54 protein-coding genes (1 of these 54 running past the window's edge) are annotated in these 56,105 nt (G+C 63.3%); 48 read left to right on the plus strand and 6 right to left on the minus strand.

Features of this window, described 5'->3' with window-relative positions; translation table 11 throughout:
* The first annotated feature begins 118 nt into the window (after positions 1 to 118).
* The 35 genes from MJ643_RS21475 to MJ643_RS21645 all read left to right on the plus strand — a co-directional run bounded on the left by MJ643_RS21475 (position 119) and on the right by MJ643_RS21645 (position 33,476).
* Entirely contained in the window at positions 119 to 574 is a 456-nt protein-coding gene (locus MJ643_RS21475; RefSeq protein ID WP_208209460.1) for a transposase, read from the plus strand.
* A gap of 217 nt (positions 575 to 791) precedes the next feature.
* Positions 792 to 2,009: an ATP-binding protein gene (locus MJ643_RS21480; protein WP_013973608.1), complete on the plus strand. Its 1,218-nt coding sequence runs from the start codon at positions 792 to 794 to the stop codon at positions 2,007 to 2,009.
* Positions 2,009 to 3,364 (plus strand): sigma-54 dependent transcriptional regulator, encoded by a 1,356-nt coding sequence (locus MJ643_RS21485; protein ID WP_013973607.1) that lies wholly within the window; start codon positions 2,009 to 2,011, stop codon positions 3,362 to 3,364. The genes MJ643_RS21480 and MJ643_RS21485 overlap by 1 nt, the downstream gene beginning before the upstream one ends.
* Before the next feature lie 221 nt (positions 3,365 to 3,585).
* The gene (gene fliE / locus MJ643_RS21490) at positions 3,586 to 3,918 is read left to right on the plus strand and encodes a flagellar hook-basal body complex protein FliE (protein ID WP_208209459.1); all 333 of its coding nucleotides are present in this window, start codon (positions 3,586 to 3,588) and stop codon (positions 3,916 to 3,918) included.
* A 15-nt stretch (positions 3,919 to 3,933) separates the two neighbouring features.
* Entirely contained in the window at positions 3,934 to 5,712 is a 1,779-nt protein-coding gene (fliF, locus tag MJ643_RS21495) for a flagellar basal-body MS-ring/collar protein FliF (RefSeq protein WP_013973605.1), read from the plus strand.
* Positions 5,705 to 6,724: a flagellar motor switch protein FliG gene (gene fliG / locus MJ643_RS21500; RefSeq protein WP_013973604.1), complete on the plus strand. Its 1,020-nt coding sequence runs from the start codon at positions 5,705 to 5,707 to the stop codon at positions 6,722 to 6,724. The genes fliF and fliG overlap by 8 nt, the downstream gene beginning before the upstream one ends.
* 161 nt (positions 6,725 to 6,885) lie before the next feature.
* A complete protein-coding gene (fliH, locus tag MJ643_RS21505) occupies positions 6,886 to 7,668 on the plus strand; it encodes a flagellar assembly protein FliH (protein ID WP_038410041.1) in 783 nt (260 codons plus the stop codon).
* Positions 7,658 to 9,013 carry a flagellar protein export ATPase FliI gene (gene fliI / locus MJ643_RS21510; RefSeq protein WP_013973602.1) on the plus strand — a complete coding sequence of 452 codons (1,356 nt, stop codon included), beginning with the start codon at positions 7,658 to 7,660 and terminating at the stop codon, positions 9,011 to 9,013. Before fliH ends, fliI begins: the two co-directional genes overlap by 11 nt.
* Positions 9,014 to 9,019: 6 nt before the next feature.
* Positions 9,020 to 9,472: a flagellar export protein FliJ gene (gene fliJ, locus MJ643_RS21515; RefSeq protein WP_013973601.1), complete on the plus strand. Its 453-nt coding sequence runs from the start codon at positions 9,020 to 9,022 to the stop codon at positions 9,470 to 9,472.
* 191 nt (positions 9,473 to 9,663) lie between these two features.
* A complete protein-coding gene (locus MJ643_RS21520) occupies positions 9,664 to 9,969 on the plus strand; it encodes an STAS domain-containing protein (RefSeq protein WP_013973600.1) in 306 nt (101 codons plus the stop codon).
* An 8-nt stretch (positions 9,970 to 9,977) separates the two neighbouring features.
* On the plus strand, positions 9,978 to 11,669 hold the full coding sequence (locus MJ643_RS21525) for a fused response regulator/phosphatase (RefSeq protein WP_031324413.1): 1,692 nt from the start codon (positions 9,978 to 9,980) through the stop codon (positions 11,667 to 11,669).
* Between the two features lie 48 nt (positions 11,670 to 11,717).
* A complete protein-coding gene (locus tag MJ643_RS21530; protein ID WP_044047131.1) occupies positions 11,718 to 12,065 on the plus strand; it encodes an Hpt domain-containing protein in 348 nt (115 codons plus the stop codon).
* Between the two features lie 72 nt (positions 12,066 to 12,137).
* Positions 12,138 to 13,388 carry a flagellar hook-length control protein FliK gene (locus MJ643_RS21535; protein WP_024087457.1) on the plus strand — a complete coding sequence of 417 codons (1,251 nt, stop codon included), beginning with the start codon at positions 12,138 to 12,140 and terminating at the stop codon, positions 13,386 to 13,388.
* A 218-nt stretch (positions 13,389 to 13,606) separates the two neighbouring features.
* The gene (gene fliL, locus MJ643_RS21540; RefSeq protein WP_013973596.1) at positions 13,607 to 14,104 is read left to right on the plus strand and encodes a flagellar basal body-associated protein FliL; all 498 of its coding nucleotides are present in this window, start codon (positions 13,607 to 13,609) and stop codon (positions 14,102 to 14,104) included.
* Between the two features lie 9 nt (positions 14,105 to 14,113).
* Entirely contained in the window at positions 14,114 to 15,082 is a 969-nt protein-coding gene (gene fliM / locus MJ643_RS21545) for a flagellar motor switch protein FliM (protein ID WP_013973595.1), read from the plus strand.
* Positions 15,083 to 15,129: 47 nt separating this feature from the next.
* Complete coding sequence (gene fliN / locus MJ643_RS21550; protein ID WP_024087456.1) at positions 15,130 to 15,600, plus strand: flagellar motor switch protein FliN; 471 nt, start codon at positions 15,130 to 15,132, stop codon at positions 15,598 to 15,600.
* 12 nt (positions 15,601 to 15,612) lie between these two features.
* Positions 15,613 to 16,047 carry a flagellar biosynthetic protein FliO gene (gene fliO, locus MJ643_RS21555; protein WP_013973593.1) on the plus strand — a complete coding sequence of 145 codons (435 nt, stop codon included), beginning with the start codon at positions 15,613 to 15,615 and terminating at the stop codon, positions 16,045 to 16,047.
* Positions 16,047 to 16,802 (plus strand): flagellar type III secretion system pore protein FliP, encoded by a 756-nt coding sequence (fliP, locus tag MJ643_RS21560; RefSeq protein WP_038410037.1) that lies wholly within the window; start codon positions 16,047 to 16,049, stop codon positions 16,800 to 16,802. The genes fliO and fliP overlap by 1 nt, the downstream gene beginning before the upstream one ends.
* A gap of 21 nt (positions 16,803 to 16,823) precedes the next feature.
* Positions 16,824 to 17,093, plus strand: coding sequence for a flagellar biosynthesis protein FliQ (gene fliQ / locus MJ643_RS21565; RefSeq protein WP_013973591.1), 270 nt, complete (start codon positions 16,824 to 16,826; stop codon positions 17,091 to 17,093).
* A 7-nt stretch (positions 17,094 to 17,100) separates the two neighbouring features.
* Complete coding sequence (gene fliR / locus MJ643_RS21570; protein ID WP_013973590.1) at positions 17,101 to 17,877, plus strand: flagellar biosynthetic protein FliR; 777 nt, start codon at positions 17,101 to 17,103, stop codon at positions 17,875 to 17,877.
* 2 nt (positions 17,878 to 17,879) lie between these two features.
* On the plus strand, positions 17,880 to 19,022 hold the full coding sequence (gene flhB / locus MJ643_RS21575; protein ID WP_013973589.1) for a flagellar biosynthesis protein FlhB: 1,143 nt from the start codon (positions 17,880 to 17,882) through the stop codon (positions 19,020 to 19,022).
* A 203-nt stretch (positions 19,023 to 19,225) separates the two neighbouring features.
* On the plus strand, positions 19,226 to 21,355 hold the full coding sequence (gene flhA, locus MJ643_RS21580) for a flagellar biosynthesis protein FlhA (RefSeq protein ID WP_013973588.1): 2,130 nt from the start codon (positions 19,226 to 19,228) through the stop codon (positions 21,353 to 21,355).
* An 11-nt stretch (positions 21,356 to 21,366) separates the two neighbouring features.
* Positions 21,367 to 22,677, plus strand: coding sequence for a flagellar biosynthesis protein FlhF (flhF, locus tag MJ643_RS21585; RefSeq protein WP_013973587.1), 1,311 nt, complete (start codon positions 21,367 to 21,369; stop codon positions 22,675 to 22,677).
* Positions 22,678 to 22,770: 93 nt separating this feature from the next.
* Entirely contained in the window at positions 22,771 to 23,604 is an 834-nt protein-coding gene (gene fleN, locus MJ643_RS21590; RefSeq protein WP_003254408.1) for a flagellar synthesis regulator FleN, read from the plus strand.
* A complete protein-coding gene (gene fliA, locus MJ643_RS21595) occupies positions 23,601 to 24,341 on the plus strand; it encodes an RNA polymerase sigma factor FliA (RefSeq protein WP_013973585.1) in 741 nt (246 codons plus the stop codon). Before fleN ends, fliA begins: the two co-directional genes overlap by 4 nt.
* Positions 24,342 to 24,444: 103 nt before the next feature.
* Positions 24,445 to 24,819, plus strand: a complete 375-nt coding sequence (locus MJ643_RS21600; RefSeq protein ID WP_023663319.1) for a chemotaxis response regulator CheY — start codon at positions 24,445 to 24,447, stop codon at positions 24,817 to 24,819.
* A 20-nt stretch (positions 24,820 to 24,839) separates the two neighbouring features.
* Positions 24,840 to 25,628, plus strand: a complete 789-nt coding sequence (locus tag MJ643_RS21605; protein WP_023663318.1) for a protein phosphatase CheZ — start codon at positions 24,840 to 24,842, stop codon at positions 25,626 to 25,628.
* Between the two features lie 12 nt (positions 25,629 to 25,640).
* Entirely contained in the window at positions 25,641 to 27,875 is a 2,235-nt protein-coding gene (locus tag MJ643_RS21610) for a chemotaxis protein CheA (protein ID WP_013973582.1), read from the plus strand.
* Positions 27,876 to 27,921: 46 nt separating this feature from the next.
* Complete coding sequence (locus MJ643_RS21615; RefSeq protein WP_013973581.1) at positions 27,922 to 29,061, plus strand: chemotaxis response regulator protein-glutamate methylesterase; 1,140 nt, start codon at positions 27,922 to 27,924, stop codon at positions 29,059 to 29,061.
* On the plus strand, positions 29,061 to 29,801 hold the full coding sequence (locus MJ643_RS21620) for a flagellar motor protein (RefSeq protein WP_013973580.1): 741 nt from the start codon (positions 29,061 to 29,063) through the stop codon (positions 29,799 to 29,801). Before MJ643_RS21615 ends, MJ643_RS21620 begins: the two co-directional genes overlap by 1 nt.
* Before the next feature lie 3 nt (positions 29,802 to 29,804).
* On the plus strand, positions 29,805 to 30,662 hold the full coding sequence (gene motD / locus MJ643_RS21625; protein WP_013973579.1) for a flagellar motor protein MotD: 858 nt from the start codon (positions 29,805 to 29,807) through the stop codon (positions 30,660 to 30,662).
* A 214-nt stretch (positions 30,663 to 30,876) separates the two neighbouring features.
* Positions 30,877 to 31,665 carry a ParA family protein gene (locus MJ643_RS21630; protein WP_024087454.1) on the plus strand — a complete coding sequence of 263 codons (789 nt, stop codon included), beginning with the start codon at positions 30,877 to 30,879 and terminating at the stop codon, positions 31,663 to 31,665.
* Positions 31,665 to 32,558 carry a CheW domain-containing protein gene (locus MJ643_RS21635; protein WP_024087453.1) on the plus strand — a complete coding sequence of 298 codons (894 nt, stop codon included), beginning with the start codon at positions 31,665 to 31,667 and terminating at the stop codon, positions 32,556 to 32,558. Before MJ643_RS21630 ends, MJ643_RS21635 begins: the two co-directional genes overlap by 1 nt.
* 41 nt (positions 32,559 to 32,599) lie before the next feature.
* A complete protein-coding gene (locus MJ643_RS21640) occupies positions 32,600 to 33,079 on the plus strand; it encodes a chemotaxis protein CheW (protein WP_003254393.1) in 480 nt (159 codons plus the stop codon).
* 1 nt (position 33,080) lies between these two features.
* Entirely contained in the window at positions 33,081 to 33,476 is a 396-nt protein-coding gene (locus MJ643_RS21645) for a DUF2802 domain-containing protein (protein WP_015271199.1), read from the plus strand.
* Positions 33,477 to 33,532: 56 nt separating this feature from the next.
* Here MJ643_RS21645 and MJ643_RS21650 read toward each other — a convergent pair whose 3' ends face one another.
* Both MJ643_RS21650 and MJ643_RS21655 read right to left on the minus strand, forming a co-directional pair.
* The gene (locus tag MJ643_RS21650) at positions 33,533 to 36,397 is read right to left on the minus strand and encodes a DUF6543 domain-containing protein (RefSeq protein ID WP_208209458.1); all 2,865 of its coding nucleotides are present in this window, start codon (positions 36,395 to 36,397) and stop codon (positions 33,533 to 33,535) included.
* Positions 36,394 to 39,147 carry a DUF6543 domain-containing protein gene (locus MJ643_RS21655; RefSeq protein ID WP_023663285.1) on the minus strand — a complete coding sequence of 918 codons (2,754 nt, stop codon included), beginning with the start codon at positions 39,145 to 39,147 and terminating at the stop codon, positions 36,394 to 36,396. Before MJ643_RS21655 ends, MJ643_RS21650 begins: the two co-directional genes overlap by 4 nt.
* A 234-nt stretch (positions 39,148 to 39,381) precedes the next feature.
* On the opposite strand from MJ643_RS21655, the gene MJ643_RS21660 reads away from it, so the two are divergent.
* The 6 genes from MJ643_RS21660 to MJ643_RS21685 all read left to right on the plus strand — a co-directional run bounded on the left by MJ643_RS21660 (position 39,382) and on the right by MJ643_RS21685 (position 44,542).
* Positions 39,382 to 39,957 carry a GNAT family N-acetyltransferase gene (locus MJ643_RS21660; RefSeq protein WP_013973573.1) on the plus strand — a complete coding sequence of 192 codons (576 nt, stop codon included), beginning with the start codon at positions 39,382 to 39,384 and terminating at the stop codon, positions 39,955 to 39,957.
* 75 nt (positions 39,958 to 40,032) lie between these two features.
* The gene (locus tag MJ643_RS21665) at positions 40,033 to 40,755 is read left to right on the plus strand and encodes an iron-containing redox enzyme family protein (protein WP_013973572.1); all 723 of its coding nucleotides are present in this window, start codon (positions 40,033 to 40,035) and stop codon (positions 40,753 to 40,755) included.
* 23 nt (positions 40,756 to 40,778) lie between these two features.
* Positions 40,779 to 42,008: an MFS transporter gene (locus MJ643_RS21670; RefSeq protein WP_024087451.1), complete on the plus strand. Its 1,230-nt coding sequence runs from the start codon at positions 40,779 to 40,781 to the stop codon at positions 42,006 to 42,008.
* A 50-nt stretch (positions 42,009 to 42,058) separates the two neighbouring features.
* Positions 42,059 to 43,324, plus strand: coding sequence for an aminotransferase class I/II-fold pyridoxal phosphate-dependent enzyme (locus MJ643_RS21675; protein ID WP_023663287.1), 1,266 nt, complete (start codon positions 42,059 to 42,061; stop codon positions 43,322 to 43,324).
* Positions 43,317 to 43,544, plus strand: coding sequence for a hypothetical protein (locus MJ643_RS21680; protein ID WP_023663288.1), 228 nt, complete (start codon positions 43,317 to 43,319; stop codon positions 43,542 to 43,544). The genes MJ643_RS21675 and MJ643_RS21680 overlap by 8 nt, the downstream gene beginning before the upstream one ends.
* Positions 43,545 to 43,615: 71 nt before the next feature.
* A complete protein-coding gene (locus MJ643_RS21685) occupies positions 43,616 to 44,542 on the plus strand; it encodes a dienelactone hydrolase family protein (RefSeq protein ID WP_013973569.1) in 927 nt (308 codons plus the stop codon).
* Positions 44,543 to 44,552: 10 nt separating this feature from the next.
* Here MJ643_RS21685 and MJ643_RS21690 read toward each other — a convergent pair whose 3' ends face one another.
* The 4 genes from MJ643_RS21690 to MJ643_RS21705 all read right to left on the minus strand — a co-directional run bounded on the left by MJ643_RS21690 (position 44,553) and on the right by MJ643_RS21705 (position 50,555).
* Entirely contained in the window at positions 44,553 to 45,524 is a 972-nt protein-coding gene (locus MJ643_RS21690) for a helix-turn-helix domain-containing protein (RefSeq protein ID WP_023663289.1), read from the minus strand.
* 91 nt (positions 45,525 to 45,615) lie between these two features.
* Positions 45,616 to 45,957, minus strand: coding sequence for an EscU/YscU/HrcU family type III secretion system export apparatus switch protein (locus MJ643_RS21695; RefSeq protein ID WP_013973567.1), 342 nt, complete (start codon positions 45,955 to 45,957; stop codon positions 45,616 to 45,618).
* The gene (locus MJ643_RS21700; protein WP_013973566.1) at positions 45,954 to 47,510 is read right to left on the minus strand and encodes a flagellar hook-length control protein FliK; all 1,557 of its coding nucleotides are present in this window, start codon (positions 47,508 to 47,510) and stop codon (positions 45,954 to 45,956) included. The genes MJ643_RS21695 and MJ643_RS21700 overlap by 4 nt, the downstream gene beginning before the upstream one ends.
* A gap of 177 nt (positions 47,511 to 47,687) precedes the next feature.
* The gene (locus MJ643_RS21705; protein WP_024087450.1) at positions 47,688 to 50,555 is read right to left on the minus strand and encodes a DUF6543 domain-containing protein; all 2,868 of its coding nucleotides are present in this window, start codon (positions 50,553 to 50,555) and stop codon (positions 47,688 to 47,690) included.
* A gap of 407 nt (positions 50,556 to 50,962) precedes the next feature.
* On the opposite strand from MJ643_RS21705, the gene ccmA reads away from it, so the two are divergent.
* The 7 genes in view from ccmA to MJ643_RS21740 are tightly spaced (at most 46 nt apart) and all read left to right on the plus strand, a layout consistent with a single transcriptional unit that may run on beyond the window.
* On the plus strand, positions 50,963 to 51,595 hold the full coding sequence (gene ccmA / locus MJ643_RS21710) for a cytochrome c biogenesis heme-transporting ATPase CcmA (RefSeq protein ID WP_013973564.1): 633 nt from the start codon (positions 50,963 to 50,965) through the stop codon (positions 51,593 to 51,595).
* Complete coding sequence (gene ccmB, locus MJ643_RS21715; RefSeq protein ID WP_012273477.1) at positions 51,592 to 52,260, plus strand: heme exporter protein CcmB; 669 nt, start codon at positions 51,592 to 51,594, stop codon at positions 52,258 to 52,260. Before ccmA ends, ccmB begins: the two co-directional genes overlap by 4 nt.
* A 46-nt stretch (positions 52,261 to 52,306) precedes the next feature.
* A complete protein-coding gene (locus MJ643_RS21720; RefSeq protein WP_012273476.1) occupies positions 52,307 to 53,074 on the plus strand; it encodes a heme ABC transporter permease in 768 nt (255 codons plus the stop codon).
* Positions 53,071 to 53,247 (plus strand): heme exporter protein CcmD, encoded by a 177-nt coding sequence (gene ccmD, locus MJ643_RS21725; protein ID WP_013973562.1) that lies wholly within the window; start codon positions 53,071 to 53,073, stop codon positions 53,245 to 53,247. The genes MJ643_RS21720 and ccmD overlap by 4 nt, the downstream gene beginning before the upstream one ends.
* Positions 53,244 to 53,699, plus strand: coding sequence for a cytochrome c maturation protein CcmE (gene ccmE, locus MJ643_RS21730; protein ID WP_013973561.1), 456 nt, complete (start codon positions 53,244 to 53,246; stop codon positions 53,697 to 53,699). The genes ccmD and ccmE overlap by 4 nt, the downstream gene beginning before the upstream one ends.
* Positions 53,700 to 53,710: 11 nt before the next feature.
* Positions 53,711 to 55,684 carry a heme lyase CcmF/NrfE family subunit gene (locus tag MJ643_RS21735; protein ID WP_015271186.1) on the plus strand — a complete coding sequence of 658 codons (1,974 nt, stop codon included), beginning with the start codon at positions 53,711 to 53,713 and terminating at the stop codon, positions 55,682 to 55,684.
* On the plus strand, positions 55,681 to 56,105 hold the 5' portion of the coding sequence (locus MJ643_RS21740) for a DsbE family thiol:disulfide interchange protein (protein ID WP_013973559.1). The gene runs 112 nt beyond the window's last position; only the first 425 of its 537 coding nucleotides appear in the window; it begins with the start codon at positions 55,681 to 55,683; its stop codon lies beyond the right edge, outside the window. Before MJ643_RS21735 ends, MJ643_RS21740 begins: the two co-directional genes overlap by 4 nt.

A 56,105-nucleotide genomic window follows, 5' to 3' on the forward strand; every position in this document is an offset into this window, starting at 1 on the left:
AGCGCCGCGCGGGCGGCGCTCGATCGCACCCCATACACCCCACATCCCGCAATACTTTTCAGTGCTCCAATCCTTCGCATGCGCCTATGTTTCCTGAACCTTTGTGCGAGGAAACCACATGGAGCGTGCTCAATCCCATCTCTTGCGCCGTGGCCGCTTCTCCATGCCCGGCGGCATGTATCTGTTAACAACCGTAACGAATAATCGAAAGCGAATCTTCACGGATTTTTGGCTGGCCCGAGCGGTGATTCAGCAACTTCGGCAGGCTGAGCGCGAAGGTGCGTGTCAGTCATTGGCCTGGGTTGTGATGCCGGACCATCTCCATTGGTTGATTCGGCTGAACGACTCGACATTATGTAGCTTGATGCGACGATTTAAGTCGCGCAGCAGTCATGCGTTGTATCACCGAGGAATGAGGCGCGAAAAAGTGTGGCAAGCGGGCTATCAGGACCATGCCATTCGGCGAGAGGAAGACCTTCGCAGGGTGGCGAAATATGTAATTTGCAACCGATTGCGGGCGGGGTTGGCAAGTAGGGTCGGTGATTATCCACATTGGGACGCCGTATGGGTCTGAGTCATCTGGAAGCGGTGAGCGCCGCCCGCGCGGCGCTCGATCTCACAGGCGCAGAAAGTGTCAAGGCGTATACCCGCGAAGCGCCGCGCGGGCGGCGCTCGATTTGCGCCCCACCACAAATCTCAAGCCCTGCATTAAACCCCATCTCCGGCACGGCTATTGCTACACCGCTGGTAACACACCGTTTTTATGACGGTCAGCCACGCGAGAGAGCAAGATGCCCCAGGCCGCCCACGTAATCCGAGCCCCCGATCCGCAGGGGCAAACCCCGGTCGAGCAGGACAGCCGCCAGGGTGTCGAGCAGGCCTTCGCCCTGTTCAATCAGGTGTCCAGCCAGTTGAGTCAGTCCTACAGCCTGCTGGAGGCCCGGGTCAGCGAGCTCAAGGGTGAGCTGGCGGTGGTCAGCGCCCAGCGCATCGATGAACTGAGCGAAAAGGAACGCCTGGCCAACCGCCTGCAAAACCTGTTGGACCTGCTGCCCGGCGGGGTGATCGTGATCGATGGCCAGGGTCTGGTACGCGAAGCCAACCCGGCAGCCTGTGAATTGCTCGGCGAGCCGCTGGTCGGCCAGCTGTGGCGCCAGGTGATAGCCCGCAGCTTTGCCCCGCGCAAGGATGACGGTCACGAAGTCTCGCTGCGCGATGGCCGCCGCCTGTCCATTGCCACTCGCTCGCTGGATGCCGAACCTGGCCAATTGGTGTTGCTCAACGACCTGACCGAAACCCGTCGCCTGCAGGACCAATTGGCTCGCCACGAGCGTCTGTCGTCGCTGGGGCGCATGGTCGCCTCGCTGGCGCACCAGATCCGCACGCCGCTGTCGGCGGCAATGCTCTATGCCAGCCACCTGGCTGACCCCGGACAAGACCTGGGCGCGGAAACCCGCCAGCGCTTTGCCGGCACCCTGAAGGAGCGCCTGCACGAGCTGGAGCATCAGGTGCGCGACATGTTGGTATTCGCTCGTGGCGAGCTGCCGCTGGGTGATCGAGTCACGCCAAAAGCCCTGTTCCAGGCTCTGCAGCAGGCTGCCCAGGCGCATGTGCAAGGGCACGCCGTGCGCTGGCAGTGCGACAGCCACTTGGGTGAGCTGCTGTGCAACCGGGACACCTTGATTGGTGCATTGCTCAACCTGATCGAGAATGCGCTGCAAGCCAGCGACGGCCCGGCGCGCCTGAAGGTGCACCTGTTCCGCCGCGAGCGCAGCCTGCACCTGTGTGTAAGCGACGCCGGCAGTGGCATAGATGCCGACCTGCTCGGTCGCCTGGGCGAGCCGTTCCTGACCACCAAGGCCACTGGCACCGGCTTGGGCCTGGCCGTGGTCAAGGCCGTGGTGCGTGCGCACCAAGGTACGCTGCGCCTGCGCTCCAAGGTTGGCCGTGGCACCTGTGTGCGGGTGGAGCTGCCGTTGATCGGTGGGCAGCTGGCGGAGGGCATGTAATGACGATCAAGGTGCTGCTGGTCGAGGACGACCGTGTATTGCGCCAGGCACTGGGCGATACCCTGGAAATCGGCGGTTTCGCCTACCAGGCGGTAGGCAGTGCCGAAGAAGCGTTGGAAGCGGTGCTGGAGGAGGCCTTCAGCCTGGTGGTCAGCGATGTGAACATGCCTGGCATGGATGGGCACCAACTGCTGGCCCGGCTGCGCCGCCAGCAACCGCAACTGCCCGTGTTGCTGATGACTGCGCATGCCGCGGTGGAGCGCGCCGTCGAGGCGATGCGCCAAGGGGCTGCCGACTATCTGGTCAAGCCGTTCGAGCCCAAGGCATTGCTCAGCCTGGTCGAGCGGCATGCCGCCGGGCGCGTGGCTGAAGAAGAAGGCCCGGTGGCTTGCGAGCCAGCCAGCCGACAGTTGCTGGAGCTGGCCGCCCGCGTGGCGCGCAGTGACTCGACCGTGCTGATTTCGGGCGAGTCCGGCACCGGCAAGGAAGTGCTGGCGCGCTATATCCACCAACAGTCGGCGCGCGCGGCTCAACCCTTCGTGGCGATCAACTGTGCGGCCATCCCCGACAACATGCTCGAGGCCACCCTGTTCGGCCACGAGAAGGGCGCCTTCACTGGCGCCATTGCCGCCCAGGTCGGCAAGTTCGAGCAGGCCGAGGGTGGCACCTTGCTGCTCGATGAAATCTCGGAAATGCCGATGGCTTTGCAGGCCAAGCTTTTGCGCGTGCTGCAGGAGCGCGAAGTGGAGCGGGTCGGCGGGCGCAAGCCGATCAGCCTGGATATCCGTGTGCTGGCCACCACCAACCGTGACCTGGCTGGCGAAGTGGCTGCCGGGCGTTTTCGTGAAGACCTGTACTATCGCCTGTCGGTGTTCCCCTTGGCCTGGCGCCCGCTGCGCGAACGCCCGGGTGACATCCTGCAACTGGCCGAGCGCTTGTTGGCGCGCCACGTGGCCAAGATGAAGCATGCCCCGGTGCGCCTGTCGCCCCAGGCACAGGACTGCCTGCAGGCGTACGCCTGGCCGGGCAACGTACGCGAACTGGACAATGCCTTGCAGCGGGCGTTGATCCTGCAGCAGGGTGGGGTGATCGAGGCGGCGGATTTCTGTCTGGCGGGCGCCATTCCATTGTCAGCCGGCACAGAGCCATCACTCGAGGTGGTGGCCGAGGCTGGCGGGCTGGGCGATGACATGCGTCGTCATGAGTACCAGATGATCATCGACACCCTGCGAGCCGAGCGCGGCCGCCGCAAGGAGGCGGCCGAACGCCTGGGGATAAGCCCGCGTACCTTGCGCTACAAGCTGGCGCAGATGCGCGATGCCGGGTTTGACGTCGAGGCCAGCCTGTTCGGCTGATTGATACCGCATCCTGCTGCGCGTGCGACCCTTGTGGGAGCGGGTTTGCCCGCGAACACCGGCGAAGCCGGTGCCATACACCGTGTCGCATTCTTCGCGGGTGAACCCGCTCCCACAGGGCTATGTTGCCTGAACCCTGTAGGCTGGCACCTTTGTTGCTTTAGGTTGGCTATCCGCCGCATCACTGTCAAAAAAATGCGGCCGCAGGAGAGAGAAGGGTCATGAGCCAAGGTGTTGAATTCAATCGTCTGATGTTGGACATGCGGGCCATGCAGGCCGATGCCATGTCGCTGCCCAAGGTGGCCGCCACCCCCGAGCTGGCACCGGGGCAGAGTACCTTTGCCGACATGCTCGGCCAGGCCATCGGCAAGGTGCATGAGACTCAGCAGGCTTCGACCCAACTGGCCAACGCTTTCGAGATCGGCAAGAGTGGCGTCGACCTGACCGACGTGATGATCGCTTCGCAAAAGGCCAGCGTGTCGATGCAGGCCCTGACTCAGGTACGCAACAAGCTGGTCCAGGCGTACCAGGACATCATGCAGATGCCGGTTTGAGGACGGACGTAAACCATGGCTGAAGCAGTCGTCGACAACGCCCCTGCCAAGAGCGGCCCGCCCGCGGCCAAGCCGCCGCTGTTCGGCATGGCGTTTCTGGAAAACATCGCGCAGATGCCCATGCTGCGTCAGATCGGCCTCATGGTCGGCCTGGCTGCCAGCGTGGCGATCGGCTTTGCCGTGGTGCTGTGGTCGCAACAACCCGATTACCGTCCGCTGTACGGCAGCCTGGCCGGCATGGACACCAAGCAGGTCATGGATACCCTGGCCGCCGCCGACATCCCCTACAACGTCGAGCCCAACTCCGGGGCTCTGCTGGTCAAGGCCGACGACCTCTCCCGTGCGCGCCTGAAACTGGCGGCCGCCGGGGTGGCGCCAAGCGATGGCAACGTCGGTTTCGAGCTGCTCGACAAGGAGCAGGGCCTGGGCACCAGCCAGTTCATGGAAGCCACCCGTTACCGTCGCAGCCTGGAAGGCGAGCTGGCGCGTACCGTGTCCAGCCTGAACAACGTCAAGGGCGCGCGCGTGCACCTGGCCATTCCGAAAAGCTCGGTGTTCGTGCGTGACGAACGCAAGCCCAGCGCCTCGGTACTGGTCGAACTGTACCCGGGCCGTGCCCTGGAAGCCGGGCAGGTGATGGCCATCGTCAACCTGGTCGCCACCAGCGTGCCGGAACTGGACAAGTCCCAGGTCACAGTGGTCGACCAGAAGGGCAACCTGCTGTCCGAGCAGATCCAGGACACCGCCCTGACCCAGGCAGGCAAGCAGTTCGACTACAGCCGCCGGGTAGAAAGCATGCTCACCCAGCGGGTACACAACATCCTGCAGCCGGTGCTGGGCAATGACCGCTACAAGGCCGAAGTGTCTGCCGACCTGGACTTCAGCGCGGTCGAGTCCACCTCCGAGCAGTTCAACCCCGACCAGCCGGCGCTGCGCAGCGAGCAATCGGTCGATGAACAACGTGCCAGCAGCCAAGGCCCGCAAGGCGTGCCTGGCGCGCTGAGCAACCAGCCGCCAGGCGCTGCATCGGCACCGCAGACAACCGGTGGCGCCGCCACGCCGGCTGCTGCCATCCAGCCAGGCCAGCCGCTGGTGGATGCCAATGGTCAGCAGATCATGGACCCGGCCACCGGCCAGCCTATGCTTGCGCCGTATCCGTCGGATAAACGTCAGCAGAGTACCAAGAACTTCGAGCTCGACCGCTCCATCAGCCATACCCGCCAGCAGCAGGGGCGCATGACCCGCCTGTCGGTGGCGGTAGTGGTGGACGATCAGGTCAAGATCGACCCGGCCACCGGCGACACCACCCGTGCGCCTTGGGGCGCCGAGGACCTGGCACGCTTCACGCGCCTGGTACAGGACGCGGTCGGCTTCGATGCCAGCCGTGGCGACAGCGTGACGGTGATCAACGTGCCGTTCGCCGCCGACCGTGGCGAAGAGATCGCCGATATCGCCTTCTACCAGCAGCCGTGGTTCTGGGACATCGTCAAGCAGGTGCTGGGCGTGGTGTTCATCCTGGTACTGGTATTCGGTGTGTTGCGGCCGGTACTGAACAATATTACAGGGGGCGGCAAGCAGGCTGCCCCGGACAGCGACATGGAGCTGGGCGGCATGATGGGTCTGGATGGCGAACTGGCCAACGACCGCGTCACTCTGGGTGGCCCGACAAGCATTCTGCTGCCTAGCCCCAGCGAGGGTTACGAGGCACAGCTCAACGCAATCAAAGGCCTGGTGGCCGAAGACCCGGGCCGCGTTGCCCAGGTCGTGAAAGAGTGGATCAACGCCGATGAGTGACAACCGAGCCGTTACCGCCAAGCTGAGCCGCGTCGACAAGGCGGCAATCCTCCTGCTTTCTTTGGGCGAGACCGACGCGGCCCAGGTGCTGCGGCACATGGGGCCAAAGGAAGTACAGCGGGTGGGTGTGGCCATGGCCCAGATGGGCAATGTGCACCGTGACCAGGTCGAGCAGGTGATGAGCGAGTTCGTCGAAATCGTCGGCGACCAGACCAGCCTGGGCGTGGGCTCCGATGCCTACATCCGCAAGATGCTCAACCAGGCACTGGGCGAGGACAAGGCCAACGGCCTGGTCGACCGCATCCTGCTCGGTGGCAACACCAGTGGCCTGGACAGCCTCAAGTGGATGGAGCCGCGCGCCGTTGCCGATGTGATCCGCTACGAGCACCCGCAGATCCAGGCCATCGTGGTCGCCTACCTCGACCCCGACCAGGCCGGCGAAGTGCTGAGCAACTTCGACCACAAGGTGCGCCTGGACATCGTCCTGCGCGTGTCGTCGCTGAACACCGTGCAACCGGCGGCGTTGAAGGAGCTGAACCAGATCCTCGAGAAGCAGTTCTCGGGCAATTCCAACGCGGCACGTACCACCTTGGGTGGCATCAAGCGCGCCGCCGACATCATGAACTTCCTCGACAGCTCGGTGGAAGGTGCGCTGATGGACGCGATCCGCGAGATCGACAGCGACCTGTCGGAGCAGATCGAAGACCTGATGTTCGTCTTCAACAACCTGGCCGATGTCGACGACCGTGGCATTCAGGCGCTGCTGCGCGAAGTCTCGTCCGACGTGCTGGTGGTATCGCTCAAGGGCGCCGACGAGCGGGTCAAGGACAAGATCTTCAAGAACATGTCCAAACGTGCCTCGGAGCTGTTGCGCGACGACCTGGAGGCCAAGGGGCCGGTGCGGGTCAGCGACGTGGAAACGGCGCAGAAGGAAATCCTCACCATCGCCCGCCGCATGGCCGAGGCCGGCGAGATCGTGCTCGGCGGCAAGGGTGCCGAGGAAATGATCTAAGGTCTTCGCGATCTGAAAGCCGACGCCGCCCCTTGTGGGAGCGGGTTTACCCGCGAAGGCGTCGGACCTGGCGATAGAGGTTGTCGCTGCCGACGCATTCGCGGGTGAACCCGCTCCCACAGTGACCGTGTCGGCTGAACATGGTTTGAGAACATGACAGCATGCCCACCAAAGAACATCACCCCAGCGACCTGATCCGCGCCCGCGACCTCGAAGGCGTGGACGTATGGGCGCTGCCCAGCTTCGACCCGGAACCCGAGCCTGAGCCCGAACCGGAGCCGGAGCCCGAGGTAGTCGAGGAAGAAGTCGAGGAAGTGCCGCTGGAAGAAGTCCAGCCACTGACCCTGGAAGAACTCGAGGCCATCCGCCAGGAAGCCTACAACGAAGGCTTTGCCACCGGTGAGCGCGAGGGCTTCCATAGCACCCAGCTCAAGGTCCGCCAGGAAGCCGAAGAGGCCCTGAAGACCAAGCTGGAAAGCCTCGACCGGCTGATGACCAACCTGATGGAGCCGATCGCCGAGCAAGACACGCAGATCGAGAAGGCCCTGGTCCACCTGGTTGCTCACATGACCCGTCAGGTAATCGGTCGCGAACTGCGGAGTGATTCCAGCCAGATCACCCAGGTACTGCGCGAAGCGCTCAAGCTGCTGCCCATGGGCGCGGACAATATCCGCATCCATCTCAACCCGCAGGATTTCGAGCTGGCCAAGGCCCTGCGCGAGCGCCATGAGGAAAGCTGGCGGCTGCTCGAGGACAGCGCGCTGCTACCAGGCGGCTGCCGTATCGAGACCGCGCACAGCCGCATCGACGCGACCATGGAAACCCGCATCGAGAAAGCCGTGGCGCAACTGTTCGATCAGTTGCACGACCATTCGCTGCACCCGGCGGCAGCGGATATGTCCATTGATCTGGACAGCCTGGTGGATACCCCGGATGCACCTTGAACGCACCAGCTTCGGCAAACGCCTGGGCAGTTATGCCGAGGCCATCGAACTGCCGGCCCAGCCCATCGTCGAAGGCCGCCTGCTGCGCATGGTTGGCCTCACCCTGGAAGCCGAAGGCCTGCGCGCTGCAGTCGGCAGCCGCTGCCTGGTAATCAACGACGACAGTTATCACCCGGTGCAGGTGGAAGCCGAAGTCATGGGTTTTGCCGGGCCCAAGGTATTCCTCATGCCGGTCGGCAGCATCGTCGGCATCGCTCCCGGCGCCCGGGTGGTGCCGCTGGATGACGGCGGCCGCCTGCCCATGGGCATGAGCATGCTCGGCCGGGTGCTCGACGGCGCCGGCCGTGCGCTGGATGGCAAGGGCGGGATGAAGGCCGAGGACTGGGTGCCGATGGACGGCCCGGTGATCAACCCGTTGAACCGCGACCCCATCAGCAAACCGCTGGATGTGGGTATCCGCAGCATCAATGGCCTGCTCACCGTCGGTCGCGGCCAGCGCCTGGGCTTGTTCGCCGGTACCGGCGTGGGCAAGTCGGTGTTGCTGGGCATGATGACCCGCTTCACCGAAGCCGAAATCATCGTCGTCGGCCTGATCGGTGAGCGGGGCCGCGAGGTCAAGGAATTCATCGAGCATATCCTTGGTGAGGAAGGCCTCAAGCGCTCGGTTGTGGTCGCTTCGCCCGCCGACGATGCGCCGCTGATGCGCCTGCGCGCCGCCATGTACTGCACACGTATCGCCGAGTACTTCCGCGACAAGGGCAAGAACGTGCTGTTGCTGATGGACTCGCTGACTCGTTTCGCCCAGGCCCAGCGTGAAATTGCCCTCGCCATCGGCGAACCGCCGGCCACCCGGGGTTACCCGCCGTCGGTGTTCGCCAAGCTGCCCAAGCTGGTGGAGCGGGCCGGCAACGGCGAGCCAGGCGGTGGTTCGATCACCGCGTTCTACACTGTGTTGTCCGAGGGTGACGACCAGCAGGACCCGATTGCCGACTCGGCGCGTGGTGTGCTCGATGGCCACTTCGTGCTGTCGCGGCGGTTGGCCGAGGAAGGCCATTACCCGGCTATCGACATCGAAGCCTCGATCAGTCGGGTCATGCCTCAGGTGGTCGATGCAGACCATTTGCGCCAGGCGCAAAAGTTCAAGCAGCTGTGGTCGCGCCTGTCGCAAAGCCGTGACCTGATCAGTGTGGGTGCCTACGTGGCGGGTGGCGACCCGGAAACCGATCTGGCCATTGCCCTGCAGTCGAAGCTGGTGGAGTTTCTGCGCCAGGGCCTGCGCGAGAACGTGGGCATGGCGCAAAGCCGCGACCAGCTGGGGGCGATCTTCACGCCCCCGGCAGGCTGATAAGCCATGGCGCTGCCTGGACGTGCCGCGCGCCTGGCGCCGGTGGTGGACATGGCCGAAGAGGCCGAGCGCAAGGCGGCGCAGCGCCTTGGGCAGTTCCAGCAGCAGGTGGCCACTGCCCAGGCCAAGCTGGCCGAGCTCGAGCGGTTTCGCGAGGATTACCAGCTGCAGTGGATCAACCGCGGCGGGCAGGGGGTAAACGGTAGCTGGCTGGTCAATTACCAGCGCTTCCTCGGGCAGCTGGAAACGGCCATGACTCAGCAGCGCCAGAGCCTGGTCTGGCACCAGAACAACCTCAACAACGCCCGCGGCACCTGGCAGCAGGCCTATGCCCGGGTGGAAGGCCTGCGCAAGCTGGTACAGCGCTATCTGGAGGAAGCCCGGCGGGCCGAAGACAAGCGCGAGCAGCGCCTGCTCGACGAGCTGTCACAACGCCTGCCGCGGCAGAATCACCTATAGCCTGTACTGGCCTCTTCGCGGGTAAACCCGCTCCCACAGGCACGGCGCAGGATTCGAATTTGTGAAGGTCCTGTGGGAGCGGGTTCACCCGCGAAGAGGCCGGGACAGGCAGCCCACATGCTTGCCACCCCCGCCATCGCCTGCTAAACCTTTATGGAGTTGCATCCGCCATCATCGAAGGAATCGCTAGCATGGCAGTCGAGACTGATTTTTCGCAGGACGGGAAAAAGCTGACGATAAAGATCAAGGGGCGCTTCGATTTCGGCAAGCACCAGGAATTTCGCGACGCCTACGAACGCCAGCCCAGCCGGCCAGATTCGGTGGTCGTCGACCTGAAGGACACCACCTACCTCGACAGTTCCGCGCTCGGCATGCTGCTGTTGCTGCGTGACCATGCAGGCGGCGATGAGTCGGATGTGCGAGTGGTGCATGCCAGCTCCGACGTGCGCAAGATACTCGCCATCTCCAATTTCGAAAAACTCTTCGATATCAGTTGAGCGCCGACATGCCGGCCGAACAGGCGTTGACCGTGCTGGTGGCCGAAGACGGTGCCGCCGACCGCCTGCTGCTGGCGCAGATCGTGCGCCGTCAGGGTCATCAAGTATTTACCGCGGAAAACGGCGAGCAGGCGGTGGCGTTGTTCGTCGAGCGGCGCCCGCAACTGGTGCTGCTGGATGCGCTGATGCCGGTGATGGATGGCTTCGAGGCGGCGCGACAGATCAAGGCCCTGGCCGGCGAAGCGCTGGTGCCGATCATTTTCCTGACTTCATTGAACGAGGAGGAAGGCCTGGTGCGCTGCCTGGAGGCAGGGGGCGACGACTTCATGGCCAAGCCCTACAGTGCGGTGATCCTTGGTGCCAAGATCCGCGCCATGGACCGACTGCGCCGGCTGCAGGCCACCGTGCTGGAGCAGCGTGACCAGATTGCCCGGCACCACCACCACCTGCTCAACGAGCAGCGGGTGGCCAAGGCGGTGTTCGACAAGGTGGCCCACTCCGGCTGCCTTGCCGCGCCTAACATCCGCTACCTGCAATCGCCCTATGCGCTGTTCAATGGCGACCTGATGCTGGCCGCGTTCACCCCGTCCGGCGACATGCGTGTGCTGCTCGGCGACTTTACCGGCCACGGCCTGCCGGCGGCGGTAGGGGCGATGCCGCTGGCCGAAGTGTTCTACGGCATGACTGCCAAGGGCTACGGCATGGCGCAGGTCCTGCGCGAGATGAACGCCAAGCTCAAGCGCATCTTGCCGGTGGACATGTTCTGTTGTGCGCTGCTGCTCAACCTCAGCATGCAGCGCGGTTCGGTGGAGGTGTGGAACGGCGGTATGCCTGATGGCTATCGCCTGGCAGTGGATGGCCAGGTGCTGTCGGCGCTGGGTTCGCGACACCTGCCGTTGGGCATCCTGGACGCCGAGCGTTTCGATGACAGTACCGAAGTGCTGCCGCTGGCGCCGGGTGAGCGCCTGCTGCTGCTTTCGGACGGCGTGCTCGACACGGCCGACGACCAGGAGCGCCTGTTCGGCGTGCAGCGCCTGCGCAGGGTGCTGGCCGACAACCGTGACCCGGCGCGGCTGTTCGACGAAGTGATGCAGGCCCTGGAGCGCTTTGGCGGGCGCCCGCGCGATGACATCAGCCTGTGCGACATTCGTATGTTCTGTGCCGAGGAGCGAGTGCCGGCGCCGATGATCTACTCTGATAGCGGCCGCTCCAGCCCGCTGGACTGGTCGCTGGGGTTCGAGGTGCGTGGCGAGAGCCTCAAACGCTTCAACCCGGTGCCGTACCTGGTGCAGTTGTTGCAGGAGATTCACGGCCTGCGTGCGCGCACCGGCAACCTGCACAGTGTGCTCAGCGAGCTTTATTCAAACGCGCTGGAGCATGGCGTGCTGGGCCTGGATTCGCAGCTCAAGCGCGATGGCCAAGGCTTTGCAGACTATTATCAAGAGCGCGCCCGGCGCCTCGGGGTGTTGACCGACGGTTACGTGCGCATCGATTTCAAGGTTGAACCGCATGCCGACGGCGGGCGTCTGATGATCGAGGTCCGTGACAGTGGTGCCGGGTTCGATGTGCAGGGCGTGCTGTCGCGGCCCACGCTGGAGCAAGGGCTGAGCGGGCGTGGCCTGAATCTGGTTCGGCGGCTGGCCAGCAGCGCGTGCTGGAGTGAAGGCGGGCGTTGCGCGCATGTGGAGTTCGTCTGGTGAGCCACGGGTTGGCTCGGGCATAATCTGGCTTGATCAAGGAGTGAACAAGTGACTGACATGCATATTGACCACAAGGTACTCAGCGACCTGCGTGAGGTCATGGAAGATGGCTACCTGCAGTTGGTGCAAACCTTTCTTGACGACTCCGAGCGGCGCCTGGGCCAGTTGCATGCGGCCAAAAATGCCGAAGAGCTCGGTTCTGCGGCCCATAGTTTCAAGGGCAGTAGCAGCAATATGGGCGCGGTTGCACTGGCCAGCCTGTGCCAGCAACTGGAGGAGCGCGCGCGGCGGCCTCCGCTGTATGGCATCGAGGACCTGATCAACCGCATCGACCTGGAGTTCGTCGAGGTACAGCGGTTCTACCGAGGTGAGCAGCAACGCATTTCGGCGGGTTGATACACGACTTGGCGCGAGTCTTGCCTGTCTCTGGCTGGATGATTTTTTTGTTTCTGGCGCGGAGACCGCTCGATGCCTGTCGCACCCAACCCATTGCTGCAAGGCAACGCCGTTGCCAATACCTCGCGTTCGGCCACCGCACAGGCCGACAAGCCGCTGCAGGCGCCGGGCGACAAGGGCGAAGGCTTCGGCCAGGTGATGGCCAGGCAGGGCCGCGACAAGGCCGCAGGGCAGGACGACAAGGTCGCCCAGGCCAAGCCAGAGGCGGCGCAGGGCGGCAAGAAAGCCGCTGCCGACAAACCCGCAGTTGCCGATGACGGCAAACAATTGCCAGCCGACGACCAGGCCAAGGCTGACACCGGCTTGCGCGATGCCAGCCTGGTGGCCGGTCAGGTAACCGACGCCCAGCCTGGCGCTCAACTGATCCAGGCGCAGGCCGAGGCGGTGGCGCCGGTGTTGCAGGCTGCCACGGCGCAGGTCACGGCCGTGCTGCCCGAGGAGTCTGCCGCCGAGGAAACCTTCGATCCTGACGCCGACCCTCTGGCCAACCTGCCGACCTTGCGTCTGGCGCTGGAGCAAAGCGCCCAGGCCAAAGGGGCGACTTCGGCACATGCCCTGGACGCTTCGCAGGCTCAGGGCGAGGAGGGGCAGATGGCCGTCAATACCTTGGCGAATCTGGTCGAGAATGCCGAGGGTGAGGCGGGCGAGCCCGGCGACAAGGCCTTTGCTGCCTTGCTCGAAGATGGCCTGAAGGACACCAAGGGCGCTGGCAGCGATACGCGCATCGACGATTTCGCCAACCGCCTGGCCAACCTGACCCAGGCCGCCACGGCCAAGACCGCCAATGCCGTGCCTGCCAACGCCAGCCCGTTGCACCAACCGCTGCCGATGAACCAGAACGCCTGGGCCGAGGGCCTGGTCAACCGGGTCATGTACCTGTCCAGCCAGAACCTGAAGTCGGCGGATATCCAGCTGGAGCCGGCTGAACTGGGCCGCCTGGACATTCGCGTCAATGTTGCGACGGACCAGTCGACCCAGGTCACCTTCATCAGCGGTCACGCCGGCGTGCGTGACGCCCTCGACAGCCAGGTACACCGCCTGCGCGAGCTGTTCGCCCAGCAGGGGCTGGCACAGCCGGATGTCAACGTGGCCGACCAGTCGCGCGGGCAGCAGCAACAGCAGCAGGGTCAGGCGCAGGGCAGCAACCTGTCCGGGGTGGCGGCGCGCCGGGCCGAGCAGGGCGGGGTAGAGGCAGTCGATAGCGCCCGGCCTGTGGAGCAGCAGGTGGTTGTTGGTGACAGTGCGGTCGATTATTACGCGTAGATCCCGATTGCCTGTACTGGCCTCTTCGCGGGTAAACCCGCTCCCACAAGTACAGCGCAGGGTTCGAAGCCTGTGGAGGTCCTGTGGGAGCGGGTTCACCCGCGAAGAAGCCAGCACGGTTGCCCCTGCTGAAATCTCCCTACTGCAAAATCTGGCATAACACTTGCTCAAGCCAAGCCATCCTCCCTTGAACCCCCGATGGACGACGGATTATTGGCATGGCGAAGAGCGAAGCAGTCAAAGACCCCGCCACTAAAGGCAAACTCAAGCTGATCCTGCTGGCAGTAGTGGGCCTGTTGCTGGCGATCGGCCTGTCGGTGGGCGCTACCTGGTTCATCATGCACAAGAGCGAGCCGGCCCCGGCCGCCGATCCTGCAGCCAGCAACGTCAAGCCAGCGGCTATCTACGAAGCACTGACCCCGGCCTTCGTGGTCAACTTCAACCAGAACGGTCGCCAGCGCTACATGCAGGTGAGCATCACCCTGCAAGCGCGCAACCAGGCCGACCTGGATGCGCTCAAGGTGCACATGCCGGTGATCCGCAACAACCTGGTGATGATGTTCTCCGGGCAAGGCTTCGACACCCTGGCCGGCAGCCCGGTGGGGCAGGAAATGCTGCGTCAGAAGGCCACCGCAGTGGTCCAGGAAGTGGCGCAGAAGGAAGTCGGCAAGCCGGTCGTCGACCAGTTGCTGTTCACCAATTTCGTATTGCAGTAGGAGTCCGCAATGGCCGTACAGGACCTGCTGTCCCAGGATGAAATCGATGCCCTGTTGCATGGCGTCGACGACGGGCTGGTGCAGACCGAGAGTGCATCCGAGCCTGGCAGCATCAAAAGCTACGACCTGACCAGTCAGGACCGTATCGTGCGGGGTCGCATGCCGACCCTGGAAATGATCAACGAGCGCTTCGCCCGCTACACCCGTATCAGCATGTTCAACCTGCTGCGCCGCTCCGCCGACGTGGCGGTGGGTGGCGTGCAGGTGATGAAGTTTGGCGAATACGTGCACTCGCTGTACGTGCCGACCAGCCTCAACCTGGTCAAGATCAAGCCGCTGCGCGGCACTTCGCTGTTCATCCTCGATGCCAAGCTGGTGTTCAAGCTGGTGGACAACTTCTTCGGCGGCGATGGCCGCCATGCCAAGATCGAAGGCCGCGAGTTCACCCCCACAGAGTTGCGCGTGGTGCGCATGGTGCTGGACCAGTGCTTCGTGGACCTCAAGGAAGCCTGGCAGGCAATCATGCCGGTCACCTTCGAGTACATGAACTCCGAGGTCAACCCGGCCATGGCCAACATTGTCGGCCCCAGCGAGGCGGTGGTGGTGTCCACTTTCCACATCGAACTGGACGGCGGTGGCGGCGACCTGCACGTGACCATGCCGTACTCGATGATCGAGCCGGTGCGGGAAATGCTCGACGCCGGTTTCCAGTCCGACCTGGACGACCAGGACGAGCGCTGGGTCAAGGCCCTGCGCGAGGACGTGCTGGATGTTGCCGTGCCGCTGACCGCCACCGTAGCCCGTCGCCAGTTGAAGCTGCGCGACATCCTGCACATGCAGCCTGGTGACGTGATCCCGGTGGAGCTGCCCGAGCACCTGGTGCTGCGTGCCAACGGCGTGCCGTCGTTCAAGGCGCGCCTGGGTTCGCACAAGGGCAACCTGGCGCTGCAGATCATCGACCCGATCGAACGCCGCTGAAGGCGTGCCGATCGCACATAACGAATTGAATGCCTGTCGAGGAAACCATGGCTAACGAAAACGAGATTACCTCCGCAGAGGACCAGGCACTGGCCGATGAGTGGGCTGCGGCACTGGAGGAAACCGGTGCAGCCGGCCAGGCCGACATTGATGCACTGCTGGGTGGTGACACCGGCAGCAGCACCAGCGGACCGGGACGCCTGCCGATGGAGGAGTTCGCCAGCTCGCCGAAGCCGAACGAAAACGTCAGCCTCGAAGGCCCGAACCTGGACGTGATCCTGGATATCCCGGTGAACATTTCCATGGAAGTGGGCAGCACCGAGATCAACATCCGCAACCTGCTGCAGCTCAACCAGGGCTCGGTGATCGAGCTCGACCGCCTGGCCGGCGAACCGCTCGACGTGCTGGTCAACGGCACGCTGATCGCCCATGGCGAGGTAGTGGTGGTCAACGAGAAGTTCGGCATCCGCCTGACCGACGTGATCAGCCCCAGCGAACGTATCAAGAAGCTGCGCTGAGTGAAGGGCACGATGCGCGCCATCGCGGCGGCTGCCGCGCTGCTCGCCAGCCAGGCTTGCCTGGCCGCGGCCACACCGGCGGCCACACCGGCAACCGCACCTGGCAGCCTCGGTGGGCAGCTGGCGCAGATGGTTTTCGGCCTGCTGCTGGTGGTCGGCCTGATCTTCTTCCTGGCCTGGTTGCTGCGGCGTCTGCAAAGCACGGCGGTGAAGGGCGGGCAGGTGATCGAGATCGTCGGCAGCCGGGCCATCGGCCCGCGTGACCGCCTGCTGCTGGTGCAGGTGGGCAAGGAGCAGATCCTGATCGGCCATACCCCTGGCAGCATCGAGGCCCTGCATGTGCTGGCCGAGCCCGTGGAAGTGCCGGAAAACGCCCGCCAGGCGACGCCGGAGTTTGCCCAGCGGCTGATGGAGCTGATGGGCAAGGACCCTAAGGACAAGAAGTGATGAGTGGCGCGCTGCGTGTGTTGTTGACTCTGGCGCTGCTGCTGGCTGCGCCGCTGGCCCTGGGTGCCGACCCGCTGTCGATCCCGGCCATTACCCTGTCCAATACCCCGGACGGGCAGCAGGAATATTCGGTCAGCCTGCAGATCCTGCTGATCATGACTGCGCTCAGCTTCATCCCGGCGTTCGTCATCCTGATGACCAGCTTCACCCGCATCATCATCGTGTTCTCGATCCTGCGTCAGGCCTTGGGCCTGCAGCAGACGCCGTCGAACCAGTTGCTGACCGGCATGGCGCTGTTCCTGACCATGTTCATCATGGCGCCGGTGTTCGACCGGGTGAACCAGGACGCCCTGCAGCCGTACCTGAAGGAGCAGATGACCGCCCAGCAGGCCATCGACAAGGCCCAGGGGCCGCTCAAGGACTTCATGCTGGCACAAACCCGGCAAAGCGACCTCGACCTGTTCATGCGCCTGTCCAAGCGTACAGACATCGCCGGCCCGGACCAGGTGCCGCTGACGATCCTGGTGCCGGCGTTCGTCACCTCCGAGCTGAAGACCGCGTTCCAGATCGGTTTCATGATTTTCATCCCGTTCCTGATCATCGACATGGTGGTGGCCAGCGTGCTGATGGCCATGGGCATGATGATGCTGTCGCCACTGATCATCTCGCTGCCGTTCAAGATCATGCTGTTCGTGCTGGTCGATGGCTGGGCGCTGATCATGGGTACCCTGGCCAGTAGTTTCGGCGGCGTCTGACGCCGTCAAGGAGAGCCGCCGATGACACCTGAAGTCGCTGTCGACCTGTTCCGTGATGCGTTATGGCTTACCACGCTGATGGTTGCCGTGCTGGTGGTGCCGAGCCTGCTGGTGGGCCTGGTGGTGGCGATGTTCCAGGCCGCCACGCAGATCAACGAACAGACCCTGAGTTTCCTGCCGCGCCTGTTGGTGATGCTGGTGACGTTGATCATCGCCGGGCCGTGGCTGGTGCAGAAGTTCATGGAGTACATCACCAGTCTCTACACCAACATCCCGCAGCTGATCGGTTGACGCGCCGATGCTGGAGCTGACCGACACGCAGATCGGCACCTGGGTCGCGACCTTCATCCTGCCGTTGTTCCGGGTGACGGCGGTGCTGATGACCATGCCCATCCTCGGCACCCGCATGCTGCCGGCGCGGGTGCGCCTGTACGTGGCGGTGGCTATTACCGTGGTAATCGTCCCGGCACTGCCCCCCCTGCCTGAGTTCGACCCGCTGAGCCTGCGCGGTTTGCTGCTGTGTGCCGAGCAGATCATTGTCGGCGCGCTGTTCGGCCTGGCTTTGCAGTTGCTGTTCCAGGTGTTCGTGATTGCCGGGCAGATCGTCGCGGTGCAGATGGGTATGGCCTTCGCTTCGATGGTCGACCCAGCCAACGGGGTCAACGTCACGGTGATCAGCCAGTTCATGACCATGCTGGTAAGTGTGTTGTTCCTGCTGATGAATGGCCACCTGGTGGTGTTCGAGGTGCTGACCGAAAGCTTCACCACCTTGCCGGTGGGCAACGCACTGGTAGTCAACCATTTCTGGGAGCTGGCCGGGCGCCTGGGCTGGGTATTTGCCGCAGGCCTGCTGCTGATTCTGCCGGTGATCGCCGCGCTGTTGGTCGTGAACATTGCCTTTGGTGTGATGACCCGCGCCGCGCCGCAACTGAACATTTTCTCCATCGGTTTCCCGCTGACCCTGGTCATGGGCATGTTCATTTTCTGGGTCGGCCTGGCCGATGTGCTGTCCCACTACCAGGCATTGGCCAGCGAAGCGCTGCAATGGCTGCGTGAACTGGCGAGGGCGCGCTGAGCATGGCGGAAAGCGAGAGCGGTCAGGACAAGACAGAAGACCCCACCGAAAAGCGCAAGCGCGATGCTCGCGAGAAAGGCGAGATCGCGCGCTCCAAGGAGCTGAACACGGTGGCGGTGACCCTGGCCGGCGCCGGTGGCCTGCTGGCCTTCGGCGGCCACCTGGCCGAGACGCTGCTGGAGATGATGCGCATGAACTTCAGCCTGACCCGCGACATCATCGTCGACGAGCGGGCTATGAGCGCCTTCCTGTTGGCCTCGGGCAAGATGGCGATTTGGGCGACGCAGCCGGTGCTGATCCTGCTCTTCGTGATCTCCTTCGTGGCACCCATCGCACTGAGCGGTTTCCTGTTCTCCGGCAGCCTGCTGCAGCCCAAGTTCAGCCGCATGAACCCGCTGTCGGGTATCAAACGCATGTTCTCGATGCACGCCCTGACCGAGCTGCTCAAGGCGCTGGCCAAGTTCTTCGTGATCCTGGTGGTGGCGGTGGTGGTGCTGGTCAGCGATCGCCAGGCCTTGCTGTCGATCGCCAACGAGCCGCTGGAGCAGGCGATCATCCACAGCTTGCAGGTAGTGGGCTGGAGTGCGTTGTGGATGTCGGCCGGGCTGCTGCTGATCGCGGCGGCTGACGTGCCGTTCCAGCTGTGGCAGACCCACAAGAAAATGAAGATGACCAAGCAGGAAGTGCGCGACGAGTACAAGGACAGCGAAGGCAAGCCTGAGGTCAAGCAGCGTATTCGCCAGCTGCAGCGCGAGGTATCGCAGCGGCGCATGATGGCGGCTGTGCCGCAGGCCGACGTGATCATCACCAACCCGACGCATTATGCGGTGGCCTTGCAGTACGACCCGGAAAAAGGTGGGGCAGCGCCGTTGCTGCTTGCCAAGGGGACGGATTTCATTGCCTTGAAGATTCGCGAGATCGGTGTGGAGCACAAGGTCCAGATCCTCGAATCACCGGCATTGGCGCGGGCGATCTACTACTCCACCGAGCTCGAACAGGAAATCCCTGCCGGGCTTTACCTGGCGGTGGCGCAGGTGCTGGCCTACGTGTTCCAGATCCGCCAGTACCGGGCTGGCAAGGGCAAGCGGCCAGAGCCGCTTAAGGACGACCTGCCGATTCCGCCGGACCTGCGCCGCGACAGTTGACCTTGTGTCAGGGCTTCTGGCCCTTTCGCGGGTGAACCCGCTCCCACAGGTCCTCTGCTGCGGTCCCTGTGGGAGCGGGTTCACCCGCGAAGAGGCCGGAACAGGCAACATAAATCCCCCATCGAGCAAAGTTGGAAAGCTTCTTGCAAAGCCAGCGCCAGGCGCCCCCTGTGCGTCAAAGTTTTGCATCAAGAGGACTCGCGGTGGATCGCACTCAGTTAATCAGCAACGCCCGTAACAACCTGGCCGGGCTCGGTCGGGGCAACCTGGGTGTACCGCTGTTGCTGCTGGTGATGTTGGCAATGATGATGTTGCCGATACCGCCGTTCCTGCTCGATGTGTTCTTCACTTTCAACATCGCCCTGTCGATCGTGGTCCTGCTGGTCTGCGTCTACGCCCTGCGCCCGCTCGACTTCGCTGCGTTCCCTACCATCCTGCTGGTGGCCACGCTGTTGCGCCTGGCCCTGAACGTGGCTTCCACCCGGGTGGTGATGCTGCATGGCCAGGAGGGCCATGGCGCCGCCGGCAAGGTGATCCAGGCCTTCGGCGAGGTGGTGATCGGCGGTAACTACGTGGTCGGTGCCGTGGTGTTCGCCATCCTCATGATCATCAACTTCGTGGTGGTGACCAAGGGTGCCGGGCGTATCTCGGAGGTGAGCGCGCGTTTCACCCTCGACGCCATGCCCGGCAAGCAGATGGCCATCGACGCCGATCTCAATGCCGGCCTGATCGACCAGGCCCAGGCCAAGCACCGTCGTGCCGAAGTGGCGCAGGAGGCCGAGTTCTACGGTTCGATGGACGGTGCCAGCAAGTTCGTTCGCGGTGACGCCATCGCCGGTTTGCTGATCCTGTTCATTAACCTGATCGGCGGCATGCTGATCGGCATGCTGCAGCACGGCATGAGCTTTGGCGATGCCGGCAAGGTGTACGCCTTGCTGACTATCGGTGACGGTTTGGTGGCGCAATTGCCATCACTGCTGCTGTCGACCGCTGCCGCGATCATGGTTACCCGCGCCTCGGGCTCCGAGGACATGGGCAAGCTGATCAACCGGCAGATGTTCGATTCGCCCAAGGCCCTGGCGGTGTCCGGCGCGCTGATGATCGTCATGGGCCTGGTGCCGGGCATGCCGCACGTGGCCTTCCTCAGCCTTGGCCTGCTGGCTGGTGGTGGCGCGTACCTGGTGTGGAAGAAGCAGCAGAAGGCCAAGGCGCAGGCGCTGCAGGAAGCGCAGCGCCAGCAGGACCTGCTGCCATCGCCACAACGCGCGCTGGAAACCAAGGAGCTGGGCTGGGATGACGTCACGCCGATCGACATGATTGGCCTGGAGGTCGGCTACCGGCTGATCCCGCTGGTCGATCGCAACCAGGGTGGCCAATTGCTGGCGCGAATCAAGGGCGTGCGCAAGAAGCTGTCGCAGGACCTGGGCTTCCTCATGCCCACCGTGCACATCCGCGACAACCTTGACCTGCAGCCCAGCGCCTATCGCCTGACCCTGATGGGGGTGATCCTGGCCGAAGCCGAGATCTACCCGGATCGCGAACTGGCAATCAACCCGGGGCAGGTGTTCGGTACTCTCAACGGCATTGCCGCACGCGATCCGGCGTTCGGCCTGGAGGCCGTGTGGATTGATGTCGGCCAGCGTTCCCAGGCGCAGTCGCTGGGCTACACCGTGGTCGATGCCAGTACCGTGGTGGCTACGCACCTGAACCAGATTCTGCAGAAGCACTGCCACGAACTGATCGGCCATGAAGAGGTCCAGCAACTGCTGCAGGTGTTGGCCAAGGCATCGCCTAAACTTGCAGAAGAGCTGGTGCCGGGTGTCATTTCGTTGTCGGGCCTGCTCAAGGTGCTGCAGGCGCTGTTGTCGGAACAGGTGCCCGTACGCGATATCCGCAGTATCGCCGAGGCGATCGCTAACAACGCCGGCAAGAGTCAAGATACCGCCGCGCTGGTGGCGGCGGTGCGCGTCGGATTGTGTCGCGCCATCGTGCAAAGCATTGTCGGCGTTGAGTCGGAGCTGCCAGTGATTACCCTGGAGCCAAGGTTGGAACAGATTTTGCTCAATAGTCTGCAAAGGGCCGGGCAAGGTCAGGAAGACGGTGTTCTTCTGGAACCGAGCATGGCCGAGAAGCTGCAGCGTTCGTTGATCGAGGCGGCCCAGCGCCAGGAAATGCAGGGCCAACCGGCCATCCTCCTGGTCGCCGGCCCGATCCGCGCCATGCTGTCGCGTTTCGGTCGTCTGGCTGTACCGAATTTGCATGTTCTGGCGTATCAGGAAATACCGGACAACAAGCAAGTCACCATCGTTGCCACCGTGGGCCCTAACGGCTGAGGTAGGGGATAATGCAAGTTAAGCGATTTTTCGCCGCCGATATGCGTCAGGCCATGAAGCTGGTCCGTGATGAGCTGGGCGCCGATGCCGCCATCATCGGCAACCGTCGCATCGCCGGCGGTGTCGAACTGACGGCCGCGCTGGACTACAAGCTGTCTGCCCTGGCCCCGCGTGTGCCCAACGCCGAACTGGAAGAAGAGCTGCGCAAGACCCATACGCGCATCGCCACTGCCCAGGCCGAACTGGATCATCGTCAGGACAGCAGCGACAACAACCGCCAATTGTTCGCCGGGCAGTCGCTGACCGCCGCCGAGCCGTTGGTCGAACCGCACATCGATGCGCCCGAGGCCGCTGCGCCAGCCCCTGCGTCGGCGCCGGTCGATCCGCGCCTGTTCGATGCCATGCGCTCCGAGCTTTCGGGCCTGCGCGAGCTGCTGGAAGTGCAGCTCGGCTCGCTGGCCTGGAACCAGCTGCAAGGCAGCAAGCCGCAGCAGGCCACCGTCTGGCGCCGGCTGCAGCGCATCGGTCTGTCCGGGCCGATCGCCCGTGAGCTGCTGGACCTGACCGCCGAGATCGACGAGCCACGTCAGGCCTGGCGCATGTTGCTGGCGCATCTGGCGCGGATGATCGAAATCCCCGAGGTCGAGCCGATCGAAGAGGGTGGGGTGATCGCCATGGTCGGCCCGGCCGGCATGGGCAAGACCACCACCCTGGCCAAGCTGGCCGCCCGCTACGTGCTCAAGTACGGGGCGCAGAACCTGGCGCTGGTGAGCATGGACAGCTTCCGCATCGGCGCCCAGGAGCAGCTCAAGACCCTGGGCCGCATCCTTAACGTGCCTGTGACCTACGTCGACCCGGGCCAGTCGCTGGCCGCGGCGCTGGAGCCGCTGCTGCGCAAGCGCGTGGTGCTGATCGATACCGCTGGCCTGCAGGCCAGTGACCCGGCCCTGCGCATGCAACTTGAAACCCTGGCCGGGCGTGGCATTGCCGCGAAGAACTACCTGGTGCTGGCCACCACCAGCCAGAAGCAGGTGCTGACTGCTGCCTACCACAGCTACAAGCGCTGCGGCCTGGCTGGTTGCATCCTGACCAAACTCGATGAAACGGCGAGCCTTGGCGATGTGCTGAGCCTTGCCATCAGTCATGAACTGCCAGTGGCCTACCTGACCGATGGGCCGCGCATTCCTGACGACCTGCACCTGCCTCGGGGGCACCAGTTGGTCACCCGCGCGGTCAATGTGCAGCAGCAGGACGAGCCCAGCGAAGAGGCCATGGCCGACATGTTCGCTGATCTCTATCACAACCCACGGCGAGCGGGTTGATGATGAAGTGTGTGCAAGGTAGCTATGCCAAAGGGTACGCAGAATTGCCCTACGTGTGGCCTGAGTCCCAGCGAGACAAGGTAAAGAACAGACATGGGTAGCATGCATCCCGTACAGGTGATCGCCGTGACCGGTGGCAAAGGTGGCGTCGGCAAGACTAACGTTTCAGTGAACCTGTCCCTGGCGCTGGCCGAGCTTGGCCGCAGGGTCATGCTGCTCGACGCCGACCTGGGCCTGGCCAATGTCGACGTGCTGCTGGGCCTTACCCCCAAGCGGACCCTGGCCGATGTCATCGAAGGGCGCTGCGAATTGCGCGACGTGATGTTGCAGGGCCCCGGTGGTGTGCGCATCGTACCGGCTGCCTCGGGCACGCAGAGCATGGTGCACCTGGCCCCGGCCCAGCATGCCGGGCTGATCCAGGCGTTCAGCGAAATTGGCGACAACCTCGACGTGCTGGTGATCGACACCGCGGCGGGTATCGGTGATTCGGTGGTCAGCTTCGTCCGCGCGGCACAGGAGGTGCTGCTGGTGGTATGCGACGAACCCACCTCGATCACCGACGCCTACGCCCTGATCAAGCTGCTCAACCGCGACTACGGCATGAACCGTTTCCGCGTGCTGGCCAACATGGCGCAGAGCCCGCAGGAAGGCCGTAACCTGTTCGCCAAGCTGACCAAGGTCACCGACCGTTTCCTCGACGTTGCCCTGCAGTATGTGGGTGCTGTGCCGTATGACGAGTGCGTGCGCAAGGCGGTGCAGAAGCAGCGTGCCGTGTACGAAGCTTTCCCACGGTCCAAGTGCGCGCTGGCCTTCAAGGCGATAGCCCAGAAGGTCGACAGCTGGCCGCTGCCGGCCAACCCGCGTGGCCATCTGGAGTTCTTTGTCGAGCGTCTGGTGCAACCCACCAGCGCGGGTCCAGTGCTATGAACGCCAGCGGTTTCAAGATGTACAGCCGAGCGTCGAAAGACGCCCAGTACGAGCTGATCGAACGCTACGCCCCGCTGGTCAAGCGCATTGCCTACCACCTGCTGGCGCGGTTGCCGGCCAACGTGCAGGTCGAGGACCTGATCCAGGCCGGCATGATCGGCCTGCTGGAAGTAGCCAACAAATACGACGCCAGCAAGGGCGCCAGCTTTGAAACCTACGCCGGCATCCGCATTCGCGGGGCCATGCTCGATGAAGTGCGCAAGGGCGACTGGGCACCGCGTTCGGTGCACCGCAACACCCGCATGGTCAGCGACGCGATGCGTGCGGTTGAAGCCAGAACCGGACGTGACGCTAAAGATCATGAAGTTGCTGCCGAACTCCAATTGAGTCTCGATGATTACTACGGGATCTTGAACGATACCTTGGGCAGCCGCCTGTTCAGCTTCGACGACCTGTTGCAGGACGGCGAGCACGAAGGGCTGCATGAGGATGGTGCCAGTGGCCAGGTAGAACCTGCGCGTGGCCTGGAGGACGAGCGCTTCCAGGTCGCCCTGACCGAGGCCATCGCCAACCTGCCGGAGCGTGAGCGCCTGGTGCTGGCGCTGTACTACGACGAAGAGCTGAACCTCAAGGAAATCGGTGAGGTGCTGGGGGTCAGCGAGTCGCGGGTCAGCCAGTTGCACAGCCAGTGTGCCGCGCGCCTGCGCAGCCGCCTGGGGGAATGGCGGGCGCGTTGAGCCCGCTGTCGTTGCAGTCGTTTTCTACGTTGTACCGAATTGTGAATGCGCGCTCGGGGCCGAGCGCGTTTGAGACTGCTTGGAGGTCTACTTGAACAAAGACATGAAAATCCTCATCGTTGACGACTTTTCGACGATGCGGCGGATCATCAAGAACCTGTTGCGTGACCTGGGCTTCACCAACACCGAAGAAGCCGATGACGGCACCACGGCGCTGCCGATGCTGGAGAACGGCCACTACGACTTCCTGGTGACCGACTGGAACATGCCTGGCATGTCCGGCATCGACCTGCTGCGTAAAGTGCGTGCCAGCGACAAGCTGAAGAGCATGCCGGTACTGATGGTGACCGCCGAAGCCAAGCGCGACCAGATCATCGAAGCGGCCCAGGCCGGCGTCAATGGTTACGTGGTCAAGCCGTTCACCGCCCAGGTGCTCAAAGAAAAGATCGAGAAGATCTTCGAACGCGTCAACGGCTGAGTCACGTCAGGGGGCGCGCCATGGATTCATCACAAACGTCTTTGGGCGAGTTCGAATCGACCCTGAAGAAGCATGCCCAGGAGCTGGTCGAAAGCCTGGAGCGGGGCCGTTTCGGCGAGGCGGTGCAGCTGATTCATGAGCTGAACCAGACCCGCGACCGCGGCCTGTACCAGGAAGTCGGCAAGCTGACCCGCGAGCTGCACAGTGCCATCGTCAGTTTCCAGATCGACCCGACCATGCCGCAGGCCGAGGAGGTGTCGCAGATTACCGACGCCACCGAGCGCCTGTCTTACGTGGTCAGGCTTACCGAGGGCGCGGCCAACCGCACCATGGACCTGGTCGAGGAAAGCACCCCGGTGCTCAACGATTTGGCCAGCGAGGCACATGCACTGAGCGCCGACTGGCAGCGTTTCATGCGCCGTGAAGTGGCTGCGCCGGAGTTCCGTGACCTGGTCAAACGCATCGACAGTTTCCTGACGCACAGCGCCGAGGGCAACCGCAAGGTCGCCGGGCACCTCAACGACATTCTGCTGGCCCAGGACTATCAGGACCTGACCGGCCAGGTGATCAAGCGCGTCACCACCCTGGTCACCGAGGTGGAAAGCAACCTGCTCAAACTGGTGCTGATGGCCAGCCAGGTCGACCGCTTCGCGGGCATCCAGCATGACCACGATCAGCTGCGCGCAGAAAAAGATCGAGAAAAACATCCGACTCGGGGTGAAGGTCCGCAGATTCATGCCGATAAGCGTGAAGACGTTGTGTCCGGTCAGGACGATGTCGATGATCTGCTGTCCAGCCTGGGTTTTTAAGGAGCACGTTTGATGAGCTTCGGCGCCGATGAAGAAATCCTCCAGGATTTCCTGGTAGAAGCCGGCGAAATTCTTGAGCAACTGTCCGAGCAACTGGTCGAGCTGGAAAGCCGGCCCGACGATGCCGACCTGCTCAATGCGATCTTTCGCGGTTTCCACACTGTAAAAGGGGGCGCCGGCTTCCTTCAGCTGAACGAGCTGGTGGAGTGCTGCCATATCGCCGAGAACGTGTTCGATGTCCTGCGCAAAGGTGAGCGCCGGGTCGACGCGGAACTGATGGATGTGGTGCTCGAGGCACTGGATACGGTCAACAGCATGTTTGGCCAGGTGCGCGAGCGCACCGAAGTGACCCCGGCTACCCCCGAGCTTTTGGCGGCGCTGTCGCGCCTGGCCGAGCCGGGGGGCGCCGTGGCCGTTGAAGCGCCTGCCGCCGCAGCACCGGCACCGGTTGCCGAAGCGCCTGCCGAGGAGCAGGACATCACCGACAGCGAGTTCGAACAGCTGCTCGATTCGCTCGATGCGGTCAAGGCGCAAGCTGCGGCCGACGAGCAGATGCAGGGCGAGACCGTGAGCGGTGAAGGTGACGAAATCACCGACGCCGAGTTCGAGTCGCTGCTCGACCAGTTGCACGGCAAAGGCCAGTTCAGCGCCGAGGTTGCCGCGCAGCCGGTTGCCAGCGCGCCGGAAGTGGCCAGCGACGAAATTACCGACGCCGAATTCGAATCACTGCTGGACCAGTTGCATGGCAAGGGTACCTTCCAGGCCGATGCCTTGCCCGCTGCCAAGGCGCCGGCGCCTGCTGCAACTGACACCAGTGCAGCCAGCGATGAAATCAGCGAGCACGAGTTCGAGGCGCTGCTGGACCAGTTGCACGGCAAAGGCAAGTTTGGCGGCGACGTGGCCGCCGTCGAAGCCCCGGCTGCAACCAAGGTGCAAGCGCCGGCAGCGGCCAAGGCCGACAGCCAGCCCGTGGCCAAGCCAGCAGCAGCTGCTGCCCCGGCTCCTGCGCCTGCCAGCAAACCTGCTGCAGCACCCCGCGCCCCTGCCCCGGCCGCCGACAAGCATGGCGCCAGCGAAGCGGAAACCACTGTGCGGGTCGATACCGCGCGCCTGGACGAGATCATGAACATGGTCGGCGAACTGGTGCTGGTGCGTAACCGTCTGGTGCGCCTGGGCCTTAACAGCGGTGACGAGGCCATGTCCAAGGCCGTGTCCAACCTCGACGTGGTCACCGCCGACCTGCAGACCGCGGTGATGAAAACCCGCATGCAGCCGATCAAGAAAGTCTTCGGCCGCTTCCCGCGCCTGGTGCGTGACCTGGCCCGCCAGCTCAAGAAAGAAATCAACCTGGAGCTGGTCGGCGAAGAGACCGACCTCGACAAGAACCTGGTCGAGGCCCTGGCCGACCCGTTGGTGCACCTGGTGCGCAATGCCGTCGACCATGGCGTGGAGATGCCCGAGGAGCGTGAAGCCTCCGGCAAGGCGCGTACCGGCCGCGTGGTGCTGTCGGCCGAGCAGGAAGGCGACCACATCCTGCTGTCGATCTCCGACGACGGCAAGGGCATGGACCCTAACATCCTGCGCGCCAAGGCCGTGGAAAAGGGCCTGATGGACAAGGATGCCGCCGAGCGCCTGAGCGAGTCGGACTGCTACAACCTGATCTTCGCCCCGGGCTTCTCGACCAAGACCGAGATTTCCGACGTGTCCGGTCGTGGTGTGGGCATGGACGTGGTGAAGACCAAGATCTCCCAGCTCAACGGCTCGATCAACATCTTCTCGGCCAAGGGCCAAGGCTCGAAGATCGTCATCAAAGTGCCGCTGACCCTGGCGATCATGCCCACCCTGATGGTGATGCTGGGCAACCAGGCGTTTGCCTTCCCGCTGGTCAACGTCAACGAGATTTTCCACCTCGACCTGTCGCGCACCAACGTGGTCGACGGCCAGGAAGTGGTGATCGTACGCGACAAGGCGCTGCCGCTGTTCTACCTCAAGCGCTGGCTGGTCCAGGGCCAGGTGCACGAAGAGCAGCACGAGGGCCACGTGGTGATCCTGTCGGTCGGCACCCAGCGCATCGGCTTTGTCGTCGATCAACTGGTTGGCCAGGAAGAAGTGGTAATCAAGCCGCTGGGCAAGATGCTGCAGGGCACCCCGGGCATGTCCGGGGCCACCATCACCGGCGACGGTCGCATCGCGTTGATTCTCGACGTCCCGAGCATGCTCAAGCGTTACGCCGCGCGGCGTATTTGATTTCGGTGGCGCACCCTGGCGGGTTGCGCCGCCTAATGGAGTGTTTATGGCAGTCAAGGTCCTGGTGGTGGATGATTCCGGTTTCTTCCGCCGCCGCGTCTCGGAAATCCTCTCGGCGGATCCGACGATCCAGGTAGTGGGTACCGCGACCAACGGCAAGGAAGCAATCGACCAGGCGCTGGCGCTGAAGCCCGATGTCATCACCATGGACTACGAAATGCCCATGATGGACGGCATCACCGCGGTGCGGCACATCATGCAGCGCTGCCCGACGCCGGTGTTGATGTTCTCGTCGCTGACCCATGAAGGCGCCCGTGTCACCCTCGATGCGCTGGATGCCGGTGCGGTGGATTACCTGCCGAAGAACTTCGAGGACATCTCGCGCAACCCCGACAAGGTCAAGCAACTGCTGTGCGAGAAGGTGCATACCATTTCCCGCAGCAACCGCCGTTTTGGCAGCTACGCCAGCCATGCGCCGGTTGCCGCACCCGTACCCGCGCCAGCAGGCAGCGGTCACGCAGCTGCCAGCAGTTTCGCCAGCCCGGCAGCGGCGCGCACGCCTGCGCCTGCCCGTGCAGCGGCCCCGGCAGCGGCGCCAGCGCATTCGCCGGCACCCAAGCGCAAGCCATACAAACTGGTGGCCATCGGTACCTCCACGGGCGGCCCGGTCGCCCTGCAGCGGGTGCTGACCCAGCTGCCGGCCAACTTCCCGGCGCCGATCGTACTGATCCAGCACATGCCGGCGGCGTTCACCAAGGCCTTTGCCGAGCGCCTGGACAAGCTGTGCCGCATCAGCGTCAAGGAAGCCGAGGACGGCGACATGCTGCGCCCGGGCCTGGCCCTGCTGGCCCCAGGTGGCAAGCAGATGATGATCGACGGCCGTGGCGCGGTGAAAATCCTGCCCGGTGACGAGCGTCTGAACTACAAACCGTGCGTGGACATCACCTTCGGCTCGGCGGCCAAGTCGTATGGCGACAAGGTGCTGTCGGTGGTGCTTACCGGCATGGGTGCCGATGGTCGTGAAGGGGCGCGCCTGCTCAAGCAGGGCGGCAGCACGGTCTGGGCCCAGGATGAAGCCAGCTGCGTGATCTATGGCATGCCCATGGCCATCGTCAAGGCCAACCTGGCCGACGCGGTGTACAGCCTGGACGAAATCGGCAAGCACCTGGTGGAGGCGTGCGTCTGATGGACGTGCTCAGCCTGATCGGCCTGATCCTCGCGTTTGTCGCCATCGTCGGTGGCAACTTCCTCGAAGGCGGCCATGTCGGCGCCCTGATCAATGGCCCGGCGGCACTGATCGTGCTGGGCGGCACCCTGGCGGCGGCCTTGCTGCAGTCGCCGCTGTCGTCGTTCAAGCGTGCCTTGCAGATTCTGCGCTGGATCCTGTTTCCGCCACGGGTCGACCTGGCGGGCGGGATCGACCGCGTCGTCAACTGGAGCCTGACCGCGCGCAAGGAAGGCCTGCTGGGCCTGGAAGGGGTGGCTGACAGCGAGCCTGACCCTTATGCGCGCAAGGGCCTGCAGCTGCTGGTGGATGGTGCCGAGCCGGAGGCCATCCGCAGCATCCTCGAAGTCGACTTCCTGACCCAGGAAAGCCGTGATATCCAGGCCGCGAAGGTGTTCGAGAGCATGGGCGGCTACGCGCCGACAATCGGCATCATCGGTGCGGTGATGGGCCTGATTCACGTGATGGGCAACCTGGCCGACCCGTCGCAGTTGGGCAACGGCATTGCCGTGGCCTTTGTCGCGACCATCTACGGCGTGGCCAGCGCCAACCTGGTGCTGCTGCCGATCGCCAGCAAGCTCAAGGCCATCGTCATGCGCCAGTCGCGCTACCGCGAGATGCTGCTCGAGGGCCTGCTGTCGATTGCCGAGGGTGAGAACCCGCGCTCGATCGAGCTGAAGCTGCAAGGCTTCATGGAGTAACCCATGCGTCGCCGTCGTCATACCGAGGAGCACGAAAACCACGAACGCTGGCTGGTGTCGTACGCCGACTTCATTACTCTGCTGTTCGCCTTTTTCGTGGTGATGTACTCGATTTCCTCGATCAACGAGGGCAAGTACAAGGTCATTTCCCAGGCCTTGCTCGGGGTGTTCAACGACCCCGAGCGCAGCATGAAGCCGATCCCCATCGGTGAAGAGCGGCCGCTGAGCGTGCGCCCGGCCGAGCCGTTGGTGAAGGACAGCGAGCAGACCGATGCGGGCCTTGGGGCGACCAGTATTGACCCGCTGAAAACCATCAGCGATGACGTGCGCGATGCCTTTGGCGACCTGATCAAGAGCGACCAGATGACTGTGCGCGGCAATGAACTGTGGATCGAGATCGAGCTCAATTCCTCGTTGCTGTTCGGCAGCGGCGATGCCATGCCCAGCGACAAGGCATTTGCGATCATCGAGAAAGTGGCCGGCATTCTCAAGCCGTTCGCCAACCCGGTTCACGTCGAAGGCTTTACCGATAACTTGCCGATCCGCACTGCGCAGTACCCGACCAACTGGGAGTTGTCTTCGGCTCGGGCGGCAAGCATCGTGCGCCTGCTGGCCATGGAAGGGGTCAACCCGGCACGCATGGCCTCGGTCGGCTATGGCGAGTACCAGCCGGTTGCCAGCAACGACACTGCCGAAGGCCGTGCGCGCAATCGCCGCGTGGTGCTGGTGATTTCGCGCAACCTCGAAGTGCGCCGCAGCCTGACTGGCTCGGGCAGTGCCAATGCCACGCCGGATGCTGCATTGCGCCGGGCTGGCACACAAAGTGCACCGGCAACGCCAGCAACGGTGGCGGGGCAGTGATTCGTCAATTCCCCGACGCTGCCAAGTAGTTGAATGTAGCGGTCCTCTGTGGGAGCGGGTTCACCCGCGAAGAAGGTGACACGGTGCATGGCACCGGCTGCGCCGGTGTTCGCGGGTAAACCCGCTCCTACACTGATCGCGCCAGCTTTCCGATGTTGAGCAAGACAGTTGCCCCAGCAGTGTCCCTGCCAAATCAATAGATAGAGTTTGCTTGATGAGAGTCTGGGCAGTAGCCAATCAAAAAGGTGGCGTCGGCAAGACCACCACTACCATCGCCCTGGCCGGCCTGCTGGCCGAGGCCGGCAAGCGCGTGGTCGTCGTCGACCTCGACCCGCACGGCTCGATGACCAGCTATTTCGGGCACAACCCCGATGCCCTGGAGCACAGCTGCTACGACCTGTTCCTGCACAAGGGCACGGTGCCCGAGGGCCTGCCCGGGCAACTGCTGCTGCCTACCAGTGACGAACGCATCTCGCTGTTGCCGTCGAGTACCGCGCTGGCGGTGCTGGAGCGCCAGTCACCGGGGCAGAACGGCCTGGGCCTGGTGATCGCCAAGAGTCTGGCGCAGCTGTGGCAGGATTTCGACTATGCCCTGATCGACAGCCCACCCTTGCTCGGTGTGCTGATGGTCAATGCCCTGGCAGCCAGCCAGCAGCTGGTGATTCCGGTGCAAACCGAATTTCTCGCGGTAAAGGGCCTGGAGCGCATGGTCGGGACCCTGGCCATGGTCAACCGCTCGCGCAAGCAGGCGCTGCCGTACCAGATCGTGCCGACCTTGTTCGACCGCCGCACCCAGGCCTCGCTGGCCACGCTCAAGCTGCTGCGTGACACCTACGGCCAGCATGTGTGGCAGGGCTATATCCCGGTGGATACGCGCCTGCGCGATGCCAGCCGCAAGGGCGTCACGCCCTCGCAATTCGATAGCAAGAGCCGCGGTCTGGTTGCCTACAGGGCGCTGCTCAAGCACCTGCTGACCTACAAGACTACGGCGCAGGTGGCCTGATGACCCAGACCCGGCAAACCAGTACCCGGCCACAGATGGCCCTGCAGTCGTACCTCGACGGCCTGCTGCAGGAAGCCACCGAAGCTGAAGACCTGTTCGAGGCGCCAGCTGCGGCGGACGAGTTCGCCGAAGCGGTGCGCGAAGAGCAGGTGCGTGATGCCTTGCAGCAAGCCAGGCCGGCGTCAGCCGACGCAACCGTGAGCCCCGCACCACGGCCGTTCGCCGAGCCCAGGCTGGCGGTGCTGCCACAGGTGATGCCGGTGGAGGCACCGGTAGTGACGGTAGTCGAGCGCGAGGTGGTGGCCGAGGCCAGCATCCCGGTGCTGGTCGAGGAGCAGACCGTGGAGCCGGCAGTGCCGCTGGTGGACGTACACCTGCCGGCGCCGCAGGTACCCGTGCCCCCGGCCACGGTCGATGGCCGCCCGGTCTGGGCCGCCGAGCCGTTCGAATGCCTGCTGTTCGACGTGGCGGGCCTGACCCTGGCGGTGCCGCTGGTGTGCCTGGGCTCGATCTACACCCTGGCCGGCCAGGAACTGACACCACTATTCGGCCAGCCGGATTGGTTTCTCGGCATCCTGACCTGCCAGGCCGGCAACCTGAAGGTGCTGGACACCGCGCGCTGGGTGATGCCCGATCGCTACCGCGATGATTTTCGCCAGGGCCTGCAGTACGTGATTTCCGTGCAGGGCTACGAATGGGGGCTGGCCGTACACCAGGTCAGCCGCTCGCTGCGCCTGGACCCGTCCGAGATCAAGTGGCGCAGCCAGCGTGGCCAGCGCCCGTGGCTGGCCGGCACGGTTATTGAACACATGTGTGCGCTGCTCGACGTCGCTGCACTGGCCGAGCTGATCGCCAGTGGTGCGGTCAAGCAGATGCACGCCAAACAGAAATGACACCGAACACACCGCCTATGGCGGATTTTGAGGGTAGGGGAATGAAAAAGTCGTCTGCACAAGGTTCCGAAGATCCGATCCTGCAATGGGTTACCTTCCGTCTGGACAATGAGTCCTACGGCATCAACGTGATGCAGGTGCAGGAAGTGTTGCGCTACACCGAGATCGCCCCGGTGCCGGGTGCACCAAGCTACGTGCTGGGCATCATCAACCTGCGCGGCAACGTGGTGACCGTGATCGACACCCGCCAGCGCTTTGGCCTTATGCCGACTGAAGTCACCGACAACACCCGTATCGTCATCATCGAGGCCGACAAGCAAGTGGTCGGTATCCTGGTCGACAGCGTGGCCGAGGTGGTCTACCTGCGCCAGTCCGAGATCGAGACCGCGCCGAACGTGGGTAACGAAGAGTCGGCCAAGTTCATCCAGGGCGTGTGCAACAAGAACGGCGAACTGCTGATCCTGGTCGAGCTGGACAAGATGATGACCGAGGAAGAGTGGTCCGAGCTGGAGAACATCTGAGTTGATCCTCGAGGTTGCTGTCATCTTCCTGGCGCTGGTCTGGGCGCTGAGCCTGTGGTTTTTCCTCAACTACAGCAAGCGCCAGCGCGAGCTGGCTGCGCAGCAGGCAGCGGGTGACGCGCTGCGTGACCAGCGCATCAAGGACCTGGCCAAGCGCCTGGATGATTACCAGAACGGTACCGTGCGCATGGGCGAGGCGCTGCATGACTTGCGCGTGGCGGTTGCGCCGCTGCCCGACAAGATCCAGCAACTGGAACAGCGCGACCCGCACAACGTCACCTTCACCCAGGCGGCCAAGCTGGTGGGTATGGGCGCCAGCGTGGCCGAGCTGACCGAAAGCTGCGGCCTGACCCAGGCCGAGGCAGAGCTGATGAGCAAGCTGCATCGCGGCAACTGATTGCCATGAGTCTTGTGCGGCCCCAGGCACAGCGGCCGCGCAAGCCCGTCCGGCCGTCAGTAACCCTGAGCGTTTCCGGCCATTGCGACCTCTTCCAGGGGTAGCAACCGCAGCTCTGCACGCCGTTGTGCTGCTTCATCCAGCAGCGCGTCGTAGTTCAGGGTGTGCATGTTTGCCAGGTCCGCCACCTGCCTGAAGGTGTAGAGCTCAGGTAGACGTTGGTCGATCACATGGTTGAGCACCGCGGGCCCGGTTAGTCTGTTGAGTCTTTCGGTATAGGCCTGGAATGCCGCCGCATGCTGTCGCGGAGGTTTGGGGACTTTGTAGAACGCCTGGCCCTCCGGGGTGAGGTAGCGCGCCAGGATCTCGTCGGAAATGGCGTTCAGCACCGGATTACCAGCGCGGCTACCAATCATGCTGGTGTTGTAGCTTGTATACATGCCCAATTGCGCATTGCACACCGGGCTCCTCAACAGCAGCCCGTCGAGGGGCGTGGTGAGCGGTACGCTGTCGATCTTTGCCCGCAGCTGCCCGGTTGCGTCCGGCTCGACCAGCAGATGGTCGTCAATATCCAGGTAGATGCCGCCTTCGCTGTGCAGGACGCGGTAGCGCAAGATGTCCGAGGCCGAGGAGAAGTTGCTCGCCACACCGCCATTCCCTTCCAGCGCAGCCTGGTACTGGTCGAAGTATTCACTTGCCGCGAATTGATGATAGAAAGTCTGCTGCTCCAGTACTGCAACCTTCAATCCCCTGTCGATGCGGGGCTGCAGCAGGGTCATGTTACGTTCGAATGCCTGAGGGTTGGCGTTGGACAGGTAGAGTTTGAGCGTGAAATCGCTGTTGCGCAGTGCCTGCACGTTGTTGTCGAGCGCAGCCAGGTAATCACCGGCGATCATCCTGTCACCCAGCCAGATGTGTAATACCTGTCTGGGGACGGGTATGCCTGGTGCAGTCCCCAGTGCATCGAGGTCGACGGGCAGCTGCAGATCGATACCCAGTGCCCGCAGCGTGCGCGAGCGCGATGTCGGGCTGATTTCCCGCAACGGGTCCGTATCGGGCAGCAGTCGGCTGATCGAGGACTGCAGCGGATCGGCGCTGGCCACATAGTGCTGGGCGCCGCGTGTGCCGTTGGGGTACTTGAGCACGAAACTGTCCTGTCGGGCGTCGTAGTACAGCGGGTGTGGGCCATTCCCCGCATCGCCGATCAGTTCGTCACCTGTGCCGAATGCCTTGCGCCGCGTTACGCAGCGGGCAACGTGTGAGTCCGCGCCGGGCAAGGTGGTGGCCACTTGGTCACCCGCTACTGCCAAGTCCTGGAAATAGGGTGTCATCGCAGGCCCAGGCCAGCGCGGCGGCGAAACCGGGCTCAGCGGGTAGCCTGTGCGGCCGTTGAGCCTCACCGGTTTGATGAAGCCAATAGGGCGTCGGCCGAACAGCGCGTTGGTCGCCTTGACCCCGCGCGCCAGCCCCGGGGCTGCGTTCAGCAGACCGAACACGGCTTGCTCGGCGCCTTCGAGCTGTTGGTCCGGATCCTTGGCGTGCAGCGCCTGGTCCAAGCCCACTGTAAATTGGGCGACCCCCGCCACAGCAGCCAGCGGTAGCAGTCCGGGGACCACCAGCAGAAACGGTGCGGCGAGGTTCATGGTCAGGTAGAAATAGCGGCGCCATGCGGCCTTGGTCACTTCACTGTCCCGCGTGATCAGGAAGTCGGCGTCAGCCTGGCTGCGTTGACGTTGTGCCACCGTAAATGCCTCGAACAGGTTGTATTCGATGCGCGGGCTGAAGGTGTCCGCCTTGTAGTTGATCAGGGTATGCGGGTTCCATACCCTGGCCAGGCGATACACGCTGGTTGCAGGCAGGATGATCTGGCGGGGTGGGAAATCGCCCATGCCCTGAAGTACCCGACGCAACCCCGACCGGCCAATCCTGTCCGGAATATCGCAGGCCCGGAAGTGGGCAAGCAGGGCCGCCCGTTTGTCGGCGTCGCGGCACTGCCTGGCAAGCCACGCACGCATCGCGCCCGGGTTGGCGAACTCATGCAACGGCGCCGCATTGCCCGGTAGGTACAGCAAGGTCAGGCGGCTGCGCATATCGCTCAGGCAAAGGATGTCGCTTGATGGGTAGCCATTGATGTTCAGCAGCCTGGCGTCTACCCCGTTGGCACTGAGGCTGGCGCCGTGGTGCCAGCGTTCCACGCCTGCCGCCCGCCACGCCAGGCTGCGCCCCTGTTCACTGAGGTTGCCCCGCAATGCCTGCCGGTTGCAGGCAGCGAGGAATGCGATGCACGCGCTGACGCTGTACTGGCTGGCGGCATGGGCCCAGAAGTCATCGAGCTGGCGTTTGAATACACCCTGGAAGTCGAGTTGCCAGATGAAGGACTGGAAGGTCGCGGCGTCGAACTGCACATAAGTGCTGGCGTCGTAGCGCATGGGTGCGGTCTGGCGGAAAAGGCCATGGAATTCGGTGTGCACATCGATGTCGTGGTCCAGGCCACTTCCTGGCAATTCATCGACGATCGTCACCTGACTATTGCTGAAGGCCTGGGCCCAGGGCGCTCGACCGTGTGGCAGGGAAAGCTCTGGCAGTACACCAAGCAGGTCGACGGTGGCCGTCCCGCCTCTTAGCAGCAACTGCGCGGTTTGCTCGGCAACCTTGGAGTAGCCGCTTTGCTGCCAGTTGCCAAGTAGCGCTTCGGTCAGGCTCATTTGTTGGACGATCTTGGCCAGCCAGCCCCGCTTGGGAACGAATTTGCAATGCAAGGTCACTGCAAGCGTGTTGTCGGGTTCCACGTCCAGCCGCTGCTGGCTGGCCCATTCGCGGATGGCTGCACTGGCACTGCGGTCAGGGCGAGGCACGGAACCCAGCATTGCCTTGACGTAGTCTTGGCCGGCTGCGCCGACCACAGGTTGGCGCGGGTTCATGTTCGGCTCCAGGAATGGTTGCCACCGACAGTGGCGAAGCGGTTCAGGGGCAGGAGCGTACGCACGGAATCGCGCATGCGTGGCAGATCGACGAACCGGTAGGCATTGATGCGCGGCATCCCATAGAGATTGGTGAGCTGTCGCAGGATGCGCAGGCTCGGCAGTTGCCGATCGACCACGTCGCTGAGCAGGGCAGGGCCGGTGAGGTAGCTCAGGCGCCTGGCATACTCATAGAAATTCCCCGGGTCTTCAGCCAGGCTGGGCTTGCTGTCGTAGAAGTCGCGATTGAGCTGGTAGCGTGCGCACATCTCTTCGGAAATGGCCTCCAGCGTGGGGTTGCCGGGGTGGCTGCCGATAAGGCTGGAATTGTAGAGGCTGTTCATGCTCATCTTTTCATTGGACATGGGCGGTACCAGCAGCAGCCCTGTGGCGTCCGTGCTCAGTTCGACCTGATCGATGGGTTCACCGGCGGGACCTACCGGTTGCCCGTCGATGATCAATGAGTACTCGCCTGGCGCGAGCAAGGTGTCATCGACATCCATGTACAAGCCACCTTCGTGGTGCAGCATCGGGTAGCGCAGCACATCGCATGCCGATGCATAGTTGCTGGCAACGCCGCCGTTGCCATCCAGGGCAGCGTCGTACTGCGCGTAGTATCTGCTTTGTCGAAAAGCCCTGAAGAAGGCCTGCTCCTCCAGCGGCAGAACTTGCAAGCCCGGAGCATGACTGGCCAGCAGCTCCAGGTTTTCGGCATAGGCGTGCCGGGCAGTGCTGGAAAGGAACAACCGTATGCTGTATTCGCTGTCTTGCAACTGCGCTGCGTTCTGGCCCAGATTGGCCAGCAGCTCCGGGCCGATGACCCGGTCACCGACCCAGATGCAGGAGATGCGTTTGGGTATTGGCCAACTGCCCGGCGCTCTGGCAGGTACCTGTAGCGGCAATGGCAGGTCCACGCCCAGCGCCCGCAGGGTGCGGTTGCGCATTGCATGGGTAACCACGCGCCCTTGCGGCGCGGGGCTCAGGTTCCGGCTGTCGGGTACCGCCACGAAGCCTACAGGGTCGACCTGGTTCAGGTCTTCGGCCCGAATGAAAACATCCCGCTCCATGTCGTAGATCATTCTGGCGTTGTAGCCCTTGATGTTCGCTGCCAGGGTGTCTGGCTCACCATCGTACTGGGGCGTACGAATGACTGCGTCGGCAACCGCCTGGTCACAGTCAGGCAGTGGCTCTATCGGGTCGGTGATATGGAAGTAGCTTGCGCCCTCGGGCTCGGGAAAGCGCGGTGGCGAGAGTGGGCTCAGAGGGTAGCCGATCTGTTCATTCAGCCGCGTCGGCGGCGCGAAACCCTCGACCTTGAATTCGAACAGTGCCTTGCCCCTTGCGGCAGCGCCTGCTGCCAGGGGCAAGGCGTTGAACAGGCCCCAGGTGATGTTGCCGATACCTTCTTGCTGTTGCTGCAGTGACTTGCCGTTGATTGCCTGGTCGAGCCCCAGGCCAAGCTGGGCGATGCCACCGATGGCCAGCAGCGGCCCCAGGCCGGGTACCACCAGGCACAGTGGCGCCAGCAGGTTGAGCGTAGTGGCCAGGTAGCCACGCCACCTGGCCTTGATGACTTCGCTGTCAGCCGTGATCAGAAACGCGGCGTCGTCGTAGCTGCGCTGACGCTGGCGCTCGGCCAATGCCTGGAAAAGGTCGCCCTTGATCCTTGGGTTGTACCTGGTAGGTCGATAGTTGACATAGGTCTGCGGCGGCCAGGTGCCGTCGTCGTTGAAATAGCCGTGTTCGGGAGGCAGCAGGTGCCGTTCAGGGTAGGCGCCCAGCCCCTCCATGGCAGTGTCCAGGCCGCTGAAGTCGAGGCCTTGCGGGCAATCTGCCAGGCGAAAATGCTGTTTCAGGGCCTGGCGTTTGTTCGGGTCTTTGCATTGTTCGCCGACCCAGGCCTTCAATTCTCGTTCGCTGCTGAACGTCAGCAACGGTGAGCTGTTGCCAGGTACGTACAGCACCGTCAGGTCGGTGGCGGGGTCGTTCAGGTACAGCAGGTCGGTCGCTGCATAGCCGTAGATGCTCAAGGTACTGCATCGCAGCCTGTTACGCCGTGGCATCAGCCCGGCCGCTTGCCAGACCAGTTGCCGTGCAGGCTCGCTGAGGCTGCCCTCGCTGACCTGTCTGTTGCAGGCTGCGATGAAGTTGAGCTTAAGCGCCAGCCTGTGACTGTGCAGATGGTCACGCCAGTACACATCCAGCGCCGCCTTGAAAGGCTGCTGGAAGTCCAGGTTGCTGATGAACTGCTGGAAGGCTTCGGCGCTTACCGGCAAATGGGTGGAAGCGTCGTAGCGTTGCGGGGTAGTGCGCCGAAATAGGCCGTTGAATACTTCGAAGGGCGCCCCGTAGTGATTGAAGACGGGTTGCGGGAGGGTTCCCACCAATCGTATCGGGCCTGCGGGTAACGCACCGGCCCACGGTGCTTGCAGCAGCTTGCCGAACATGTCACTGGCAGACTCACCCTGCCAGTTGCCCAGCAGTGCCTGAGTCAGGCTGGTGCGCTGGCTGATTGCGGCCAGATGGCCACCTGCGCCGTCCGGGCAATAGTGAAGGGTAACGACGTCGAGCTGGTCCGGGTCCAGGTCATGGCCTTGCTTTGCGAGCCATTGGCGGATGGCGCGGTTGGCTTCACGATCGGGGCGAGGCACATGGCCGAGGTGGTCTATAACGTAATGCGTGCCCATCACGTTGATGCGAGTCGAATGCATGGGGGTACCTTGCGCTGAGATGAAGCCGGCAAGGTTGAAGCAGGGGCACGAAAAGACGGTGGTAGATATGTCGGTACGGCGCCTGGCCGATCTCGTCACCCCCTGGCCCTCGGGTGCTGATGGCATTTTGGTCGTGGATGTCACTATCCTTCCGCTTCCTGTCCGGTTCCCTTCTTACCCGGCATCGCACTTAAACGTTTAAATCCCAGCTTGTACGCACAAGGGATTTACGCAATGAACACCCTCTCTTCAAAGCAGGTGGCCCCTGGCGAGCCACAGTTGCAGTGGTTGCGTCAGGCCGACAGCGATACCGCGCCGGCCATCATGCAACTGATCAACAGCACGGTTGGCGATGGCGGTGTTCTGGGTTACGAGCATGAGATGTCTGCCGGGCAGAGCGTCGAATTCACGGCCTCGTTGCAAGAGCGCATCCATGGCGGCAATACCCATGTCCTGCTCGGCCAGGCAATGGCGGGGCCGGCCTGCCTGGTCATTGTTTCGCGCAGCAGCATGCCGAACTGCCGGCATATTGCCGACCTGAGCAAGGGCGTGGTGCACCCGGCCTATCGCGGGACCGGCCTGGTGGCACGGGCTTTCAGCGAAGTCGTGCGCCTGTGCCAGGCCCAAGGTATCGAGTTGTTGACCCTGGATGTACGCGAGGGCACCCGTGCACACCGGTTATGGCAAACCTTCGGCTTCCAGACCTACGGCGTGCTGGACGACTACGCACGTGTCGATGGCGTGAAGCATCGCGGCCATTACATGGCCCAGCCCGTGGAAAGCCTTGCGCTGCGACTCAACCTGGACTGAGTTGCCCTTCGTCGACTCTGCCTGTGGCCATCGCGGTCAACGGCACCTGTCTCTCTCACCCAAGGAACACCCTGAATGGCCTTATCTACTGCAGCCTTTCGCGATCAGCTGGAGCAGAAACTGCACCACCATCTGACCCTGTCCCACCCGATATTCAAGGAACTGCTTGCGCCTGAGGGCAACAGGCCGCTGCTGCGCAAGGTCGCGTTGCAAGGCTATCAGCTCACCAAGTACTTCCTGACCTATGTCGAGCACTTGTTCTTTCATTGCCCGTTGCCTGCCCACAAGCGGGCACTGATCACCAATTGTTTCGAAGAAGAAACCGGCCGGCTTTCCCGCACCGACAACCATGTCGTGCTCATGCAGAATTTCCTGAGGGCGCTCGGCATCAGCGATGCCGAGCGTGATGCCGAGCAGCCGCTGCCAGCCACCTGGGAACTGATCGATTTCCGCCTGCAGGCGGTACGTGACCCGGCGCGTTATCACATTGGTGCGGCAGCAGTGATGATCGCCAGCGAAGGGCAAAACCTCGAGACCGTCGCTGGAGATGCACGGCATGTGTTGCTGGGGCGTGCCTATGGCCTGGCCGAACAAGACTTGCTGTTCTTCTCGGTGCACCAGAAGGAAGACGTGGGCCACGTCAATGAAGGCTTGGACCTTGTCTCGCAGTTGTGCAGCACGGCGCAGATGCAAGAAGAGGCGTTGCAGGCTGTAGACCACACCTGCCAGCTGTTCTACGCGATGTACGAAAACATGTACCAGGCGTATTGCCGAGCTCCGCAAGCCGAGGCGGTGTAATGCCCACACGATAAGGATTGGCCATGAAACAGAAATTCAGCTCTACCTTGATCGTCTCGGTGCTGGTCGTCGGCTTCGTGGTGATGTTTCTGTCCAGCGCCTTGAAGGGGTTGTACCAAGTCTACTTCGTCGACCTGGCCTCCCACTTTGGCGAGGGGCGCGCAGCCTTGGCTACCGCAGGATCGCTGTTCGTCCTGACCATTGGCCTGGTATCGCCCGTGGTGGGGTGGCTGAGCGACAGGGTTGGGCCCTTGAGCACGGTGGCCCTGGGCAGTGTCAGCGGCGGGGTGGTGCTGCTGGGCGTGACATTCGCAGGCACGCACCTGCTGGTGTTCACCCTGTTGTACGGCCTGCTCGGCGCCTTTGCCCTCGCTGCGATGACCTATGTACCCATGGGTATTCTGGTCGATCGCCTGGTCGCTGAACGGTTCAAGGCCTTCGCTTTCGCATTCGTCACCAACGGCACCTCCATTGGCTTCATCGTGCTGTCGCCGTTGTGGATCATGCTGCAGCAGAGCGTGCCCTGGCAGTCGGTGTTCTCCTGGGTTGGCCTGATCTTTCTGGTGCCTTTGAGCCTGGCGCTGTATTGGGTATCCCGCACCGTGCCGTTGAAGCCCGACCCGCAGGCGGCAAAGGTCAGGCATCCGGTGATGTTTCTGCTGCGTGACCCGCGCTTCTTCGTGCTGGCCCTCAGTTTCGCCAGTTGTGGTGCCACCATGGCGTTCATCGATGTTCATCTGGTGTCGTTCTGGCAGGGTGAGGCGCTGCCCAGTTCGGTGCAGGCCAGCGGCCTGAGCCTGTTAGGTGTGCTGGAGCTGGTCAGCGGCCTGCTCGCGGGTTGGTTGGCTACCCGCTACAACAAGGGCCTGCTGCTGATGATGTTTTACCTGCTGCGAACCGCTGCGGTCATCGTGCTGCTGACCACGCCCGGGCCCCTCGGAACGTACGTGTTCGCTGTGCTGTTTGGCGCCAGTTACCTTGGAACGGTGGTGCTCACATCTGCCTTCTGCTTCGCGCTGTATGGCGCCGAAATCAAAGGCAAGGTGTTCGGGATGCTGTTCCTGGTACATCAACTTGGCGCGTTGGTGGCCACGCAGCTGGGCGCACTGGATTTCGACCGGCATCAAAGCTATCAGCTGACCTTGGCCGGCCTGGCCACGGCCACGGCGGTGGCTGCCCTGGCATCGTTGTGGCTGATAGCGGTTCGCCCATCAAGCGAAACCCTGGCTGCTCAACTCGCTGAACCTGAATAGTCCACCAATCAATTGCGCATTGTTCAATGCAAACAAGGAGGCGCAAAACCATGCAATCGACCGTGATTGGCCTGGATGATTTCAACGCAACTGATTTCAATGCAACTGGGGCACTGCATGCTAACCGGGTCAGCGACCTGACCGATGTGTTCTGCGAGCCGTTGGCCATGACGTCCGCCTACACCTTCGCTTCAGCGAAAGAGGCTTGCGAGCGCTTCAGCGGGCAACAGCAGGGCAATGTATACAGCCGCTTCACCAACCCGACCGTTCAAGCGTTTGAAAGCCGTGTGGCAGCGTTGGAAAACGCTGAAAGCGCAGTGGCGTTCGCTTCCGGCATGGGCGCTTTCACCGCGCTTTGTCACGCCTTTCTCCAGCAAGGCGACAACATCGTCTGCAGCCGTGACGTGTTCGGCACTACCGTCAATGCCTTCAGCTACTACATGGCCCGTTTCGGGATCGAGGCCCGGTTCGTCGATTTGACAGACCTGGCGCAGTGGAAGTCGGCAATCGACGGCAGGACCCGTCTGGTGGTGTTGGAGTCGCCCTCCAATCCGCTGCTGAAAATCGGTGATATCCGCGCGGTAAGCTCGCTGGCACATGAAAAAGGGGCGTTGCTGGTGGTGGACAACACCTTGCTGACCCCGGTTTTTCAGCGGCCACACACACTGGGAGCGGATTTGGTCATCCACTCCGCTGGCAAGTACATGGATGGCCAAGGGCGTGCATTGGCGGGCGTCGTGACGGGGTCGCAAAGCCTGATGCAGGTGTTGCGGGGTGTTCTGCGTACCTTGGGCATTTCTTGCAGCCCGTTCAACGCCTGGCTGCTGCTCAAAAGCCTGGAAACCCTCGAAGTCAGGATGATGCGGGCACAGCAGAGCGCCTTCGAGCTGGCCCGCTGGCTTAGCCATCAGGAGCTGGTGACCGCGGTGCATTACACCGGCCTGGAGCACCACCCCCAGCATGCATTGGCATGCCGCCAGCAGGACGGCCATGGCGGACTGTTGGCTTTCGAGATCGTCGGGGGCCAGGCCGCAGCTTGGCAATGGATTGACCAACTGCGTTGCGTGGCGCGCTGTACCAACATTGGCGACACCCGCAGCATGGTCACGCATCCAGCTACAACTACACACGGGCGGCTGGACGCACAGGCGCGGCATCAGGCGGGTATCTCGGATGGTTTGATCAGGTTGTGCGTCGGACTGGAGCGTGTGGACGATATCAAGGCCGACCTGCAACAGGCTTTCCAGGCCGTGTCCTTGCAAACATCCATGGCAGCGCCGATCGGCCATAACCGGAACGCGGTATTCAATGGCTGAACTGCTCGCTTCAGGATTCGGCATTGGCGTGTTCGCCGTGGGCGTGCAGATCCTTGCATTGATCGCGGTGTATGGCACGGCCTGCGCGAAGGAAGTGCGTTTCTATGCCGTGGCTTTCGCGCTGGCGAGTTGCGTGATGGCGGGCATGGCGATGCTCGACCCGTTGGCATTCCCCCAATGGCATGTCGACGGCCTGGCAGTAATGGCGATGTGTGGCTGATGCCGGGCGCCGCCAATTTTCTATATCGGGTGCCGGTTCAACACCCGCTCATGACGTTCAGGGGTAACCAGATGTTCAAAGTAATGACCATCAGCTTGGTGCTGGGCTGTGCCCTTCAGTTCGCAACGGCTCGGGCTGAGGTCGCTGCCACCAATAGCGGCACCGTTGCCACGGTCAGCAAACGGCTCGTCTCTTTCTATAGTCAGCCACTGCCATCCGCCGGCAAGGCGATACCGATTCGGGTTCCGGCGGTGTTGTCGTTGCCGGCCAAGGCCGCGGGCCCGGTACCGGCTGTGATCATCCTGCATGGCTCGGCGGGTATGGATTCGCGTGGTCCCTTGCATGGCGGTGACCTCAATGCCCGCGGCATCGCAACGCTGGAGTTGGACATGTGGGGCGCGCGCAGGCTCACTGGCGGTGCACAAGGGCGGCCGCCACGCGTGCACGATACCCTGCCGGACCTGGCAGGCGCCCTGGCTTACCTGGCCAAGCAGCCTGGCGTCGACGGCCAGCGCGTGGGAGTGCTCGGGTTTTCCTGGGGGGGCGTACAGGCCATGCTCGCCGCCTCTGCGCCCATCAACGACGAGCTGGAGCAAGCCTCAGGTATTCGCCCCATCTCGATGGCAGCGTTTTACCCCGTGTGCTGGGGTTACAACCATGTGCCAGGTTATACCTTCAAGCATCTGGCCCCGGCTCGCTTGCTGGTGCTGGTAGGCGAAAACGACCAGTATGACGATGACCCGCGTGCCTGCCCGGCGCTGATTTCAAACCTGCCCAGCGAAGATCAGGCGCGTGCGCAGGTGCTGGTTTACCCCGGCGCAGAGCACGGTTTCAACGGGCTGGAGGCCGCCCAGGAGTATCAGGACCCGTTCCTGCACCGTGGTCAGGGCGGCGTGGGGCGTTCGGCACCTGACCCGGCGGCGCGCGACGCTTCGCGCCAGGCCGTGGTGAAGTTTTTCACCGAAAGCTTCGCCCCGACTGCGATAAGCGAGCGGTAGCAGTCGAAATCTAGGCGCGCTCGTGGGCGAGAGCGTGGCGAAACTGCAGGGGCGGTTGCGGCATTTCCTGGCGCCATGCCAAGCGAAAGGCATGGCTGCTGCCGTAGCCGCAACGTTCGGCAATCTGTTCCACGTTGAGGTGGCTGCTGCGCAAAAGCTCACGGGCCAGGTCGATGCGTTGGGTGCGCAGGTAGCTCTGCAGCGTTTGACCGGTATTGTCGCGGAACAGTCGCGCCAGGTGCCGGTAGCTGACATTGAACTGGCTGGCCAGTTGTTCGAAGCTGAAGTGGGTGCCCAGGTGTGCATCGATGTAGTCCTGGGCCGCATGCACCAACGGGTGGATGTGATTGCGCGCCAGGTCTGCCGCGCGCAGCTGCACATCTTCGCCAGCGCGGCGCCGGTAGATGACCAGCTCCTGCGCCACCTGGTTGGCCACGACCTTGCCAAATTCCAGGCTGACGATGTGCAGTGCCAGGTCAGTTCCGCTGGACACGCCTGCCGAGGTGAACACGCCATCGTCCTCGACGAACAGGCGGTTCTCCAGCACCTTGGCTGCTGGGTAGCGCATTCGAAGCAAATCGACGTAACGATGGTGCGTGGTGCACTGTCGGCCATCCAGCAAGCCAGCTTCGCCCAGCAGGAACGCACCGGTGCATATGGAGCACAGCTTTATATCCGGCGTTTGCCTGACCACCTTCGCCAGCCACAGGGCGGTGGCGGTCAATATCGCTGTTTCGGCGGGTGTCGCAGAGAGCTTGTTGCCCACCACGAACAGCAAGTCCTGCGGTGCGAGCCGCTCAGGCAACTGGTGCAGGCCACTCAGTGTCACGCCCTGAAAACTGCTGACCTGTTGTCTGGCGGCTATGCAACGTACGTTGACCGGTGCCAGCTGGAGTTCTTCGAGGCTCGCCATGATTTGTAGCGGGCCGCCTAGATCAAGGATGTGGGTGCCCGGGAGCAGCAAGAACCAGATGGTACGCATTACAGTATTCCTTACATCGCCAAGCGCCTGACCTTGAACGGCACGTTACCAACATGGCGCAAAAAGGCAATTTGCATGGATACCATGGCGGTCAGGCGCCTTCGCCTCCGGGCAGCCTTCCGAGCAGCGGTGGGGTAGGCCCTGGGGCGGCAGGTTCGTCATCGAAGCCCGCAGGCACTTTGCCCCGCAGGTGCCAGGCAAAGGCGATGATTTCGGCAATGGTCAGGTACAGCGCCTCCGGTATCTGGTCCCCCAGCTCCAGGCGCGCCAGCAGGCGCACCAGCTCGGCATTTTCGTAGATCGGCACCTCGTGCTCGCGGGCCAATGCCAGGATGACCTCGGCCAGCGCATCGTCGCCCTTGGCGGTGAGGGTAGGGGCTTGCTGCCCGTCGTAGAACAGGGCAATCGCCTGCCGTGCAGGTTGGTGCGTCATGCGTTCTCATCCACCCAGCGTTGTTCAACCCGCGTACGCGGGCCTTGTGGCGGGATACCAGGATGGCATTCCAGATCACCCACATCCAGGCCCCGCGCCAACAGGCGTTCGCGCAAGCTGCCGAGCTGGCTGTCGATCAGCCGGGCTGTCGCCTCGCGTTCCGCCCAAAGCTGGCCACCCAGGCGGCCTTGGCTCAGTTGTGCCTGGACCTGCACCGGGCCAAGGGGCGAGAGGTCGAAAGCCAGCTCGATACGCCACAGGGCTTGCAGCGGGTCGGCTGATTCCTGCTGGCGGTCGGCTTGCTGTTGTGGCGTTTCCTCGCGTTGCAGCTTGACCTGCAACGGGATGAACTCCTGGCCGTGACGGATCGGCACTTCGGTTTGCCAGGTGGTCTGCAGGTTGCCGTTTTCCAGGGTACCGGTTTGTTGCAGGCTGCTCATGGCGTGGCTTTGCAGGCGCGACACGGCAGCGGCGGCCAGGCGCAGCAGTTGTTGCAGGTCGCCTTCGTCTTCCATGGCCTTGAGCAGGCGCGACGGCAGCGGGAATGCGCCCGGCTGCGGCTTGGGGCTGACCCGTTCGAGCATGCCCAGCGCGCTGCGGGCCAGGGCCGGCATGGTTACGGCCAGGCTGGCGGGCGCCAGGTTGGGCGCCCCGGGTATGCTGGCCGGCGCGACGGTGATCAGCCGCAGCAAGTGCGCCTTGAGGTCGGTGGCGACGCTGGCCGGGAGACCGCCCAGCAGTTTGGCTTCGAGAAAGGTACCGCTGTTGTTCAGGGCTTGGGCCACTGCCTTGGCATCACCCAGTTGCCGGGCTTCTGGCAGGCCCGCCAGCAGGCGTTCGGCGCTGGCTCGCAGTTCGCCATCGGCGCCCGGGTCGTGGGCCACCTGTTGCAAGGCATTGAGCAGGCCGGGCAGCGAAGCCTGGCGGTTTTGCTGGGTCAGCAGCTGTTGGGCAATGCTGAGCTGGTCCTGGCGGCCGCTGAGCGGTACGAAACGCAGCGACTGGTCGCCCTGCACCAGCGCGCTGAGCAGGCTACCGACGGCCAGCGGTCGCGGGCTTTCCACGCTCAGGGTTGCGCCGGCCTGGGCACTGTTCAGCAGGCTGACCAGCGCCCGGTAGACGGCGGGCTGGCCGGGCGCCTGGGCCAGCGCCTGGTTGGTCAGGACCTTGCCCTGCAGCAGGGTGCCGACCGGCACCTTGCTGGTGTCCAGCTGAGTGAGGGTGGCGACCTGGCTGGCGCTGGCCTGCTGCAGCATGATCGCCAGGCGGTTGCTTTCGGTCTGGCTGACCGTAACCTGGCTACCCTGGGGCAGGGGCTGGCTGGCGCTGGCTTGCAGCTGGGTCTGGGTGCCGTTGGCCTGCATCAGCCGCAGCACCAGCTGAAAGTCCTGGCCCACCTGGCGCAACGACATGACCTCGGCCTGCGCGGTCTCGCCGGGGGCCATCAAGCCGGGCTGCGGTTGCGTCAGGCGCAGCAGTTCGCCGGTCATGCCCGCCTTGATGGCCTGGGGGCTGATCGCGGTTTGTGCGCCGAGACTGTTGATTTCACTCATGTAGGGTCTACAACCTTTCGAGCTCGCCTGGTTCGCAGCGTGGCGCTGCGTGTCGTCATGCAGTCCGCCCGTTGTTGCCAGTATAACGGCAGCGCTGACAGCGACTTGAGGCGGGAGCCCGGAAAGCGTGCCGGCCTGGAGCTATGAGCCCCAGGCCGGCACACGTCCAGCGTTGTCTCAGTGATTCAGGTTCCTCCAGGCGAACCCGTTGTTCACTCGCACAACTCGGTTCACGCGGAACAGTGACTGGAGGCTGGCTTGCAGCTCTTCATCAGACACTGGCCTCAGGTCCGCGCCCAGCAGCGTAGGTGTCTCCAGCAGCGGGCAGCTGAGCAGCTTGTATATCTGTTTCATTTGCCGATAAGCAGGCAAGGCCCGGTCAACGACGTGATTGAACATTTCAATACCGGTCAAGTTACTCAGCGCCTTGGCATAGGTGGCGTACTTGGCGCCCCGGGCTCCTTGGGCCGGCCAGTTCTGTTTCTGGCTGAAGAATCCTGGGCGGGTGTCCAGCCGACGTTCCATTTCGTCTATGACCCTGCGCAAGGACGGGTTGCGGGGATGGCTGCCAATTACGCTGGTATTGTATTGCTGATGCGCGCCTCTGAATGGGTTGGAGCTCGGCTGCTCGAGCAATAGGCCCTCGGGCGATGCCTCCAACGGCACATTGCCGATCCAGTCGCTGGGTGCGTGGGCATTGACGATACCTGCCGCCGCAGGATGATCAGACGGTGCCAGCATGTCATTGTTGATATCCATGTACAAGCCGCCTTCGTGATAGAGCGCATGGTATTTCAATATGTCATTGGCTGCGGTTATGTGTGAGGACCCGCGCTCCGGTCCCTCCATGGCGGCATCGTAATAGCGCTTGGAGTACCCCATTTCGCGGTAGAAACCTTGGTGTTCGAGGGGCAATACCTGCAGGTCGGGAGCGACGCGGGCCAAGGCGCGGCTATTCATGACGAAGGCGTCATAGTTTGCGTTGGACAGGTAAAGAACATGAGCAAAGCCGCTCTCGTTGAGCAGCCTGGAATTGCGGCTGACATGCGCGAGCGACGCCGGCGAGATGGGATCACCGCTGGGCCATAGATGGATCACTCTCTTGGGGATAGGCAGCTGATTTACGTGGGTGACCCTCGGCACTTCGACGGGGAGCGGGAGTTCTATACCGAGACTGCGCAGCGTGCTTTCGCGCATGGCGTTGCTAACGTCGCGAGGGCCGTTGAATGCCGGTTGGTATGTGCGCAACCTAGCGTTCTCGGCGATGAAGCGGGTGGGTGCAGCTTCACCCACATCGCTTGACCTGACAAACGCGTCGGCATTCAGGTCGTAGACAAAGTCCGTTTCCGGATTATGCACATCTATCAGCGTGTCCATGCCCGCATGGGTGGTTTGCCGGCGGATTACTGTTTCGCCTGCATGAGGGGGGAGCGGTTCGACCGGCACCGGCTGCTCGAAGTACGCCTGAAAGTTTCTACCACCCCAGCGGGGTCTTGGTGGCCGGGTTGGGCTGAGCGGGTAGCCGATCTGGCCATTTATCCTGCGAGGGGCAACAAAACCGTCGTATTGTGCCCGGAACAGTTGTTGGCTGCCGGCTCTCAGCTCTCCGAGCAGCGGCGCGGCACACAGTGCACCGAATGCAATGTTGGTGACGCCATCCAGTTTCTCTTGCAGGTTCCTGCCATTGATCACTTCATCAAGCCCAACGCCGAACTGCGCGATGCCACCAACAGCAACCAGCCATCCCAGCCCGGGCACCAGAAGCGACAGGGGCGCGAGCAGAGTCAGCGTAAGGTTGAGATAACCTCGCCATTTGGCCTTGATGAGGTCGCTATTGCTGGTGATCAAAAACTGTGCATCTTCGTAGCTGCGCTGTTTGTGCCGCAAGGCGATATGGTCGAACAGGCTGCCCGCTATCACCGGGCTGTAGGTCTCGACCTTGTAGTTGATGTACTGGGGGGACCAGCCGCGCGCTGGCACGATCAGATTGTCAATGTACAGGTAGCGCGTGCCCTGGTAATTGCCCAACCCTTCGAGCGTGGCTTGCAACCCTGAGTAGCTAAGCCCGCTTTGCAGGTCTTCGAGACGGAAATGCGCCATCAACGCCTTGCACTTTTCGGCATCCTTGCACTGCTCTACCAACCAGATTTTCATTGCGCCCTGGTTGGCAAACTCATGCACTGGCGAAGAGTTGCCAGGTATATAGAGCAGGGTCAGGCCTGAGGCCCGATCAGTGAGGCAAGGAATATCCGTAGCGACATAGCCATAGAAGTTGAGCATGCGTGCCTCAACCTGGCCGTCATGCGCGGTTTGCGAGTCATCGTCGTTGGCGATACCGGCCGAGCGCCAGGCCAGCTCGCACCCCGCTTGGCTCAGGCTACCTTCCTCGACCTGCTTGTTGCAGGCGGCGATGAAGTTTACGCGTGCCAGCATGGCGAAATCGTCAAATTGGTGCAGCCAATAGTCGTTCAATTGGGTGATGAACTCGTCATGAAAGCTCAAATTCCAGATGAATTGTTGAAACGCTTGCGTGTCGGTGATGATCTGCGTCTGGCGGTTGTATTGCATGGGCTCGGTCTTCCGGAAGAGCCCTTGATACACCAAATGGTCTTCGATCTCGCCAAAGAGGCCGCCTGGGGGGAGTCGATCGACGATATGCACGTGACCATCGGAAAAGGCCTGAGACCAGCTTTCCTGCGTAAGGCTCCATTCCTTGAAAAGGCCTATGAGGTCAAGGGCGACTAGGGCCGTGGGGCGGAGAAGGGGGGCAAGTGAAATGTTCTCCACGCTATTGGATTGATCTTGCCATTTGGACAACAGGGCCTGACTGAGCGGAATTTGCTCAACCACTTGGGCTAGCCAGCCCCCCTCGGGGTTGGGCTTGTAGTGCAAGGTAACTGCCAATGTGGTGTCGGGATCGAGATCGGTTTCCTGAGTCTTGTACCACTGCCTTATTTTTTCGGCGGCGACTCGATCTGGACGAGGAATCAGGGTGAGGTATTTGCGCGTGTGTTGGGCCGCTGATGGGTGCAAATGAGTTGTCATGTCTTGGACCTGCCATGTGAAGGAGTTGGCATGGTCGAGCCCGGGGCGACAGATCTGGAGGTATGTATTTATTGGCCGGGAGACAGTACACCGGGCATGCTCGCCGCGAGGGATTGTGCGGCGAGACTATTGATTTCAGTCATGATTGTATACAACCTGTCGAACCCGCCCTCTTGGCAGCGCGGCGGCGCGTGTAATAATGCCGGCCGTCCGTCGTTGCCAGTATAACGGCAGCGAGGGGGCGACTTGAGATACAGGGCTAGAGGTTGGCGTCGCCTGCTTCGCGGGTGAACCCGCTCCTACAAGGGTTTGCGCAGCTTTCAAACCCTGCGTTGAACCTGTGGGAGCGGGTTTACCCGCGAAGCAGGCGACGCCGACCTCTAGCCCTACAAAGATAAGGCGAAACCGTGACCCTTCACCTCCAAGCCGCGGGCCTGGCCTGCGAGCGCGACTGGCGCCTGCTGTTCGAGCACCTCGCTTTCGAGCTGCGGCCCGGCGACATGCTGCAGATCAGCGGCCCCAACGGCAGCGGCAAGACCAGCCTGCTGCGCTTGCTGGCCGGCCTGATGCAGCCGACGGCCGGGCAGATCCTGCTGGGCGGCAAGCCACTGGCCGAACAGCGCCACGCCCTGGCCAGCATCCTGTTGTGGATCGGCCATGCAGCGGGCATCAAGGACCTGCTCACCGCCGAGGAGAACCTCACCTGGCTGTGCGCCCTGCACCAGCCGGCCAGCCGCGAGGCGATCTGGGCGGCACTGGCGGCCGTCGGCCTGCGTGGTTTCGAAGACGTGCCCTGCCACACCCTGTCTGCCGGCCAGCAGCGCCGCGTGGCCCTGGCCCGGCTGTACCTGGCCAGCCCGCCGCTGTGGATCCTCGACGAACCCTTCACCGCCCTCGACAAGCAGGGCGTGGCGCAGCTCGAGGCGCACCTGGCGGCCCACTGCGAGCAGGGCGGCACGGTAGTGCTGACCACCCACCACACGCTGGAACGCAAGCCCTCCGGTTACCGTGAACTGAACCTGGGGCAATGGGCGGCATGAGCGTATTCATCCTGTTGTTGCGCCGCGAAGCGCGCCTGCTGTTCCGCCGCCCGGCCGAGCTGGCCAACCCGTTGGTGTTCTTCGCCATAGTGGTTGCACTGTTCCCGCTGGCAGTCGGCCCGGAAAGCCAATTGTTGCAAACCTTGTCGCCAGGCCTGGTCTGGGTGGCGGCACTGCTGGCGGTGCTGTTGTCGCTGGACGGCCTGTTCCGCAGCGATTTCGAGGACGGCTCGCTGGAACAGTGGGTGCTGTCGCCGCACCCGTTGGCGCTGCTGGTGCTGGCCAAGGTGCTGGCGCACTGGATCTTTTCCGGGCTGGCGCTGGTATTGTTGGCGCCGCTGCTGGCACTGATGCTGGGGCTGCCGAGCCATTGCCTGCCGGTGCTGCTCGGTTCCCTGCTGCTGGGCACGCCGGTGCTGAGCCTGCTGGGGGCGGTGGGCGCGGCGCTGACAGTCGGTCTGAAACGCGGCGGTTTGCTGCTGGCATTGCTGATTCTGCCGTTGTATATCCCTGTATTGATCCTGGGCAGTGGTGCGTTGCAAGCGGCGTTGCAGAATATGCCGGCAACCGGCCACCTGCTCTGGCTCGCCAGCCTGACGGCCCTGGCCGTGACCCTGGCACCCTTTGCGATAGCGGCCGGCCTGAAGATCAGCGTCGGCGAATAACGAGTCCCGGGCTTTCAAGCCCGGCCAATACCCTGGATGTACCCTGATGAAAATAAGCTGGACGTGGTTCCACAAGCTGGGCTCCCCCAAATGGTTCTATGCCATCAGCGGCCGCATGCTGCCGTGGCTTGCCGGCGCTGCCGTGCTCCTGCTGCTGGTCGGCATCACCTGGGGCCTGGCCTTCGCCCCCCAGGACTACCAGCAAGGCAACAGCTTCCGCATCATCTACATCCACGTGCCGGCGGCGATGCTGGCGCAGTCCTGCTACGTGCTGCTGGCAGTGGCCGGGGTGGTGGGGCTGGTATGGAAGATGAAACTGGCCGACGTCGCCTTGCAATGCGCCGCCCCCATCGGCGCCTGGATGACCGCGGTGGCGCTGGTCACCGGGGCCATCTGGGGCAAGCCCACCTGGGGAAGCTGGTGGGTCTGGGATGCCCGACTGACGTCCATGCTCATCCTGTTGTTCCTGTACTTCGGCATTATTGCGCTGGGCCAGGCAATCAGTAATCGTGACAGTGCAGCCAAGGCCTGTGCGGTACTGGCGATCGTCGGCGTGGTGAACATCCCGATCATCAAGTACTCGGTGGAGTGGTGGAACACCCTGCACCAGGGCGCCACTTTCACCCTCACCGAAAAGCCGGCGATGCCCGCAGAAATGTGGTTGCCGCTGCTGTGCACGGCGCTGGGCTTCTACTGCTTCTTTGGCGCGGTGCTGTTGCTGCGCATGCGCCTTGAAGTGCTCAAGCGCGAAGCGCGCGCCAGTTGGGTCAAGGACGAAGTATTGAACAGCCTGGGGCGGAGGGCCGCACAATGAGTTTCGCCACTTTCGGTGACTTTCTCGCCATGGGCCACCATGGCCTGTACGTGTGGACGGCCTATGGCATCTGCCTGGCAGTGCTGGCGCTGAATGTCGCCGCGCCCGTGCTGGCCCGCCGTCGCTACCTGCAAGATGAGGCGCGCCGTTTGCGCCGGGAGAACAACCAGTGAATCCGCAGCGCAAGAAACGCCTGTTGCTCATCGTCGGCCTGCTGGTCGGCGTCGGGGTTGCCGTCGGCTTTGCCTTGAGCGCATTGCAGCAGAACATCAACCTGTTCTACACCCCGACCCAGATCGCCAACGGCGAAGCGCCGCTGGACACCCGCATCCGCGCCGGCGGCATGGTCGAGAAAGGTTCGGTGCAGCGTTCGTCCGATTCGCTGGACGTGCGCTTCGTGGTCACCGACTTCAACAAGTCGGTGCCGATCACCTACCGTGGCATCCTCCCCGACCTGTTCCGCGAAGGGCAGGGCATCGTCGCCCTCGGCAAGCTCAACGCCGATGGCGTGGTGGTGGCCGATGAAGTACTGGCCAAGCACGACGAGAAGTACATGCCGCCCGAGGTTACCAAGGCCCTGAAGGAAAGCGGCCAGGCCGCCAGCGGCGGGGAGGCCAGGCCATGAACGCGGCGCTGGTGATCCCCGAACTCGGCCAGCTGGCGATGATCCTGGCCATCTGCTTTGCTGCCGTGCAGGCCAGCGTGCCGCTGCTCGGCGCCTGGCGTGGCGACAGCCTGTGGATGAGCCTGGCGCGGCCGGCGGCCTGGGGGCAGTTCGCCTTCCTGGCCTTTGCCTTCGCCTGCCTGACCCATGCCTTCATGACCGACAACTTCTCGGTCGCCTATGTGGCCAGCAACTCCAACAGCGCCTTGCCCTGGTACTACAAGTTCAGTGCCGTGTGGGGGGCGCACGAAGGTTCGCTGTTGCTGTGGGCGCTGATCCTCGGCGGCTGGACCTTCGCCGTATCGGTGTTCTCGCGGCAGTTGCCGCAGGTGATGCTGGCCCGCGTGCTGGCGGTAATGGGCATGATCAGCGTGGGCTTCCTGAGCTTCCTGATCATCACCTCCAACCCGTTCCAGCGCCTGCTGCCGCAGGTGCCGACCGATGGCCGCGACCTCAACCCGCTGTTGCAGGACTTTGGCCTGATCGTCCACCCGCCGATGCTGTACATGGGCTACGTCGGGTTCTCGGTGGCCTTCGCCTTCGCCATCGCCGCCTTGCTCGGTGGCCGCCTGGACGCCGCCTGGGCGCGCTGGTCGCGGCCCTGGACCATCGTTGCCTGGGCCTTCCTCGGTGTCGGCATTACCCTGGGTTCGTGGTGGGCCTACTATGAACTGGGCTGGGGTGGCTGGTGGTTCTGGGACCCTGTGGAAAACGCCTCGTTCATGCCTTGGCTGGTGGGTACGGCGCTGATCCACTCGCTGGCGGTGACCGAGAAGCGCGGGGTATTCAAGAGCTGGACCGTGCTGCTGGCGATTGCCGCGTTCTCGCTGAGCCTGCTGGGTACCTTCCTGGTGCGCTCCGGTGTCCTGACCTCGGTGCATGCGTTTGCCGCCGACCCGTCGCGGGGCATTTTCATCCTGATCTTCCTGCTGTTCGTGGTCGGTGGTTCGCTCACTCTGTTCGCCTTGCGCGCACCGGTGGTCAAGAGCCAGGTCGGCTTTGCCCTGTGGTCGCGCGAGACGCTGCTGCTGGCCAACAACCTGGTGCTGGTAGTGGCGGCCTCGATGATTCTGCTCGGCACCCTCTACCCGCTGGTGCTCGATGCGTTGACCGGTGCCAAGCTGTCGGTCGGCCCACCGTATTTCGACGCCTTGTTCCTGCCGTTGATGGCACTGCTGATGGTGGTGCTGGGCGTGGGCGTGGTGGTGCGCTGGAAAGACACCCCCGGCAAATGGCTGGCCAGCATGATGACCCCGGTGCTGCTCGGCAGCGCCATCCTCGCGCCGGTGGCAGGCTTTATCGTCGACGACTTCGACTGGCCGACCCTGACCGCCTTCGCCCTGGCCGCCTGGGTGGTGCTTGGCGGGCTGCGCGACATTCTCGACAAGACCCGTCACAAAGGCCTGCTCAAGGGCCTGCCTGGCCTGGGTCGCAGCTACTGGGGCATGCAGCTGGCGCACCTGGGCCTGGCGGTGTGCGCGCTGGGCGTGGTGCTGTCGAGCAACAACAGCGCCGAACGCGACCTGCGCATGGCACCGGGCGAGAGCGTGGAGCTGGGCGGTTACCACTTCCTGTTCCAGGGGGCCCGGCACTTCGAAGGGCCGAACTTCATCTCCGACAAGGGCACCGTGGTGGTCAGCCGCGATGGCCGTGAAGTGACCACCCTGCACCCGGAGAAGCGCCTGTACACCGTGCAGCAGTCGATGATGACCGAAGCCGGCATCGACGCCGGCTTTACCCGCGACCTGTACGTCGCCCTCGGCGAGCCGCTGGAGAACGGCGCCTGGGCAGTACGTGTGCATATCAAGCCTTACGTCCGCTGGATCTGGCTGGGCGGTCTGCTGACCGGCCTGGGCGGGTTGCTGGCGGCCCTCGACCGGCGCTATCGCGTCAAGGTCAAGACCCGGGTGCGTGATGCCCTGGGCGTGTCTGGAGCAGCTGCATGAAGCGTTGGATCATGGTAGTCCCCCTAGCGGTATTCCTGCTGGTGGCGGTGTTCCTCTACAAAGGGCTGTTCCTCAAGCCCGACGAGCTGCCCTCGGCAATGATCGGCAAGCCGTTCCCGGCGTTTTCCCTGGCCTCGACCCAGGGCGACCGTACCCTGACCGAGGGCGACTTGCGTGGCCGCCCGGCACTGGTCAACGTGTGGGCCACCTGGTGCCCGTCGTGCAAGGTAGAGCACCCGTACCTGAACCAGCTGGCCCAGCAGGGCGTGGTGATCCACGGCGTCAACTACAAGGACGACAATGCGGCGGCCCTGAAGTGGCTGGCCGAGTTCCACAACCCGTACCAGCTGGACATTCGTGACGAGCAGGGCAGCCTGGGCCTGGACCTGGGCGTGTATGGCGCGCCGGAAACCTTCCTGAT

The organism is Pseudomonas sp. PNPG3 (assembly GCF_023093815.1).
Taxonomy (GTDB): domain Bacteria; phylum Pseudomonadota; class Gammaproteobacteria; order Pseudomonadales; family Pseudomonadaceae; genus Aquipseudomonas; species Aquipseudomonas asiatica.

What these genes read in the sequence shown, in the direction of transcription:
- MJ643_RS21605 (WP_023663318.1), top strand. Translation starts at nt 24,840, where the DNA reads ATGGATTCATCACAAACGTCTTTGGGCGAGTTCGAATCGACCCTGAAG.
- fliH (WP_038410041.1), top strand. Translation starts at nt 6,886, where the DNA reads ATGCCCACCAAAGAACATCACCCCAGCGACCTGATCCGCGCCCGCGAC.
- MJ643_RS21695 (WP_013973567.1), bottom strand. Translation starts at nt 45,957, where the DNA reads ATGACGCACCAACCTGCACGGCAGGCGATTGCCCTGTTCTACGACGGG.
- fliA (WP_013973585.1), top strand. Translation starts at nt 23,601, where the DNA reads ATGAACGCCAGCGGTTTCAAGATGTACAGCCGAGCGTCGAAAGACGCC.
- flhF (WP_013973587.1), top strand. Translation starts at nt 21,367, where the DNA reads ATGCAAGTTAAGCGATTTTTCGCCGCCGATATGCGTCAGGCCATGAAG.
- fleN (WP_003254408.1), top strand. Translation starts at nt 22,771, where the DNA reads ATGGGTAGCATGCATCCCGTACAGGTGATCGCCGTGACCGGTGGCAAA.
- MJ643_RS21680 (WP_023663288.1), top strand. Translation starts at nt 43,317, where the DNA reads ATGGCTGAACTGCTCGCTTCAGGATTCGGCATTGGCGTGTTCGCCGTG.
- fliF (WP_013973605.1), top strand. Translation starts at nt 3,934, where the DNA reads ATGGCTGAAGCAGTCGTCGACAACGCCCCTGCCAAGAGCGGCCCGCCC.
- ccmB (WP_012273477.1), top strand. Translation starts at nt 51,592, where the DNA reads ATGAGCGTATTCATCCTGTTGTTGCGCCGCGAAGCGCGCCTGCTGTTC.
- MJ643_RS21630 (WP_024087454.1), top strand. Translation starts at nt 30,877, where the DNA reads ATGAGAGTCTGGGCAGTAGCCAATCAAAAAGGTGGCGTCGGCAAGACC.
- MJ643_RS21485 (WP_013973607.1), top strand. Translation starts at nt 2,009, where the DNA reads ATGACGATCAAGGTGCTGCTGGTCGAGGACGACCGTGTATTGCGCCAG.
- ccmD (WP_013973562.1), top strand. Translation starts at nt 53,071, where the DNA reads ATGAGTTTCGCCACTTTCGGTGACTTTCTCGCCATGGGCCACCATGGC.
- fliN (WP_024087456.1), top strand. Translation starts at nt 15,130, where the DNA reads ATGGCTAACGAAAACGAGATTACCTCCGCAGAGGACCAGGCACTGGCC.
- MJ643_RS21665 (WP_013973572.1), top strand. Translation starts at nt 40,033, where the DNA reads ATGGCCTTATCTACTGCAGCCTTTCGCGATCAGCTGGAGCAGAAACTG.
- MJ643_RS21700 (WP_013973566.1), bottom strand. Translation starts at nt 47,510, where the DNA reads ATGAGTGAAATCAACAGTCTCGGCGCACAAACCGCGATCAGCCCCCAG.
- MJ643_RS21690 (WP_023663289.1), bottom strand. Translation starts at nt 45,524, where the DNA reads ATGCGTACCATCTGGTTCTTGCTGCTCCCGGGCACCCACATCCTTGAT.
- MJ643_RS21675 (WP_023663287.1), top strand. Translation starts at nt 42,059, where the DNA reads ATGCAATCGACCGTGATTGGCCTGGATGATTTCAACGCAACTGATTTC.
- MJ643_RS21685 (WP_013973569.1), top strand. Translation starts at nt 43,616, where the DNA reads ATGTTCAAAGTAATGACCATCAGCTTGGTGCTGGGCTGTGCCCTTCAG.
- MJ643_RS21660 (WP_013973573.1), top strand. Translation starts at nt 39,382, where the DNA reads ATGAACACCCTCTCTTCAAAGCAGGTGGCCCCTGGCGAGCCACAGTTG.
- flhB (WP_013973589.1), top strand. Translation starts at nt 17,880, where the DNA reads ATGGCGGAAAGCGAGAGCGGTCAGGACAAGACAGAAGACCCCACCGAA.
- fliL (WP_013973596.1), top strand. Translation starts at nt 13,607, where the DNA reads ATGGCGAAGAGCGAAGCAGTCAAAGACCCCGCCACTAAAGGCAAACTC.
- MJ643_RS21635 (WP_024087453.1), top strand. Translation starts at nt 31,665, where the DNA reads ATGACCCAGACCCGGCAAACCAGTACCCGGCCACAGATGGCCCTGCAG.
- fliP (WP_038410037.1), top strand. Translation starts at nt 16,047, where the DNA reads ATGAGTGGCGCGCTGCGTGTGTTGTTGACTCTGGCGCTGCTGCTGGCT.
- MJ643_RS21475 (WP_208209460.1), top strand. Translation starts at nt 119, where the DNA reads ATGGAGCGTGCTCAATCCCATCTCTTGCGCCGTGGCCGCTTCTCCATG.
- MJ643_RS21615 (WP_013973581.1), top strand. Translation starts at nt 27,922, where the DNA reads ATGGCAGTCAAGGTCCTGGTGGTGGATGATTCCGGTTTCTTCCGCCGC.
- MJ643_RS21650 (WP_208209458.1), bottom strand. Translation starts at nt 36,397, where the DNA reads ATGAACCCGCGCCAACCTGTGGTCGGCGCAGCCGGCCAAGACTACGTC.
- MJ643_RS21480 (WP_013973608.1), top strand. Translation starts at nt 792, where the DNA reads ATGCCCCAGGCCGCCCACGTAATCCGAGCCCCCGATCCGCAGGGGCAA.
- fliG (WP_013973604.1), top strand. Translation starts at nt 5,705, where the DNA reads ATGAGTGACAACCGAGCCGTTACCGCCAAGCTGAGCCGCGTCGACAAG.
- MJ643_RS21600 (WP_023663319.1), top strand. Translation starts at nt 24,445, where the DNA reads ATGAAAATCCTCATCGTTGACGACTTTTCGACGATGCGGCGGATCATC.
- MJ643_RS21655 (WP_023663285.1), bottom strand. Translation starts at nt 39,147, where the DNA reads ATGCATTCGACTCGCATCAACGTGATGGGCACGCATTACGTTATAGAC.
- fliM (WP_013973595.1), top strand. Translation starts at nt 14,114, where the DNA reads ATGGCCGTACAGGACCTGCTGTCCCAGGATGAAATCGATGCCCTGTTG.
- fliJ (WP_013973601.1), top strand. Translation starts at nt 9,020, where the DNA reads ATGGCGCTGCCTGGACGTGCCGCGCGCCTGGCGCCGGTGGTGGACATG.
- MJ643_RS21720 (WP_012273476.1), top strand. Translation starts at nt 52,307, where the DNA reads ATGAAAATAAGCTGGACGTGGTTCCACAAGCTGGGCTCCCCCAAATGG.
- MJ643_RS21640 (WP_003254393.1), top strand. Translation starts at nt 32,600, where the DNA reads ATGAAAAAGTCGTCTGCACAAGGTTCCGAAGATCCGATCCTGCAATGG.
- MJ643_RS21520 (WP_013973600.1), top strand. Translation starts at nt 9,664, where the DNA reads ATGGCAGTCGAGACTGATTTTTCGCAGGACGGGAAAAAGCTGACGATA.
- MJ643_RS21535 (WP_024087457.1), top strand. Translation starts at nt 12,138, where the DNA reads ATGCCTGTCGCACCCAACCCATTGCTGCAAGGCAACGCCGTTGCCAAT.
- MJ643_RS21525 (WP_031324413.1), top strand. Translation starts at nt 9,978, where the DNA reads ATGCCGGCCGAACAGGCGTTGACCGTGCTGGTGGCCGAAGACGGTGCC.
- MJ643_RS21670 (WP_024087451.1), top strand. Translation starts at nt 40,779, where the DNA reads ATGAAACAGAAATTCAGCTCTACCTTGATCGTCTCGGTGCTGGTCGTC.
- MJ643_RS21610 (WP_013973582.1), top strand. Translation starts at nt 25,641, where the DNA reads ATGAGCTTCGGCGCCGATGAAGAAATCCTCCAGGATTTCCTGGTAGAA.
- fliQ (WP_013973591.1), top strand. Translation starts at nt 16,824, where the DNA reads ATGACACCTGAAGTCGCTGTCGACCTGTTCCGTGATGCGTTATGGCTT.
- motD (WP_013973579.1), top strand. Translation starts at nt 29,805, where the DNA reads ATGCGTCGCCGTCGTCATACCGAGGAGCACGAAAACCACGAACGCTGG.
- fliI (WP_013973602.1), top strand. Translation starts at nt 7,658, where the DNA reads ATGCACCTTGAACGCACCAGCTTCGGCAAACGCCTGGGCAGTTATGCC.
- MJ643_RS21705 (WP_024087450.1), bottom strand. Translation starts at nt 50,555, where the DNA reads ATGACAACTCATTTGCACCCATCAGCGGCCCAACACACGCGCAAATAC.
- fliE (WP_208209459.1), top strand. Translation starts at nt 3,586, where the DNA reads ATGAGCCAAGGTGTTGAATTCAATCGTCTGATGTTGGACATGCGGGCC.
- fliO (WP_013973593.1), top strand. Translation starts at nt 15,613, where the DNA reads ATGCGCGCCATCGCGGCGGCTGCCGCGCTGCTCGCCAGCCAGGCTTGC.
- fliR (WP_013973590.1), top strand. Translation starts at nt 17,101, where the DNA reads ATGCTGGAGCTGACCGACACGCAGATCGGCACCTGGGTCGCGACCTTC.
- MJ643_RS21620 (WP_013973580.1), top strand. Translation starts at nt 29,061, where the DNA reads ATGGACGTGCTCAGCCTGATCGGCCTGATCCTCGCGTTTGTCGCCATC.